The sequence below is a fragment of the Microbulbifer sp. GL-2 genome, from assembly GCF_007183175.1.
Lineage (GTDB): Bacteria > Pseudomonadota > Gammaproteobacteria > Pseudomonadales > Cellvibrionaceae > Microbulbifer.
In genome coordinates this window covers 2,241,370-2,299,040 of the sequence record NZ_AP019807.1, presented here as the reverse complement: position 1 = coordinate 2,299,040, position 57,671 = coordinate 2,241,370, and the positions used below count along the sequence as shown (strand labels likewise).

At 49.0% G+C, this 57,671-nt stretch carries 50 protein-coding genes and 1 pseudogene (2 of these 51 only partly in view); 38 read left to right on the top strand and 13 right to left on the bottom strand.

Annotated features, from left to right (window positions below; translation table 11 throughout):
- From GL2_RS09985 to GL2_RS09955, 7 genes are all read left to right on the top strand, one after another.
- A protein-coding gene (locus GL2_RS09985; protein ID WP_143730515.1) for a DEAD/DEAH box helicase crosses the window boundary here: on the top strand, positions 1–3,125 show its 3' portion. The gene continues 76 nt to the left of window position 1, outside the view; only the last 3,125 of its 3,201 coding nucleotides appear in the window; its start codon lies beyond the left edge, outside the window; the stop codon is at positions 3,123–3,125.
- A gap of 224 nt (positions 3,126–3,349) precedes the next feature.
- Complete coding sequence (locus GL2_RS09980; protein WP_143730514.1) at positions 3,350–4,519, top strand: restriction endonuclease subunit S; 1,170 nt, start codon at positions 3,350–3,352, stop codon at positions 4,517–4,519.
- Positions 4,520–4,578: 59 nt separating this feature from the next.
- Positions 4,579–4,827 carry a hypothetical protein gene (locus tag GL2_RS09975; RefSeq protein ID WP_143730513.1) on the top strand — a complete coding sequence of 83 codons (249 nt, stop codon included), beginning with the start codon at positions 4,579–4,581 and terminating at the stop codon, positions 4,825–4,827.
- Complete coding sequence (locus tag GL2_RS09970; RefSeq protein WP_143730512.1) at positions 4,818–5,777, top strand: COG2958 family protein; 960 nt, start codon at positions 4,818–4,820, stop codon at positions 5,775–5,777. The genes GL2_RS09975 and GL2_RS09970 overlap by 10 nt, the downstream gene beginning before the upstream one ends.
- Positions 5,778–6,722: 945 nt before the next feature.
- Entirely contained in the window at positions 6,723–7,607 is an 885-nt protein-coding gene (locus GL2_RS09965; protein WP_143730511.1) for a hypothetical protein, read from the top strand.
- 136 nt (positions 7,608–7,743) lie between these two features.
- Complete coding sequence (locus GL2_RS09960) at positions 7,744–8,907, top strand: hypothetical protein (protein ID WP_143730510.1); 1,164 nt, start codon at positions 7,744–7,746, stop codon at positions 8,905–8,907.
- A 263-nt stretch (positions 8,908–9,170) separates the two neighbouring features.
- Positions 9,171–9,908 (top strand): OmpW family protein, encoded by a 738-nt coding sequence (locus GL2_RS09955; RefSeq protein ID WP_143730509.1) that lies wholly within the window; start codon positions 9,171–9,173, stop codon positions 9,906–9,908.
- A gap of 133 nt (positions 9,909–10,041) precedes the next feature.
- On the opposite strand, the gene GL2_RS09950 is transcribed toward GL2_RS09955, so the two are convergent.
- A complete protein-coding gene (locus GL2_RS09950; RefSeq protein ID WP_143730508.1) occupies positions 10,042–10,800 on the bottom strand; it encodes a glutathione S-transferase family protein in 759 nt (252 codons plus the stop codon).
- 195 nt (positions 10,801–10,995) lie between these two features.
- Between GL2_RS09950 and GL2_RS09945 the strand changes: the two genes are divergently transcribed.
- The 13 genes from GL2_RS09945 (at position 10,996) to mnhG (ending at position 21,795) form a co-directional block, all read left to right on the top strand.
- Complete coding sequence (locus tag GL2_RS09945; RefSeq protein WP_143730507.1) at positions 10,996–12,072, top strand: AraC family transcriptional regulator; 1,077 nt, start codon at positions 10,996–10,998, stop codon at positions 12,070–12,072.
- A gap of 187 nt (positions 12,073–12,259) precedes the next feature.
- Positions 12,260–12,691, top strand: a complete 432-nt coding sequence (locus tag GL2_RS09940) for a DoxX family protein (protein ID WP_143730506.1) — start codon at positions 12,260–12,262, stop codon at positions 12,689–12,691.
- Positions 12,692–12,771: 80 nt separating this feature from the next.
- Positions 12,772–13,758, top strand: a complete 987-nt coding sequence (locus GL2_RS09935; protein WP_143730505.1) for a glutathione S-transferase family protein — start codon at positions 12,772–12,774, stop codon at positions 13,756–13,758.
- Positions 13,759–13,973: 215 nt separating this feature from the next.
- Positions 13,974–14,876, top strand: coding sequence for a LysR family transcriptional regulator (locus tag GL2_RS09930; RefSeq protein WP_143730504.1), 903 nt, complete (start codon positions 13,974–13,976; stop codon positions 14,874–14,876).
- Between the two features lie 140 nt (positions 14,877–15,016).
- A complete protein-coding gene (locus GL2_RS09925; protein ID WP_143730503.1) occupies positions 15,017–15,709 on the top strand; it encodes a pirin-like bicupin family protein in 693 nt (230 codons plus the stop codon).
- 344 nt (positions 15,710–16,053) lie between these two features.
- On the top strand, positions 16,054–18,339 hold the full coding sequence (gene mbhE / locus GL2_RS09920) for a hydrogen gas-evolving membrane-bound hydrogenase subunit E (RefSeq protein WP_143730502.1): 2,286 nt from the start codon (positions 16,054–16,056) through the stop codon (positions 18,337–18,339).
- Complete coding sequence (locus tag GL2_RS09915; RefSeq protein ID WP_143730501.1) at positions 18,336–18,755, top strand: Na+/H+ antiporter subunit B; 420 nt, start codon at positions 18,336–18,338, stop codon at positions 18,753–18,755. The genes mbhE and GL2_RS09915 overlap by 4 nt, the downstream gene beginning before the upstream one ends.
- Before the next feature lies 1 nt (position 18,756).
- Positions 18,757–19,131, top strand: coding sequence for a Na+/H+ antiporter subunit C (locus GL2_RS09910; RefSeq protein WP_143730500.1), 375 nt, complete (start codon positions 18,757–18,759; stop codon positions 19,129–19,131).
- On the top strand, positions 19,128–19,622 hold the full coding sequence (locus GL2_RS21880; protein WP_232053813.1) for a hypothetical protein: 495 nt from the start codon (positions 19,128–19,130) through the stop codon (positions 19,620–19,622). Before GL2_RS09910 ends, GL2_RS21880 begins: the two co-directional genes overlap by 4 nt.
- Entirely contained in the window at positions 19,613–20,650 is a 1,038-nt protein-coding gene (locus GL2_RS09905) for a proton-conducting transporter membrane subunit (protein WP_232053812.1), read from the top strand. The genes GL2_RS21880 and GL2_RS09905 overlap by 10 nt, the downstream gene beginning before the upstream one ends.
- A gap of 2 nt (positions 20,651–20,652) precedes the next feature.
- Positions 20,653–21,126, top strand: a complete 474-nt coding sequence (locus GL2_RS09900; RefSeq protein WP_143730499.1) for a Na+/H+ antiporter subunit E — start codon at positions 20,653–20,655, stop codon at positions 21,124–21,126.
- Positions 21,126–21,464 carry a cation:proton antiporter gene (locus GL2_RS09895; protein WP_143730498.1) on the top strand — a complete coding sequence of 113 codons (339 nt, stop codon included), beginning with the start codon at positions 21,126–21,128 and terminating at the stop codon, positions 21,462–21,464. Before GL2_RS09900 ends, GL2_RS09895 begins: the two co-directional genes overlap by 1 nt.
- Positions 21,448–21,795 carry a monovalent cation/H(+) antiporter subunit G gene (gene mnhG / locus GL2_RS09890; protein ID WP_143730497.1) on the top strand — a complete coding sequence of 116 codons (348 nt, stop codon included), beginning with the start codon at positions 21,448–21,450 and terminating at the stop codon, positions 21,793–21,795. Before GL2_RS09895 ends, mnhG begins: the two co-directional genes overlap by 17 nt.
- Positions 21,796–21,818: 23 nt before the next feature.
- Here the strand turns inward: mnhG and GL2_RS09885 are convergent, their stop codons facing one another.
- Genes GL2_RS09885 through GL2_RS09870 form a run of 4 tightly spaced genes read right to left on the bottom strand, consistent with a single transcriptional unit; the run spans position 21,819 to position 24,582 of the window.
- Complete coding sequence (locus GL2_RS09885) at positions 21,819–22,916, bottom strand: 5-(carboxyamino)imidazole ribonucleotide synthase (RefSeq protein ID WP_143730496.1); 1,098 nt, start codon at positions 22,914–22,916, stop codon at positions 21,819–21,821.
- A 5-nt stretch (positions 22,917–22,921) separates the two neighbouring features.
- Entirely contained in the window at positions 22,922–23,413 is a 492-nt protein-coding gene (gene purE, locus GL2_RS09880) for a 5-(carboxyamino)imidazole ribonucleotide mutase (RefSeq protein WP_143730495.1), read from the bottom strand.
- Between the two features lie 6 nt (positions 23,414–23,419).
- Positions 23,420–24,349, bottom strand: coding sequence for a sodium-dependent bicarbonate transport family permease (locus tag GL2_RS09875; RefSeq protein ID WP_143730494.1), 930 nt, complete (start codon positions 24,347–24,349; stop codon positions 23,420–23,422).
- Positions 24,350–24,351: 2 nt separating this feature from the next.
- Positions 24,352–24,582: a hypothetical protein gene (locus GL2_RS09870; RefSeq protein ID WP_143730493.1), complete on the bottom strand. Its 231-nt coding sequence runs from the start codon at positions 24,580–24,582 to the stop codon at positions 24,352–24,354.
- Positions 24,583–24,693: 111 nt separating this feature from the next.
- Here GL2_RS09870 and GL2_RS09865 point away from each other — a divergent pair, with 111 nt between their 5' ends.
- From GL2_RS09865 to GL2_RS09855, 3 genes are all read left to right on the top strand, one after another.
- Positions 24,694–25,644, top strand: coding sequence for a LysR family transcriptional regulator (locus GL2_RS09865; protein ID WP_172621106.1), 951 nt, complete (start codon positions 24,694–24,696; stop codon positions 25,642–25,644).
- Positions 25,645–25,896: 252 nt separating this feature from the next.
- Positions 25,897–26,661, top strand: coding sequence for an OmpW family protein (locus tag GL2_RS09860; RefSeq protein ID WP_143730492.1), 765 nt, complete (start codon positions 25,897–25,899; stop codon positions 26,659–26,661).
- A 124-nt stretch (positions 26,662–26,785) separates the two neighbouring features.
- A complete protein-coding gene (locus GL2_RS09855) occupies positions 26,786–29,149 on the top strand; it encodes an autotransporter outer membrane beta-barrel domain-containing protein (protein WP_143730491.1) in 2,364 nt (787 codons plus the stop codon).
- 36 nt (positions 29,150–29,185) lie between these two features.
- On the opposite strand, the gene GL2_RS09850 is transcribed toward GL2_RS09855, so the two are convergent.
- Both GL2_RS09850 and GL2_RS09845 read right to left on the bottom strand, forming a co-directional pair.
- The gene (locus GL2_RS09850; protein ID WP_143730490.1) at positions 29,186–30,058 is read right to left on the bottom strand and encodes a glycosyltransferase family 2 protein; all 873 of its coding nucleotides are present in this window, start codon (positions 30,056–30,058) and stop codon (positions 29,186–29,188) included.
- A gap of 262 nt (positions 30,059–30,320) precedes the next feature.
- Positions 30,321–31,088: a class II aldolase/adducin family protein gene (locus GL2_RS09845; protein WP_143730489.1), complete on the bottom strand. Its 768-nt coding sequence runs from the start codon at positions 31,086–31,088 to the stop codon at positions 30,321–30,323.
- Positions 31,089–31,169: 81 nt separating this feature from the next.
- Here GL2_RS09845 and GL2_RS09840 point away from each other — a divergent pair, with 81 nt between their 5' ends.
- Entirely contained in the window at positions 31,170–31,859 is a 690-nt protein-coding gene (locus tag GL2_RS09840) for a Crp/Fnr family transcriptional regulator (protein ID WP_143730488.1), read from the top strand.
- A 50-nt stretch (positions 31,860–31,909) separates the two neighbouring features.
- On the opposite strand, the gene GL2_RS09835 is transcribed toward GL2_RS09840, so the two are convergent.
- Positions 31,910–32,812: a bile acid:sodium symporter family protein gene (locus GL2_RS09835; protein ID WP_143730487.1), complete on the bottom strand. Its 903-nt coding sequence runs from the start codon at positions 32,810–32,812 to the stop codon at positions 31,910–31,912.
- A gap of 212 nt (positions 32,813–33,024) precedes the next feature.
- On the opposite strand from GL2_RS09835, the gene GL2_RS09830 reads away from it, so the two are divergent.
- From GL2_RS09830 to GL2_RS21700, 10 genes and pseudogenes are all read left to right on the top strand, one after another.
- Positions 33,025–33,972, top strand: a complete 948-nt coding sequence (locus GL2_RS09830) for a DUF1853 family protein (protein WP_143730486.1) — start codon at positions 33,025–33,027, stop codon at positions 33,970–33,972.
- A gap of 184 nt (positions 33,973–34,156) precedes the next feature.
- The gene (locus GL2_RS09825) at positions 34,157–34,714 is read left to right on the top strand and encodes a GbsR/MarR family transcriptional regulator (protein ID WP_143730485.1); all 558 of its coding nucleotides are present in this window, start codon (positions 34,157–34,159) and stop codon (positions 34,712–34,714) included.
- 240 nt (positions 34,715–34,954) lie between these two features.
- Positions 34,955–36,346, top strand: coding sequence for a cytochrome ubiquinol oxidase subunit I (locus GL2_RS09820; protein WP_143730484.1), 1,392 nt, complete (start codon positions 34,955–34,957; stop codon positions 36,344–36,346).
- On the top strand, positions 36,343–37,362 hold the full coding sequence (locus GL2_RS09815; RefSeq protein WP_143730483.1) for a cytochrome d ubiquinol oxidase subunit II: 1,020 nt from the start codon (positions 36,343–36,345) through the stop codon (positions 37,360–37,362). Before GL2_RS09820 ends, GL2_RS09815 begins: the two co-directional genes overlap by 4 nt.
- 208 nt (positions 37,363–37,570) lie before the next feature.
- Positions 37,571–38,263 carry a TetR/AcrR family transcriptional regulator gene (locus GL2_RS09810; RefSeq protein WP_143730482.1) on the top strand — a complete coding sequence of 231 codons (693 nt, stop codon included), beginning with the start codon at positions 37,571–37,573 and terminating at the stop codon, positions 38,261–38,263.
- 427 nt (positions 38,264–38,690) lie between these two features.
- Positions 38,691–38,942 (top strand): YdcH family protein, encoded by a 252-nt coding sequence (locus GL2_RS09805; RefSeq protein WP_143730481.1) that lies wholly within the window; start codon positions 38,691–38,693, stop codon positions 38,940–38,942.
- Positions 38,943–39,021: 79 nt separating this feature from the next.
- A complete protein-coding gene (locus GL2_RS09800; RefSeq protein ID WP_143730480.1) occupies positions 39,022–39,624 on the top strand; it encodes a glutathione S-transferase N-terminal domain-containing protein in 603 nt (200 codons plus the stop codon).
- A gap of 104 nt (positions 39,625–39,728) precedes the next feature.
- Positions 39,729–41,330, top strand: coding sequence for an ethylbenzene dehydrogenase-related protein (locus GL2_RS09795; RefSeq protein WP_197736548.1), 1,602 nt, complete (start codon positions 39,729–39,731; stop codon positions 41,328–41,330).
- Positions 41,327–41,968 (top strand): DUF1566 domain-containing protein, encoded by a 642-nt coding sequence (locus GL2_RS09790; protein ID WP_143730479.1) that lies wholly within the window; start codon positions 41,327–41,329, stop codon positions 41,966–41,968. The genes GL2_RS09795 and GL2_RS09790 overlap by 4 nt, the downstream gene beginning before the upstream one ends.
- A pseudogene (locus GL2_RS21700) lies at positions 41,968–43,818 on the top strand (DNRLRE domain-containing protein); the annotation flags it as partial. The gene GL2_RS09790 and the pseudogene GL2_RS21700, both read left to right, overlap by 1 nt.
- Before the next feature lie 126 nt (positions 43,819–43,944).
- Here the strand turns inward: GL2_RS21700 and GL2_RS21875 are convergent.
- Positions 43,945–45,924 carry an alkyl/aryl-sulfatase gene (locus GL2_RS21875; RefSeq protein ID WP_370452142.1) on the bottom strand — a complete coding sequence of 660 codons (1,980 nt, stop codon included), beginning with the start codon at positions 45,922–45,924 and terminating at the stop codon, positions 43,945–43,947.
- A 640-nt stretch (positions 45,925–46,564) separates the two neighbouring features.
- Here GL2_RS21875 and katG point away from each other — a divergent pair.
- Positions 46,565–48,835 carry a catalase/peroxidase HPI gene (gene katG / locus GL2_RS09775; protein ID WP_143730477.1) on the top strand — a complete coding sequence of 757 codons (2,271 nt, stop codon included), beginning with the start codon at positions 46,565–46,567 and terminating at the stop codon, positions 48,833–48,835.
- A gap of 97 nt (positions 48,836–48,932) precedes the next feature.
- On the opposite strand, the gene GL2_RS09770 is transcribed toward katG, so the two are convergent.
- Positions 48,933–51,140: a S9 family peptidase gene (locus tag GL2_RS09770; protein WP_143730476.1), complete on the bottom strand. Its 2,208-nt coding sequence runs from the start codon at positions 51,138–51,140 to the stop codon at positions 48,933–48,935.
- Positions 51,141–51,952: 812 nt separating this feature from the next.
- Between GL2_RS09770 and GL2_RS09765 the strand changes: the two genes are divergently transcribed.
- From GL2_RS09765 to GL2_RS09755, 3 genes are all read left to right on the top strand, one after another.
- Entirely contained in the window at positions 51,953–52,612 is a 660-nt protein-coding gene (locus GL2_RS09765; RefSeq protein ID WP_143730475.1) for a TetR/AcrR family transcriptional regulator, read from the top strand.
- Positions 52,602–53,864, top strand: coding sequence for an NADH:flavin oxidoreductase/NADH oxidase family protein (locus GL2_RS09760; protein ID WP_143730474.1), 1,263 nt, complete (start codon positions 52,602–52,604; stop codon positions 53,862–53,864). Before GL2_RS09765 ends, GL2_RS09760 begins: the two co-directional genes overlap by 11 nt.
- Positions 53,865–54,344: 480 nt before the next feature.
- A complete protein-coding gene (locus GL2_RS09755; RefSeq protein ID WP_143730473.1) occupies positions 54,345–54,752 on the top strand; it encodes a hypothetical protein in 408 nt (135 codons plus the stop codon).
- Positions 54,753–54,845: 93 nt separating this feature from the next.
- Here GL2_RS09755 and fghA read toward each other — a convergent pair whose 3' ends face one another.
- The 3 genes from fghA to GL2_RS09740 form a co-directional block, all read right to left on the bottom strand.
- Positions 54,846–55,718 (bottom strand): S-formylglutathione hydrolase, encoded by an 873-nt coding sequence (fghA, locus tag GL2_RS09750; RefSeq protein WP_143730472.1) that lies wholly within the window; start codon positions 55,716–55,718, stop codon positions 54,846–54,848.
- A gap of 13 nt (positions 55,719–55,731) precedes the next feature.
- Positions 55,732–56,865 carry an S-(hydroxymethyl)glutathione dehydrogenase/class III alcohol dehydrogenase gene (locus GL2_RS09745; protein ID WP_172621105.1) on the bottom strand — a complete coding sequence of 378 codons (1,134 nt, stop codon included), beginning with the start codon at positions 56,863–56,865 and terminating at the stop codon, positions 55,732–55,734.
- 153 nt (positions 56,866–57,018) lie between these two features.
- Positions 57,019–57,671, bottom strand: partial view of an AraC family transcriptional regulator gene (locus GL2_RS09740; protein WP_143730470.1) — the 3' portion only. 361 nt of this gene lie beyond the right edge of the window; only the last 653 of its 1,014 coding nucleotides appear in the window; its start codon lies off the right edge, out of view; the stop codon is at positions 57,019–57,021.

Below are 57,671 nucleotides of genomic sequence, written 5' to 3'. Positions count from 1 at the left end.
TCCGAAATGGCTACGTTGAGAAATTTATTGTTTCCCAGGGTGGTAAAATCATCACTGGGAGGGTAAGCGGTTCTTATGCAAATCACTACAAACAGTATATAGAGGTAACTGAAAACCCGGTCTCGGGGGCATTTGAAATTGATGGCGAGTGTTCCTGTCCAGTTGGATATAACTGCAAACATGTAGCCGCAGTACTGATGGCAGTTATCAATAAGAATCAAGAGACATCCAAGCAGACGTTAAAAGGGACAAGCTGGGATAATTGGCAGAAAAACGTTGCAGAAAAACAGCGTGAAGTCGTATTGGACTCTCCATCACAGAGAGACCTGCTATACACCCTGGATTGGGATGATCGATACCCTTCCGCACAAGCCAGAATTAACGTTTATTCAGCCCGACCACTTAAAAAAGGCGGCTATGGTAAGCCTCAGCGCGAGTACTTCCATATCAACAGCAGCCTTGCCATATCAAAAATTGACCAGAAAATTTTTGGCCTTCAACAACTGCTTTCACAATCTTTCTTCAGGAAAACCATATCTGGAGAGGAAGGTGCGCTTCTGTTGAGAAACCTGCTAGATAGTGGGCGCTTCTTCAGCGATATCGATTCTCTAACCCCGATTCGTAGGGGGGAAGCGGTCAAACTGGAACTCAGCTGGGAAGAAAGCAAGAACGATGCACAGCTGCAATTAGATGTGCCAGACCTCCCCAACGGCTGGAAGCTGATACCCACCGAACCACCTTGTTATTTTTCCCCTCACGAAAACATCATTGGCCCCATCATAAGCCCATTGGGTGGTGAAGCTCTAAATGACTTCACAACTATGCCTGCCATTTCTAAAAATGAAATGGGCAATGCTATTACCTTTCTTAATAACCACTATGGCAGTGAACATTTACCCACTCCAAAATCACTGCCTATTATACCAGTGAATGACGTTTTACGACCGGGCTTAATTCTTAAATCAACTCCCATCCCGGGAGGGATTGAAAGTATTCATACCGCCAGTTTTCATATTCAATATGGCCCGGTAATAATCCACACAGAGGAAATTCTTACAGAGAATCGCCCAGAAAATAATATCTACTCCCAACAAGACAAGCTTTATAGAGTAGAGAGGGATTTTCATCACGAAGCGGCTGTACTGAAAGATCTCATGCAATGGCAGTGGAGTTTGGGTGCTAATGAAGCCGGTGAGCCCACTCTGTTCTTCGATGATGGTGAAACCAATCAAACGCCTGTAGAGCGCTGGCACGATTTCCTCAACGAGGGTATCCCAAGACTTGAAGAAGCTGGCTGGATCATTCAATTCGAAGATGGCTTTTCTCTAAAAGTACACGAGATTGAAGATTGGGAGTGGCAAACAGAACAATCTTTCAATGACTGGTTTTCCCTGAGTGCAACCGTAGATATTGAAGGTCAGCCCATTCATCTGGCTCCGCTGTTATTGCAATATTTGGAATCGGGATATACGGCCACCGATGAAGAAGACATTTTAGTTCCTCTCGGCTCAGACCAGTATATCCGTCTACCCAGTGCACTGTTCCGCAACTTATATGCCGTTTTAGAAGAGTGGTATGACAGTGAATCCCAAAGTTTCAAGGTACCCAAGTTCGCGGTGCCGGAGCTGCCTAATGCCGATTCAGCCTGGCAGGACAATAAAGATCTAAATGTCCTGGCTAAAAACCTGCAAAAGGGCCCGCAGAGTGTAAAGCCTCCTAGAGCCCTGAGGGCACAGTTGCGTCCTTACCAGCAAACCGGTTTTGATTGGCTGCAACACTTGCGCAAACTCAATATGAACGGCATCCTTGCCGACGATATGGGCCTGGGTAAAACCTTGCAGGGATTGGCTCATATTCTCAAAGAAAAAGAGAGCCGGCGCCTGATAAACCCCGCTTTGGTGGTTGTACCAACCAGCTTAGTGGGTAACTGGCTTAACGAAGCCCAGCGCTTTGCCCCAACATTAAAAGCACTATTACTTCACGGCAGTGATCGGCATGAGGATTTCCCGCTCATTCCAGAATCTGATCTGATTATAACCACCTACCCGCTAATAGTGCGGGATAGTGAAATATTAAAAAAATATAACTTTCATCTTTTGATTCTCGATGAAGCCCAGGTGATTAAAAATCCCAAATCAAAAGCGGCACAATTACTCCGCACCCTCACGGCTCAGCACAAGGTATGCCTGACCGGAACACCGCTGGAAAACCACTTGGGCGAGTTATGGGCACTGTTTGACTACCTGATGCCCGGCTTTCTACACAGCCAGAAAAGGTTTAACGGCCTTTATCGCAACCCTATTGAGAAACAAGCCAATGAAAATAAACAGCAGACTTTAAATCAGAGAATCGCTCCATTTATTTTACGCCGAACCAAACAGGAAGTTGCCACAGAACTGCCCCCTAAGACAGAAATCATACAGCGGGTTACTCTCGATACCGCCCAAGCCGCACTCTACGAAACCGTGCGCTCGGCGATGGAAAAGCGAGTAAGGGACCTGATGAAAAAGAAAGGGCTCAACCGATCTCATATCGAGATGCTGGATGCCCTATTAAAACTGCGACAAATTTGCTGTGACCCCGGACTGGTCAAACTAGAGAAGGCAAAAAAAGTTAAGCAATCAGCCAAGCTGGAAGCACTGATGGATATGCTCCCGGAAATGGTAGAGGAAGGCCGCAAGATACTTTTATTCTCCCAGTTCACCGAGATGCTCGGCAAGATTGAAACTGCCCTGGAAGAACAGGCAATACCCTATGTAAAACTGACCGGGCGCACGCGCAAGCGCCAGGAAGCGATCGACGCCTTCCAGATGGGCGATATTCCCGTATTCCTGATCAGCCTTAAAGCTGGTGGCGTCGGCTTAAATCTAACTGCTGCCGATACGGTTATACACTACGATCCCTGGTGGAATCCCGCAGTAGAAAACCAGGCTACCGACCGCGCATACCGAATCGGCCAGGACAAACCGGTCTTTGTGTATAAATTTATCTGTGAGAATACCGTCGAAGAAAAAATCATCAATATGCAAGCGCACAAGCAGGCTCTAGCCGATGCGATTTACAGTAAAGATGGCAAAAAAGTGGCCATGGATTCAGAGCAATGGCTGTCATTATTTGGGGAGTAAATTATTCTGTGAGGGCTCCAGTGGGGCCTTTACCTTCCCCTCTATGGACTGATCCAATCGAAAACCTCAATTGCCCTCCTTAACGTCCCTCCCCGCCAAATAGTTAAACAATCTGCCAATTTCAGGTAGCATCACCGTCGTATAAAGGTAAGAAAAGAGTGCTAAGCCAAGCGGTAGGTAGCCTTAGCCTTCCTTACACCAGCTGAACAGCCATTGGAGGGAATGTGTCAGCGATAGAACTCACTCAGAGCAAAAATTTTGGCTTCCTCGCCGAACACGATGCCCTTTTTGTCCAGCTGGCCTCCTCCGCCGAGCGCGCCCTCTACAGTGCCCCCAATACCACCCTGATCAAACTGCGCCAGCTGGGCGAAGCTCTCGCTCAACATATAGCCACTATCAGTGGGGTAGCGTTTGATGAACAAACCACACAGATGAAGCTAGTGGATAGGCTGGCAAGGGAGCTCAGCTTTTCACCCGAGGTGAGGGATCTGTTTCGCACCTTGCGCGTTGAGGGCAATCGGGCCACTCATCAGTTCCAGACTAAACACAAAGAAGCCATAGACTGCCTGCGCGTAGCCCGGACCCTAGCCGTTTGGTTTCACCGCGCCTTTGACCGCAAGGGTGCAACATTCAAAGCCGGCCCCTTCGTTCCCCCTAGCGACCCCAGTGAGAACCTACGTGAGCTGCATACTGAAATTGAGCAACTCCGCTTCGAACTGAAAGAGGCCAGCGTACAGCTGGACTCCAGCCAAAAACTCAACGATTTGATCGCCCAAGAGAAATCCGATTACGAATCCCTGGCCCTAGCTATGGATGAGGAGGCCCACACCAATGCCGCCCAGGCCTCCGCTCACGAACAAGCGCTACAAGACACCAAGCGTGACTACGAAGATAAAATCCAGGCATTACAGAAACAGTTGGCCGATAGCGAAGCCAAGGTAAAGTCGGCCCAGCGGCAAGAGGTCACGCAGAAAACCAAGGCCGCCAGCCAGAAGATAGTTCTCACCGAAGACCTAACCCGCATCCTGATCGACCAACAACTCACCGATGCCGGCTGGGAGGTAACCACCAAGGAGTTAACCTATGCAAAGGGAATAGAAAACTCTAGTGCCAGGTTATTACCTAAAGGTACAGTGTGTTTCTCTAGAGATATTTCTGTTGGCTTCACAACTATTATGGGCAAAGAAATGTCCACGACCCAACACTTTGCCAACTGGATTTGTAGAAACAGGCTAAATAATAAATATTTAATGTATGCCTTGATGGCCGCCAAAGAGCACATTACGATCTCTGGGCAGGGGACTACTGTAAAAACTATATATATGCCTGCCTTAAAAGAATTTCGTATTCTTACACCACCATATCGAGAGCAAAAAAAATCGTTCAACGGGTAGAACAACTCTTCACCTACGCCGATAAAATCGAACAGCAGGTCAATAGCGCTCTGGCCAAGATGGAGCAACTCAGTCAGTCGATTCAGGCCAAGGCGTTTAGCGGGGAGCTGACCGAGCAGTGGCGCCGCGACAACCCGGATCGGATTAGTGGCGACAACAGCGCCGCCGCCCTGCTGGAGCGAATCCAGGCCGAGCACGCCGCCGCCAAACCAGCGCCGCAAAATCGCAGCCGCTTAACCGGCAGAAAAACAAAAATACCCCCGGCGGCTCCCTGCCGGGCACACCACAAGGAAGTGTTATGGAGTTAAAGCTGCGCAAAAGCGTGTTTGAGATACTGCGCGAATACCGCGAGCAACTACTGACCGCCCGCCAGATCGCGGAAAAAATCTTGCAATTCCACCCCGAAGCCTGCGCAGAAAAACTGGCCCGCAGCAAATCGCTCAACAGCCAGAGCGAGCTGATCCAACAAATCGCCGCCGAGATCGGCGCATCCTGCCCACGCCTGCAAAAAATCCATCCACAGATTAAAACCCTGGAAACCCGGCCGCGCAAATTCTATTACAGCGAAGCCAGCGCCACCGAGGAGATTGCCCTCGCGGAATCCGCATCGACAAGCGATGCTAAAAATTCCCCACCCCGCAAAAAGCCCAGCGAGGCCCAGCTCTACCCTTTGCTTAACGAATATCTCCATGCCGAGTTAAACCTATACAGCAAGCGTATCGACGAAAAGCGAAGCTCCAATAACAAGGGCCCCAATGGCAACCGCTGGCTCTATCCGGATATTGTCGCCCTGGAGGACCTCACCGACGGCTGGGATACAGAGATCCTCACCTGCGCCAGCCAATACGCCGATAAACGCACCCGCCTCTGGTCCTTCGAGGTCAAGTGCCGGCTCAACCGCGCCAATAGCCGCGAGTGCTTTTTCCAGGCCCTGTCCAACTCCTCCTGGGCCAACCTCGGCTATCTGGTGGCCGCCGAAATTGAAGGCAGCGACACCCTAAAAGAACTGCGCCTGCTCTGCGCCGCCCACGGTATCGGCTTAATGCTTCTGGATGCCGAAAACCCGGCGGAAAGCCAAATCCTGATCCCCGCCCGCGAGCGCGCGGCCATCGACTGGGATATCGCCAACCGTCTGGCAGAAGAGAACAAAGACTTCCTCGCCTACATCAAGAATATTCGCCACTTCTACCAAACCGGCGACCTACGCCACTCGGATTGGCAAGCCACTGGCGACGAGAAACAGCGCTTAAGGCCATGATTAATGCAGGCCTTTTAAGAAGTTAACGAATCAGACTTTTAACGAACTAATGAACTCGATACCGGGGAAGCTTGTAGAACCATGAGAAAATTTTCCATCTCGAAGCCTACAAGAGAACATCTTGAAAAGATTCTCTTAAATGTTAGCTATCTATATTTAACTTTAGTTATCTACCAAGTGTACACCGAAGGCAACATTTTTGACCTCCAGTATCTATCCAACCTAGACATGCAAAACGCCAACACCATTTTCGCGACCAGTTTTCTTGCGTTCCTATTTATTTCTTGTTCAGCTTGTATTATTTATCGCATACGATACCTACAAGCCGGCAAACCTTTCATATCTGAACCGCAAAAACAACACCTCAGCAAAATCAATTCAAAAATATGGTATAGCTATTTTTTCCTATTTATCTCTCAACTATTTACTGAGGGTGATATTTTTGACTACCAGTATTTTTCCAGTTTGATCATACAAAGTGACTCTTTCATCCCAGCAGGAATTCTCCTTGCACTCTGCATAATAATTTATTTCTTGGGGGTCATTTACCATACTTGGCTTCTACTAAAGCTATCCTTTAATCAGCACCAATTAAATCCAGTTAACGAGCAGGGGTAAAGGTGCCCATTTTATTGGCGAACAAAAATGCACTTGTGTTTGGCTTTATAAGTCAATCGAATTATTGGTTACACTTCAGAAAGAGCAGAAAAAAATGAAAGAAAAAAAGATAAACGATACTAATCTACCAAATTCCAAAGAAACCTTTCCCCATCAACAATACTTGACCCATAACCTGCCCACTTACTGCACGAACGTACCGCAAAAAGGAACTCCCTCACAATAAAAACGTAAAGTAGTTTGCACTTTACAATGAATAGCCGGCACTATAATACGGCGGCCAAAATCCCGTAAGCGCTAGCGTTGTGGATAGGGACCACCAAGTCTATGTTTGAACGCCTCTTTGCCTCCAGAAAAAAGCCGTTTGTACCAAATCGAGACAAACTTGAAACTCTGACGGCCAACTTGTCCGGTAGCCGCTTTAGTATCTCAGTACCACCCAACAGCGTGCCCGATATTAATGAGGAATATTATGGCCCCCGTATTGATATCTATAACCGGGAGGCCTATGACGATCTAAGCCGCGGCAAATGGTACCAAGAGGGAAGAATGCCAGGGCAGTCCATTTTAAAACGCCATTGGGGCTTTTACGGTCCTCCCTGGATTGCCATGGAATATGGATTTCTTTCTCTAATAATTAGGATCTTCCGTGTAGATGATTTACCGGAGAGCATGAGCTGCTTTAATCCACACCATTTAGAGCAGGTTATTTTAAGAGATTTATATTTTCGCTATGGCCCTCCCAAACTGGATATGGACCCTAGGGCTGCCCCAATAAAATGGCAGAAAAAAAATATTAACGGTACGGATTGGCTGTACTGTGAGGCGCACCCAAAATGCAGCGAACAAGAATTACGGGAAAACCCATTTAGAGAAGCCGTTTTTCACTCGCAATTATATGTCCCACTGGATGATCAATACTTTATTAATGTTTATTTTAGTGCTTTGGGCTATGCGCCTGCTAAATATAGCATTGCCGCTATGGATCATTTAATAACTGAAACTTACTCGACTCTTCAATTAGAGTTGAGCCCAGCCATGCAACAGCGAAAAGCGGACGTGGCCCAACAATGTCCAAATTCCCACTTTAGTGAAACCCGCAGCCCAGAACTCTGGATTTACCATAAAGTACGTGAAGGTAATTGCAGAATTGGAGAAGACTTACTTGAAGTGGTTGAAAAGGGCTCGCCACCACCTAGCTTTACCCCTTAATAGCTTTTTTCTACCTGTATTTATTATAAGGAAATAATATGTCAGCATTTAGAGCCGGTTGGACCAAGATTATTGAAATGGCCCCAATGGGCACAAAACAGGGCCGCGATGTCTATGTTAACAATGCTCATACCCTATGTATGAAAAAGTAAAGCAAGAGGCACAAACTAATTACTATTCTGCCACCCTGCTGCGCGCGCTCATAAGCCTAAATGCCGATACTGCCAGCAGCCAGAGTGCCAATGGCGCCGGAACTGTTCGCTATCTGGTACGCAATGGTATGGCCATCGAGTACTATATCGACAATGGCGATGTATTGATCCATAAACTCCATTTCGATGACTCCCTGCAAGCGGATTCTGGAAATCAAGCAATGGGGGTTTACAAAGTTCAATATGATGGAAGCGCTTGGGGAACAAGTGGCTCTTCCCACAAACAAATGAATCTGAAGCACAAGTGGAATGGTGCTCATTATGCAGCAGTAAGCGGTAAATTTCGTTCAAAGGGCTCTGCTGGACAAATGTTAGTTAGGCATATTGAGAAATCCTATGGAGGGACTGAAATACTGCCCAGAGACATTCCCCAGATGGACAACTTCTACTCACTTTATTGGATTAATAATAAAGAACATGGTGCACTTCCATCTGTCGATGGCCTGACCTCCTTGATTCAACAGGCAGCAAGTGCCAGTGAATCCGTAAACTGGTTGGTTCATGGTGAAGGTGCCAAAACCTTCCAGCGGGCTCTGGAAATTTTGCAGAACACACCCTCTTTGAGCCGTTTTGAAGCAAAAGATGAGGAAATAGTACGCAATTTGCGCAATAAAATGTCCGGACAAAAAGTTTTCTTCTCTAATCCTGTGGGCGCAAACCCCGACAAGCTGGAAAAACTCTGCAATGTCGTTGGCCTCACCTATGTAGATAGCAATACTAACCCCCGCAATCTTAAAACCGCCGCAGGAAGAGAAAACTCCTGGAATGAGATTAAAAGAATCGGCGCAGCAAGCACTGGTACTGGCGTAACAGCAGTTTCCTTAAAAGAGTCAGGCATCTTTACTATTCAAAAACAGGGGGGAATGTTATCGAACGTGTATGAAGCCGCCATTAGCAACCCGACTCTAGCCGCAATCGGAACCGCCGGACTCTGTACTGCTGCCGCCTTTGTGGTTGGAAAAACTCAGGCAACCAAGTGGGCAAGCCAGGTTCGAGCAATACATGCAACCGCAAGCAGTACCTTTGGCCGTGGCAATGAATATTGGTATGACAGTGATGAAGATTTGCTGGAACAGCTATCTGCCTAATACCCCAGGTGTGATCCCCCTAAGATTCATTTCGTAAATTTTGGATTAGAAAAGTGCCGGGATAAGCCGGCACCTATAAAACCATGCCGTATTTAGATATTTGCCCCCTAAAATAACTGCTCATTAAATCACCCTCAAATCACCTTTCTCGCTCTACTCAATCTCCACTGGGCGGTAGTTAATTCATCTCTAAATTAACTATTTTTTAAGTCTACACTCATTGAAAGCCCCCTTTCTCAGATGGACTTTCAGGGAAGTGAGAGATGATACGGCTCAGACTGGTAATAACACTCTTTGCCACCTTACTCATTAGTAGCCAAGCTTTGGCAGAGTATAAAAAAGGAGACTTTATTCTTCGCATTGGCGCCGCTGCGGTTGATCCCAATGACGATTCCGACAATCTGCGCCTAAATGGCACCATATTGCCTGATACACGAGTTTACGTGGATACTGGTTACTCCCTGAGCGTTACGGGCACTTGGTTGTTTGCCGATCACTGGGGGTTGGGGCTTTTGGCGGCATTACCATTTAAACATGATCTCGACGTGCGCGGCCTTCCCAATCCGGTGACAGGCGAACCTCTCGGGCGGGTTCGCCTTGGGGACATCAAACATCTGCCCCCCACCCTTACCTTGCAATGGTACCCGGTATGCACAGAATCCTGGGTGCAGCCCTATATTGGCATTGGTGTGAATTACACCCACTTTTTGAGTGAACATATCAACCGTGCGGCACAAAATTACTTTGAGACGGTACTCGGTGCTGAATCACGGGCAAAGCTTAAGCTCGATGATTCCTGGGGCCTGGCCGGGGAGGTTGGAATAGATATCGCCTTTGGCCGGGATAACCGCTGGCTGTTCAACGCGGCTATCTGGTATCTTGATATTGATACCGACGCCAAAATCCGCTTTTACACAGGTGCGGAGAGTTACTCCCGTATCAACGTGGATGTGGACATAGATCCGTTTGTATACTCGGTGGGTATTGGCTATCACTTCTGAACTATTTTATTAAAGGTTCTCATTTCGATATAAAGTTGGATAAGGTTTATTCAATACAACCTATAAATATAATTTTCAAAATTATGCCTACCCAAAAACCAAGCATACAAACGATCATTTAAAATAGTGCGCTTTATGGCAAGCTATTCACAATCATGTAATCTGGCACGAGCAACGGATTTTTTGGTAAGTATGCTTTGACCTCGTTGATCCAGTTATTTAATGCCGGTGCCAATGCGCCCATCAAATTCTGTTCTATTCCAACCATATAGCTGAACACCAACTGTGGGAAAACTGAGAAATCAACTAATGACGGCTGCTTAAGCCCTCCCATGAAAGGACCTCCACCTAAATGTTCTATCAATTCCAATGCGATGCGTGACTGCATTTCAGAAAGTGTTTCTGATACGTCTATATCAGCCATCATATGCTGAATAAACGGTGCCATTTTTAATAAGTCAGGCCAGGCAGAACGAACCTCATCAGATAAGGGCGTCTGACTACTAACGATAGCGGCAAGCCGCCAAGCACTATGTCGAAATTTCGCAGTTATTTCTGTTTCATAAATTGTCCGAAAAATCCCCAGGATAAGATTATTGGTAACCCAGGAATCCAACTCCAATATTTTGTCTCGATCTGCTTTAGAATCACCAAACAGGGGATGTTCAGGATATAGCTCATCCAGCCAAATAGCGAGAGGTGTTGAATCTGTACTCCATTCGTCTCCTATTTGTAAAACTGGAACCTGACTTTGCTTAGTGAAAGAAATTTCTTTTGAATCTACAGGATTGACAGGAACGAACTCAAATGGAAGCTTCTTATAGTGAAGACAACAACCTATTTTACGCACATAGGGACTTGTTGAATAACCATACAGTTTGATCTCAGCCATTGAACATCCCCTTGATCTTTACAGTTGACAAGTGAAGACGATCCTTGAGATAAGATCTCCCAAGTTTGGGTAGAGGTCTAATTACACTTGTTTAATGTGCTTATTATCCTGTTATCGCTCCAATAATAAAATGATATATTCATCAGATAACTTGTCATTTTGTTCACGATAAAATTTCGCCCTCAGGAGTTCAGGATGTCTCACCCTACAGTGGATGCACTATCTGACATATTGAAAACGATTCACTTGTCGGCGAATACCTATTTTTGCAGAAGCTTTGATTCTCCTTGGAAAATGCAGGTTCGGCATCGTCCTCAAGGCCTGTTCCACATTGTGCTTGAAGGTCAATGTTATTTGAGAGAGAAAAATAATGAGGCCCTGCTGTTACTCAATACAGGCGATATCGTTTCCTTTCCTACCGGAGGGACTCACTGGATAAGTGACTCCCCTGACAGCCAGGATTTATCAGCAGAGAATGTAGTCAAGGTGGGGGATGAAGGTGATTTTTTACTACTGAAAACGGGTGATATTGTTGCTTTTCCTACTGGAGGCGATCAATGGGCAACTACATGTCGAAGTCAACAGAATACCACCGCCCAGCCAAGAAAGGACGCCGGTAAAAGTGACACTATTGACTCCAACAATAGAGAAAATACAGGCCCTCACGAAGAAATTACTACGCTTATGTGTGGCACCTTTAGTTATGACTCGTCAGTCGATCACCCTTTCTTAAAAGACCTGCCCTGCTTTATTCATATCAGTACTAGTGGAGACAGTCAATTTCATTGGTTGAAAAACCTTATTAGTCTGCTGGATATTGAATCAAAAGTATCATCCCCGGGCTCCACTACCATGGTGGACAGGCTGACAGAAATTTTGTTCATTCAAATTTTACGATCACACATGGAAAAAAATGATTACTCCAAAGGGTATATGGCTGCCCTTGCAGACCCAAAGATAGGTTTAACCCTAAATCTAATTCACTCAGAGAAGGATGAGAAATGGACTATCGACATTCTGAGTAAAGCAGCAGCACTGAGTCGCACCTCCTTTACTGAAAAATTCACCACCCTGGTAGGAGTCAGCCCTAAATCTTACTTAACCAATACACGGATGTTAAAAGCAAAAGCAAGACTGCAAAACAGTAATGACTCAATGTTAAGTATTGCAACAAGTGCCGGCTATTCGTCTGAAGCGGCCTTTAGTAAAGCATTAAAAAAATATTTCAACAAAACACCAGGTCAAATAAGAGGATCTGCACGGAAAATTTAACTTAGCGCCTTCAATCGCACCTGATGAATCCCTTTGCTCCCCTACTACCATTCTATTTTCCCGAACCATACAGCCAATTTTAATCAATTTTCATTCTGCCCCTGTTCGTTAAACTGCTCCCCATTGATAGAGATTACCCGTACCCAACGGGCTCAGCTTGAAAATTATTAGATTGAGGAGCAACGCAATGACCACTTCCACTCTGACTACTGCCCAGGATACCAGCTCCCTGTTCCCCACAGCTGCAGATTTAGCGGGGCGTATAGGCCTGTCAGCAATCTTCTTGCTGGCGGGTATCAACAAAATCCAGAACTATGAAGGCAGTGCCCAATACCTGGTCTATGGCGGCCTACCAGAATCCCTACTGCCACTGGTAATCCTGTTTGAGGTGGGAACCGCCCTTGCTTTGATTTCAGGCTTTCAGGTTCGCTTGGTCGCATTAGCTCTGGCCGGGTTTAGCGTAGTTACAGCAGCCCTGTACCACAATAATCTGGCCGATCAGATGCAGTTCATTATGTTCTTCAAAAATATCGCTATGGCCGGTGGTTTCCTGCTGCTGGCCGCAAATGGCGCTGGCCGATGGAGCCTGGATGCGCGCAGCCGACGTTCACAGCGATAGTTTACTTATAGCTTATAACAACTGTAACCCCGAGACTCTCAGGGTTACAGTCACTATTCCGGGTATTCAGGAGGTATAAAATGGGACTTTTGCTCAACGGAAAATGGCAGGACCAGTGGTATAGCACCAGTGAATCCGGCGGTGCTTTTGAACGAGAGGCCGCGCAGTTACGTAACTGGATTACAAACGATGGTAGTGTGGGCCCCAGTGGTGCCAGCGGCTTTAAAGCCGAAACAGGCCGTTACCACCTCTATGTATCCCTGGCTTGCCCCTGGGCACACCGCACCTTGATTTTCCGCAAACTGAAAAACCTGGAGGAGCACATCAGTGTATCGGTGGTAAGCCCTGATATGCTGAGTTTTGGCTGGAGTTTCAATACAGAGGAAGGTAGTTGTGGCGACCCTCTATTTGGGTACGACTACCTGCACCAGATCTATACCCGCAATAAAGCTGATTATAGCGGTCGTGTTACTGTACCAGTGCTGTGGGACAAACAGAGAAACTGCATTGTCAGTAACGAGTCTTCAGAAATCATTCGTATGTTTAACAGCGCCTTTAATTCGATTACTGGCGATCAAACAGACCTTTTCCCCAGCGAAAAGCGCGATGAAATTGAATGCATAAATGAAGAAATTTACCAAAACATCAACAATGGTGTTTACCGCTGTGGTTTTGCCACAACACAAACTGCTTACGAAGAGGCCTATAGTAAACTCTTCGAATCACTGGACCATATAGAGACGTTGCTGAGCCAACAACGTTACCTTCTCGTTGATCAGATCACTGAAGCTGACTGGCGTTTATTTACCACACTTATACGTTTTGATGCGGTCTATCACGGGCACTTCAAGTGCAATCGCCAACGCCTGGAGGATTTCCCTAATATCCGCAACTATGTGCGTGAGCTGTATCAATGGGCCGGCGTGGCCGAAACTGTTGACTTTCACCATATCAAGCGCCACTACTACTTCAGTCACACTTCAATCAATCCGACCCAGGTTGTTCCAGTTGGTCCCGCTATCGATTATACCGTCCCTCACGATCGAAACAGGTTCCCTGCAGGCTAGAAACTCAAACCCAAACCCCCGACCTTGGCCGCTCTGCGGCCTCTTACATGACTCAGTTCTCCAACCTTGCCCCTTCTCTGATCTAATTATTCGAACAAATCTATCTATAATTATCACTATCATTCGGTTCATACGAATATTAAAGTAACTCCTTAGTCGAATGGTCAGACCGGAAATGCAGTTAGTATTTCATTGATCGACGGGAGAGGAGATCCATGCAAAAAACCACCCTGGAACAATGGCGCATGTTTAAGGCCGTAGTGGATGCAGGAGGCTTTAACCAGGCCTCAACGGTAGTGCATAAAAGCCAGTCGAGTATTCACCACGCCGTTGGCAATCTGGAGTCGGCCCTGGGAGTAAAGCTGTTTGAAGTATCGGGGCGCAGGGTTGTATTAACCGAGGCAGGACAGCTGATGTTACGCCGCGGAAAATACTTGCTGGATGAGGTTTCACGCATAGAGGCTATAGCGGAGACTATCAGTGGAGGGGTGGAGTCCGAGTTGCGTATTGCAGTAGATGGTGCCTTTCCCCAGCAAGTGGTATTTAAAGCCTTGGAAAAGGTATCCGGAATATTCCCACAAACCAATATTGATATTATCGATACCATTTTATCCGGCACCAATGAATTGATTCAGGAAGGCGCTGTAGACCTGGGTTTATCCCCAATGACCATGGAGGATAACCTCAATGAAGAGATCTGCACAATAGAGTTTATAGCAGTCGCACATATCAATCATCCGCTGAATCATTTCGAACGCAAATTAAGCCATGACGATTTAAAATCCTACCGGCAGATTATCGTGAGGGATTCAGCCACTCAATCCAATGTCGATTCTGGATGGCTGGGCGCAGAGCAGCGCTGGACTGTGAGTAGCCTGCGTGCATCAACAGAACTCATTTGCCAGGGAATGGGGTATGCCTGGCTACCCATGCCAATTGTCGCACCACTATTGGATAGCGGCATATTAAAACGTCTTTTGTTGGAGAAGGGTGCATCCCGTACAGCCAGTTTTTATTTGAACTTTAAAGATAATGACAGCCTGGGCCCCGCTGCTCGGGAATTTATTGGCGAGTTGAGACTACTCACTTTGACTATGCCCACTCAAGAAGAACATTAGACTTAGCATGTGCTTTTCCAACCCCCTTAGAAAGTTCGTATTAATCGAACAACAGATCCATATCTATCCGATGTTTATCTTTAATATTTTCCAATAAAATAAATATATAAAGATCTATATCCAAGTATTTGGAGCTTGTCATGTATTACTTTAGACCGGCGCAGGAACGTGGAAGCACTAACTTCGGATGGCTGAAAAGCAGGCATACCTTCTCTTTCGGGCACTTCTACGACCGAAAGCATATGGGATTTTCTGTACTAAGAGTAATCAATGATGATACCGTCAGCCCCGGCGCTGGTTTTGATACACACGGTCATCGGGATATGGAGATAATTTCTTACATCCTGGAGGGCGCAATTGAACATGCTGATAGCGAAGGTAACCGCTTTGTGGTTCCCGCTGGCGAAGTTCAACGCATGAGTGCAGGAACAGGCATCACCCATTCGGAATATAACCATTCAACATCGCAAAGATTGAAATTTCTGCAAATATGGATTCAACCAAACCGCCAGGGTATCAAGCCTGGATACGAGCAGAAGTCAATTATTCAAGATGAAAGACTGACGCCTCTGGTAACTCCAGATGGGCGCGACGGCTCTCTATCCCTACAGCAGAATGCCAGCTTATACCGGTTGCAATTAAAGAGCGAAGAAAATGTAGATCTGGATACCAGCAAGCGCCCTGGCTACCTGCATGTCATTGAGGGCATAGGCTCTTTAAATGACGATATCAACCTGATGGATGGTGATGGGATTGGAATCTACAAAGAAAATGTACAGTTACGCGCAACAGGAGGTGGTTTGATCGCCCTGTGGTTTGATCTGCCATCCTGACGACGATTTTATCAAGGCAAGGACAATTTCAGCTGGATAAACAGTGGGGATAATTATCATTACTTGTGCCCCATACAGAGTTATTAACAGCACACTAATTTCATTTTTTATTCCCAAACCCGGTTGACAGGGGGAGAAAGGCACCAGTTCAATTTTTTGCGGGACATGAATAAAAGAGAAGTTAAACTCATCCTTTGAGCTGTCAACTGATGGGACTACTTCCCAAAATACATCCTCGCTCTCACTTAGCCTCTTAACAGTCTCAGTCACGGCGCCTAAATTTTCACTTCTCCTTTCCTGCCGATTCCCTCCTAAAATAGATCGAGGTAATTGGGGATCGATTGATGGGCGCAGTTGGCGACACGGATAGTCGCAAGAGCGAACAAACCGAGCCGGGGAGACTGATCGCCCTGCTCTCCCCTGTGCCTCCCGCTATTTTGGCACTGGCTTTACTGCTCTATATGCCGGAGATATCCGCCGGCCGCGAACTTACTTTTGGTGTCACCTGGGTAGAGGATCTGGGTGTTTCCTTGCGTTTTTTAGTCGATGGCCTGAGTTTTCTTTTTGCTCTGTTGATCAGCGGTATTGGCGTTTTTATTGCTATCTATGCTGCATCCTATTTACGTGGACATCTGCAGCTACGCCGCTTCTACCTATACCTCTACCTGTTTATGATCGGGATGTTAGGTCTGGTGCTCGCCGGCGACCTGATTACCCTGTTTGTATTCTGGGAAATTACCACCATCGCCAGCTACCTGCTAATTGGCTTTAATAACACCAGCGCAATTGCCCGCCGTTCAGCCCTGCAGGCTTTACTGGTAACAACTCTCGGGGGGCTTTGCCTTTTGGCAGGACTCCTACTGCTCGGCTCTGTTGCGAGCAGTTTTGATATGGTACAGGTGCTGGCTTCCGGTGAGACGGTACGAGCAAGTCCCCTTTATGTACCGATCTTGATTCTTATATTAATCGGCGCCTTCGCCAAATCCGCCCAGTTGCCATTTCATTTCTGGCTGCCCAATGCAATGGCTGCACCCACTCCTGTCAGTGCCTACCTGCACTCCGCCACTATGGTAAAAGCCGGTATTTATCTGTTGGCACGCCTACACCCGGTATTGGCGCAGACAGAAGTTTGGGAGTGGATTTTGACCTGTACCGGTGCTGCCACAGCAACAGTGGCGGCTGTGGCTGCCCTGCGCCAAACGGATCTGAAGCTAGCCCTGGCCTACACCACAATGATCGCCCTCGGTACCCTGACCATGTTTCTGGGTTCCGATGCCTCGGCTGCGGTAGCGGCCGCTATTACTTTCTTAATAGTGCATTCTTTCTATAAGGCCGCTCTATTTATGGTGGTGGGTATCATTGATAAGCAAACTGGCACCCGCAATATGATTAAACTGGGTGCACTTGGGCGCGCCATGCCTATCACTTTTTTTACCGCCCTCGCCTCGGCACTTTCTATGGCGGGCTTCCCGCCATTCCTAGGATTTATCGGTAAAGAATTAAAGTACGAAGGCGCTCTGGCAGTAGCCTCTGAGCCCGCCCTGGTATCCACTGCTGCAGTGTTCGCCAATGCAGTAACTGTCACCGTGGCTGGTATGGTGGCTTTGAAACCCTTCCTAGGGAAACGACCACACAATTTCCCCTCCATCCATGAGGCATCACCAGGGCTGTGGATAAGTCCTCTGGTGCTCAGCTGCCTGGGGTTTACCTTTGGCCTGGCACCGGACCTTGTCGGTGGAGGGCTGGTGGAGCCGGCCCTTACAGCTGTGCTGGGTATCCCGGAGAGCATCGATTTGCGGCTCTGGCATGGTCTCAACATTCCATTGCTGATGAGTATTCTCACCTTTGGCTTGGGCGTTACCATGTACCTGGGGCTGCGCAACTTGCGCGCCTGGCTGGCATGGGATTTCAAATATGCACCCACCAGTGCCGACCTGCTCTGGGACAAGTCCCTGGAGCTGCTACGATCTTTTGCCGCGCTGCAAACCCGGATATTACAAAACGGGATTATGCGACGTTACCTGAGCGTAATTTTTGTCACCGTTTCTGTGCTTCTTGCCTACGCCTTATTACGCACCGGTGAGTTCTCTCTGCAATACAATTGGCCGAGCCTGAACCTAAAGGAATGGGCCGCCTTTTTACTTACCGTGGGTGGTGCCTTTATGGCTGGTAGTGCACGCAAGCCGCTGATTGCGATCTGTGCGCTCGGAGCTCTGGGTGTGGGGGTTGCATTAATTTACCTGTTTTTTGGTGCCCCGGATGTGGCGATTACCCAGCTATTGGTGGAAACCCTGTATCTGGTATTGGTTGCAGCGATATTGCCTCGCCTACCAGTATTCAGCCCTGGAAGGAAGATTCGCTTTCGCCCACGGGATGCTCTTTTGGGCGGCGTTGTCGGCCTGCTGGTAACTCTGAGTATTTTCGCGGTATTACAAACGCCTTTCGATAGTCCCACCAGCAACTTTTTTGAGGAGGCTGCAGTACCTGAGGGACATGGACGCAATATCGTAAATGTCATCCTGGTGGACTTCCGCGCGCTGGATACTTTTGGTGAAATTATCGTGGTATTTACCGCTGCGGTAGCGGCAGTAACATTACTGGGTCACCAATTACGGCGGGGTAAACAGTGAATTCCCTGATACTGCAAACTGCGACCCGAGTGCTGGTGGCGCTGATTCTGGTTTTCTCGGTATATATGCTGTTGCGCGGCCACAATTATCCCGGTGGGGGTTTTATTGCCGGATTGATCGCCGCTTCAGCATTCGCTCTCTTTGCCATGGCCTGGGGCATTGAGTCTGCACAAAGAGCCCTGAGGATTCCTCCGGGCAACCTGGCAGTTATTGGCGTGTTGATCGCGGCACTTTCCGGCATGCTGGCAGCTTTTGCCGGCGAGGCGCCCTTCTCTGCCCAGTGGTTTCAGTTGACCGGTAATAAAGGCTTTGGCGGCATCTCAATCAGTAATGTGTTGATTTTCGATATAGGTGTTTACCTGGCAATACTCGGTGCAGTACTTACCCTTATTTTTGCCCTGGAAGAGGCTGCTTGATATGGAGGGCCCAATCGCACTTGTTGTCGGCATACTGATAGCCACGGGTGTCTACCTTATGTTGGCAAGGGACCTGTTGCACTACCTGTTTGGACTGGTGCTGATCAGTAATGCTGCCAACCTGGCAATTTTTATCACAGGCAGGTTGACTCGCGCCTCACCGGCCCTGGTTCCTGAAGGGATGGATGTACCGCCGTTGCCGGTTGCCAATCCACTGCCACAAGCCTTAATTCTGACTGCCATTGTCATCGGGTTTGGTCTGCTGGCCTTTGCCCTGGCGCTGATTGCACAAGCCTATAAGGTGCTTGGTACCCTGGACGTAGACTCCATGCGTATCGCTGAGCCGGTAAGGCCCAAGAGGAAAAAACTCCCTTGAGCTGGTTACTGGCACTGCCCTTTCTGATACCCATTTTTACTGCGCTCGCCACATTCCCGGCACGAGGACGGCGCTTGCTCTGCGGCTCTCTTTCTATTTTCGGTTGTGTACTGATGCTCGCAGTAGCGATTTCTATTGTGATCCTGGTGGAAACCGGTGGCACTCGTGCCGAACAGATGGGGGGCTGGGCAGCCCCTTTTGGTATTACCCTGGTTGCAGACCGTTTAAGCGCTGTGATGCTACTGATCAGCGCAATTGTGGGGCTCTGCGTCTCATTGTTTTCTCTCTCAGATATTGATGAAAGGCGGGTAAAACTGGGGTTCCACAGCTTTTTCCAGCTTTTATTAGCTGGGGTTTGTGGCAGCTTTATTACCGGTGACTTATTTAATTTGTATGTCTGGTTTGAGGTGATGCTGATCGCCTCATTTGCCCTGTTGGTTTTGGGAGGGGACCGCATCCAGTTGGATGGGGGATCAAGTATGTGGCCCTGAATCTGGTGTCCACCCTGCTGATGCTCACATCAATTGGCATGATCTACGGGCTGACCGGCACTCTGAATATGGCGCAACTGCATATTTCCCTGGCTACTGTAGATAACCCTGTAGCGGTTTCCGCCCTGGCAGTACTATTTATCAGTGCTTTTGGCATCAAGGCAGCCATATTTCCTTTGTTTTTCTGGTTACCGGCCTCTTACCATGCACCTCCGGTAACCGTCACTGCCGTATTTGCCGGGCTTCTGACCAAGGTTGGCGTTTACGCCCTGATTCGTACCTTTACCCTGATATTCCCCACAGATTTGGGCTTTACACACAATATTCTTTTGGGCACCGCATTGCTCACTATGCTCACCGGCGTGTTAGGTGCAGCTGCACAGTATGAATTTCGCAAGATTCTCGCTTTTCATATCATTAGCCAGATCGGTTTTTTAGTACTCGGTTTGGCTCTTAATTCCCCCCTGGCACTGGCTGGCTCTGTTTTTTACATGGTGCACAATATCGTTGCCAAGACCAATTTATTCCTGATCAGCGGGACCGCCCAGCGTCTCACGGGCAGCTATGAATTGAGTGAAATTGGCGGGATTTACCAAGCCAGTCCACTACTTTCCACCTTCTTCTTTATTGCCGCCTTCAGCCTTGCCGGCTTTCCCCCCCTGTCGGGTTTCTGGGCCAAGCTATTGTTGTTAAAGGCCAGCCTTGACCAGGCCGCTTATTTAGTTGCTGCAGTGGCACTGGTTACCGGCGCACTGACCCTGTATTCAATGAGTAAGATCTGGGCAGAGGTATTTTGGAAGGACCACCCAAAAAGCTATTGCTGCAATTTATACGAGATACCGCGTAATGAAAGGCTGCAACGTTTACTACCGGTGGCCCTGCTGGCATTAATTACCCTGGGACTGGGTTTGGTGCCGGAACCTTTCATTGACTACTCTCTGGATGCCGCCAATGAACTGCTGGAGCCAAGTGGCTACCTGAATGCAGTACTGGGCCAGGGTTCCACCCAATACACGGGAAATCATTGAGTATGCGCGTATTTTTACTCAACCTGTTACTGGCGATCAGCTGGTCCGCGCTTACCGGCAATGCAACACTGACGAACCTCTGCTTTGGTTTTTTTATCGGCTATTTAGCCCTGAGAGTTTCCCCCAGCTTACCCGGTGGGAGTAAGTACTTTCATCGCCTGCCACGTTTCGCACACCTTTCTGTTTTTTTCCTGCAGGAACTGGTGCTCTCCAGCCTGCGCGCAGCTTATGAAGTATTTTCCCCAAAACTAAAAAGCCGCCCCATGGTTGTGCGTATTCCCTTGGAAATTACGGACCGCAACCAAATCTTTATTCTCACCAATTTAATCTCCCTGACTCCGGGGACCATGGTACTGGAGATTACTCGGGATCACTCTGAGCTTCTGGTTCACACCATGTTTGTGGACGATCCGGAGGCTTTTCGCGAGGAGATTCATCAAGGCTTCGAAAAGCGGGTAAGGGAGGCCTTCTCCTGATGCCGATAACTATTGCCGATATACATTCCCCCATTATCGTGATGGCAATCAATATTTCCTCGCTGATGCTGCTGTTGGCACTGGTGATGTGTTTTCTGCGTATATTTTTTGGGCCCACGCTCGCTGATCGGGTAGTCGCTTTGGATGTGTTGAATATTCTTGCAGTGGCTTACTGTGCGCTTTTAGCCATTGCCTCAGGGCAACCAGTGTACCTGGATGCGGCTATAGCACTGGCTCTGGTGGCGTTCCTGGTGAGTGTGGCCTTCGCCCGCTTTATTGAAAAGAGTGGTAAGAAAACCGTAATTCACGAAGGAGGCGGTAGTGGAGGTTTTCGATGAGGTCTTTATTGCCGTACTGATACTGGTAGGCAGCGCTTTTGGATTCAGCGCCGCCCTGGGTTTATTGCGCATGCCGGATTTTTACACTCGTATGAGCACCTCCGGTAAGGCCGCCACACTCTGCTGTGGCCTTTTACTCGCAGGAGTGGCCACTTTATTTCATGATACCCAGGTGACTGCACGGGCAGTGGCAGCAATCCTGTTCCTGCTACTTACGGTGCCGGTAGGCGTGCATATGATCGCACGCGCTGCCTACCGGGTTGGTACCCCTATGTGGCGAGGAACTTCAGCCCAGCCCCGCTTTAAAAATCCGAAAAGGGACCTTCGCTAAAAGCGGTCCCTTCCAGATATGAATTAAGCGTACAACTCGGCAATAACAGCATCACTGCGTTGAGATAGTTTATGGACGCAGTCATCTACGAGAATAATGTGTCCCATCTTGCGTCCCTCCCTCAAACTTTTGCCGTAGAGCCAAACACCTTCATTTTTCTGCGATGGTGATTTATTCACACCGAGCATATTAATCATCGCTGTCGGGCTGGGACATTCCGTATCTCCCAGGGGCATATCGAGAATGGCACGTAAGTGGTTGGCGAATTGGCTGGTGTCTGCACCTACCAGGGTCCAGTGACCACTGTTGTGCACTCTAGGCGCTATCTCGTTGACAATAAGCCCTTCGGTAGTCACGAAGCACTCCAGGGTCAGTGCGCCCACATAGCTCCAATCGCTCATCAATTTATCCAGATAAGCGCGAGCCTGTTCCATCAAGTGAGAGTTATGGAATGGCGCTTTGGAAACCAGCAGTGTGCCCTGACGATGATAATTTTCAGTCAGAGGGTAGGTTTTCACTTCTCCAGATACTGACCGCACTCCAACCAGGGAAACTTCACAGGAAAAATCTACTGCCGCTTCCACCACGCAAGGGTGGCTCTGGGCTTCCTCAATGGCCTCTTCAAGCTGCGCCTGGTTCTTTACCCGCCATTGGTTTTTCCCATCGTAGCCGTTTTCACAACTTTTAATAAATGCTGGGTAACCCAGGGTGTTCAGGGCTCGCCACAGTTCATCAGCCCCCAATGCAGGTAAAAAAGGCGCCACTGGCAGTCCGCTTTCTGTCAGAGCCAGCTTCTCCCGCAAGCGGTGCTGGGCTTTTTCAAAAACATGGGGGTCGGGATAGACCGCACAGAACTGCTGTAAGTTACGCAGTAATCCCACATCCACCTGCTCGCGCTCAGCGGTGATCACCTGTGGACAGCCCAGGGCCCGGTATAACGCCTCTCCGCTCTCATGATCTTTAAGGTTAACAAGGACACCAAGTCCTTCCACGCAACGGGTATTTTCTCCCTCCTCAGCGAGGAAGCTGAAAGAAATACCGAGTGCCTGGCCCTCCTGCGCCATCATCTGTGCCAGTTGTCCACAACCGACAATAGCGACATGTCTGGTTCGCTCACTCATTGGCCCTACTCCACGGACAAGGGCACTTGCTCACTTTGTTGCTCCCTCCAGGCAATTAACCGCTGTTGCAACTCGGCATCGGTTAGTGACAGCATCTGTGCGGCCATCAAGCCTGCATTAAAGGCACCGGAAGCGCCCACCGCCTGGGTGGCAACAGCGACACCACGAGGCATCTGCACAATTGAAAGCAGGCTGTCCATCCCGGTCATAAAACGGCTTTCCACGGGTACCGCAATCACGGGTAGCGGACTCATTGCCGCAATCATGCCTGGCAGGTGCGCCGAACCACCGGCGCCGGCAATAATGACCTGGGTACCGTTTTTGTGTGCCTCGCTGGCAAATTCCACCAGGCGTTGGGGTGTTCTGTGTGCGGAAACTACCGCAGTGGCGAAAGGAACCTCCAGCTCTGTGAGCGGCTTGGTCGCATTGGACATGGTGGCCCAATCGGAGCGCGACCCCATTACGATGGTGACTTTTTCAAAGGGCAGAGAATTCACTTGCGGTTAACTCCAGTGTTGAATGAAGGCCAGGTAGACGGGGATTGCCACCAGCACGTTAAAGGGAAATGTGATCGCCAGGGACAGGGTAATTGAGACACTGGCATTGGCCTGAGGCAATGCCACGGCCATCGCCGCTGGCACTGCGATATAGGAGGCACTGCTACCCAATACCGCAAGCAGGAAAACGCCCCCCATTGACAGGCCGAGCAGGGAGCCCAGTAACCCCCCGGCAACGCCACCCATCAGGGGCATAAAGATGCCGAAGCTCAGCAGGAAGGCTCCCTGCCCCTTTACATCTTTCAACCGCGCTGCAGCTACCCGGCCCATTTCCAGCAGAAACAGCGCTAGTACTCCGTGAAACAGCTGCCCAAAGAAAGGCATCACAGCTGCGGTGCGCTCACCCGCCCAAGCACCAATTACGATGCCGCCGATTAGCAAGAGTACCCCCTGGTTGCAGGTCAACTCGTGAAACAACTTCCCGCTGCCGGCATCTTTCGCTGACTGCCGCGCCAGCAGGATACCCACTACAATCGCGGGAACTTCCAACAGAGCGACGAACAGGGGAAAATAAGCTTCGTATTCAATACCGCGCGCATTGAGAAGCGCTACCGCCACTGCATAGGTTGCGACACTGACAGATCCGTAGTGAGCGGCCGTGGCCGCAGCATCCAGGCGAGTCCACTTACCGACCCAGTACAGAAGCGGAAAAGCTAAAAGTGGGAGCAATGCACCAAAGGCCAGTACGGCCAGGGATTGTGGCACCAAGGTCGATGCGGAGTAAGTACTGAGAGCCGCACCACCCTTGAGGCCAATAGCTAACAGCAGGAATATCACACAGCTTTGGTAGAGGCCAGTCGGCAGGCGCAGGTCACTGCGCACCAGCTGTGCCAATGCCCCAAGAAGGAAAAAGCCAACAACAATGTCGAGCTGCATCTTCAGCGTTTCCCTTTCTGGGAATAGTCAGATAACCGTCCTTGTCTCGAGGCAATCACTCTGACCCGTCGCTGACCTCGGTGGGCAAACCAGTAACCAATATTGGCAAGCAGTATCAATAGGCCGACAAGCATAAGGGCGCTGGCACCAATACCAGCCAGTGCTAGCGTCCAGCCAATAAATAAGACCAGCAATCCAACTGAGACACCAAAGTAAAGCTGTGACTTATGCATAAGAGGGGCCTCGACAGGTTATTAAGTGGGCGCATTATCGGTAGGAGTATTGATAGATAAAAATAGATAATTATTATGTGATCCATCTACAATCATCTATATAGGTGTCCCATGTCCTCCAGCAGAGCCCACACCCGGATCGGAACCGCACGACAGCTGGAGATCCTGCTGAGCGTATTCGAGCAGCACAGTATCAGCGCTGCCGCCAAGACCCTGCACCTAACTCAACCCAGTGTGTCCATGCAGCTGGCCAAGCTCTCCGCCGCCGTGGGGCTGCCGCTCTACTATTCCGTCGGCAAGCAGTTGCACTTTACCGAGGCAGGCCTGACCCTGGTGGAAAGTGCCAGGGAGATTTTAAAGAGCTATGAATATCTCGATTTAAAACTGGCAAAACTGCGTGGACTGGAGAGTGGCAAGCTACAGTTGGCCGTTGTCACCACCGCCAAATACTTTATCCCGCACTTAATTGGGGACTTCTACGAACAGCACCCACAGTTGGATATCCGCTTTCGTGTGGGCAATCGCCAGCAGATCATCGATTACACCAGTGAAGACGCGGATGACTTTTATGTATTCAGCCATCCTCCACAAAATCCCGACTTGGAGCTGGTGGAATTTTTACCGAACCACCTGCTGGCAATAGCCCCGGAAAAGCATCCGCTGGCTAATAGAAAAAAAGTCTCTCTAAAAGAATTTGCCAGCTGCCCTTTCCTGCGCAGGGAGGAAGGTTCTGGTACACGCCATGCCATTGAACGCTTCCTGACCAAGCAAGGCATCGACCTCAATATGCGTATGACGATTGAAAGCAATGAGGCTATCAAGCATGCTGTGATGTCCGGTCTGGGCGTTTCCATTCTCTCCGAACACACCCTCGCCTTTGGCGGGCGTTCCGGCCTTGCCATATTAAATGTTGAGGCGCTGCCAATTATTACCCACTGGTATCTGGCTCGTCGTAAGTCTCGCCCTCTCTCCCCCGCGGCCATGGAATTCCTGGAATATGCCCGCAACCTGGAAACCGTGCCAGAGGAAATCGGCGGAGCCAGGATACATACCTCAAAGTAACTACCCTTCGACAATGTGAATATGAGAATTGGACCAGGGTAATTCAAGCGATCAACGGCTTCTGCATTGCCCCGAAAACCTAGTAAAAAAGCTGCGCCTTAAAATTCAATAAAACCCCTGCGCCCACTTTGAATCCTGCTACTTTTTGGATACCCGCCGGTTAACCCATATAAATTCCGGCGGATAAATCGCAATGGCAGAAAAAAAGATCTTTCCTGCGCAAGTACCGGATTTTTATAGAGGGATATAGTGATGAAACTTAAGGGACTCAGTCGCGCGGCAATGACACTTATTTTGACCTCTGGCGCAACCATTACCCATGCCCAAGAAGATTGGCGTGATATCGAGTGGGGCGACTTTATTGTGAGGTTTGGATTGAGCTATGTAACTCCCAATGACGCTGCCACTTCTTTAAAGTATCGGGTTCTTCAACAGTGGGACCTCTATAACTCCAGCTGGGAAATAGATACCGCGCAAACCTGGCAGATTTCCGGAGTCTGGCGCCCGTCAGATCGCTGGGGCTTTGAATTGATGCATATCAACAGTGCCTCTTACGATGTGACATTGGATAATTTTACCGGCAATCCTGGTAGGGACCAAATTAAGCTGGGGGATTTCAAGGCCTCCACCACTCTCGCATTCGCCAACTGGTATTTTTTGGATCCATCTTATTTCAGTCGTCCCTACGTAGGAGCGGGTATTAACTACACCAATTACCACACAGTTTCTATCAGCCGCCAATTTAATGAATATCTGATAGATTCCGGCATGTCAGTTGCACCGGGCTCATTTAATATGGGGCATTCCTGGGATTGGGCGCTCCAAGCTGGGATCGATTTCAACCTGGATTTTCGCCAGTTCCAGTATCCACTAATTATCAACCTGGCAGCACTCTATTACATGTCTGATACTAATCCCACTGTAGATTTCCCCACAGATCTGGGGAGCGACCGGCTATATTCACACTTTGATTACGACCCTTGGATAATCAATATTGGTCTCGGAACAAAATTCTAAATAGGCATTAATGAATGAATAACGTTGTCAGCAGTTAGTTAACTGTATGAATGGATTCTGGCAGCCAGATATAGCTCATTAAATACTGGCTGTTGTCTTATATGAACCGATAACCGGAGTCATCGTGGGCATCCCAAATAGATTATCCAGCCTCCAAAGAAACTTTACATCTGGACCTATTTTTTTCAGTTTTCTATTGTTCCTGCCACTTTTACTGAGTCAGTCGGCATTAGCAGAATGTACACCTGGAAATATAGGCACGGTTGGTCCAGACCAAATCACCTGTGATGAAGACAACGATGCAGAAGAGGCTGATGTCGATGGGCTGGCGGGTAATGATATTATAGATCTTAATGGCGGCACCCTGAGCAATGCATATGGCAGCGCAGGTAATGATGAAATCAATATCCTGGGTGCGACAATCACTAATATGGTCGATGGTGGTGATGGCGATGACACCATTATTTTGAATGAACGCAGTAGCGATGTTGGTGATTATATCGGTGGGGGCGGGATTCATGGTGGTGCAGGCAATGATAATATTCAAATTTTGGACGGATTATCATTTCATGTCTGGGGGGGAGAAGGAAATGATCAGATTACTTTAGACGGCGGCTTTATTTTTAATTACCTGGATGCTGGCGAAGGTGACGATTTTATTCATTGGGATGAGGGTATCAGCAATGAAATTCGCGGTGGCAGCGGCTCCGACACTCTGATTATAGATTCCTACTCCTTTGATGGCGAAGCCATACTCGATGGTGGTGACGATCTCAGCGCTGAGGACGGCGAAATTGATACCCTGATTTTCAAACTTGATTATCGTCTAGATGGAAATCAATTAAGTAACTGGGAGCGGGTAGTTGTCTGGGGAAGTTCAAAAATGATTTTCTCTGGCAGTCTCAACGTAGGAGGAGGTCAGGATAATGAAGGCAACCCCTTAGGTTTACATGTCAAATGGGGGGGGCAAGCATTTTTTGATACAGATGAGTATGTCATTACCGGTAATGTGGCCAACGATGGAACTATCGACCTGGTCAACCAGAAGTTCAACACGGTGACCATTAAAAAAGATAGTGATGGCAACTATGGCAAATATATTGGAGGTAATGGACGACTGTGGATGGATGCAATACTTGATGACGATAATGATGCTAGTGACCATCTACGCATAGAAGGAGATACCAGCGGTACCACAGCGATTACCGTGTTCAACCTCAACGGACAGGGTGCTCGTACCCAAGGTAACGGAATCAAATTGATCTCTGTAGAGGGTGTATCGGCAAACGATGCCTTCGTTTTAAGTGGTGATTTTGTCACCAAGGATGATCAACAGGCCACAATCGGTGGCGCCTACGCCTATACGCTACACCACAATGGAGTTTCCGAAAATTATGACGGCGACTGGTACCTGCGCTCAGTGGTTAATGATTCGAGCAAGTTTCCAGAAGGAGGAATGACTCGCTGGCAACCAACAGCAGTACTGTATGAATCCCTGCCACAAATACTTCGCTCCCTGAATGTCCCTTCACCATTACGCAGCCGTGTTGGAAATCGCTTCTGGGTCGGCAGTAGCTATAAGGATTTACTCAACAGTGACTACGATAGTTCAGAAGAAACTGCTATCGACAGTAAGGGCATATGGATACGCAACAGTGCACGTTATATCAGCGCCCAACCCAAAGAATCCACTACCTGGGCCAGCTGGGATCAGAACTATTATCAACTACAACTGGGAGCAGACCTCCCCCTGAATATCTCAGTTTTAGGAAGCACACCAGTCGCCAGTATGGCTTTACATTATGGCGATGCCAAAAATGATATAGATTCATTTTTTGGTGATGGGGATATCGATATTAAAAACTATGGAGTCAGTGCTTTTCTGACCTGGTATAGCTACCAGGGCTTATTTATTGACACACAATTAAAACTTGACTGGTTTGATTTCGACTTTGATGCCTACGACTTGCGCACCCTAAAGAACAGTGGTGAAGCTTATGGTTATGCGCTATCCATAGAGGGAGGGTGGAGCTTTAAATTATACGATTATTACTCCATTACTCCCTTGGCACAGCTGATTTACACTTCGGAGGAGGCTGAGGATATTGAAGATACCTATAATGTTCTCGCAAGTGATATCAATAACAACGGTCTTATAGTACGTTTGGGCACCTCCTTAGAGAAACGAAAAAGCCAGCGCAAATCAAGCCGGAAAATGTATGGCTCACTTCCATTGGAACGCTTTAGCTTCTATATTACACCCAGCCTGATCTTCAACCTCGATCAGGAAACAAATCTCCTGGTTTCAGGAACCCGGCTATATCAAGAACCAGACAGGTGGTTTGGCGAGTTGCGTATGGGTGCCAGCTATGAGGAGTGTGGTGACCACTGCTCTATTTACTCAGAAATATTTTATTCCAGTAGCCTGGAGAATTTTGGGGATAGTTTTGTTGGAGGTCTGGAGCTTGGCTTTCGCTATAAATGGTAAACAGAACCACTTATAGCGACCTGTAAAAATCCCCTTTTACTTCAATTGCTCTAACAATTGATACTCTGAAAATACCCTTTTAACTTTACAATCATTCCCAGACTTTCTTTTTAGATTTGCATTTTTCAACCCAGACCCCTGAGCACCCGGCACTGTCAAAAAACGATCTCTCCAATGGCGATGATCCGCTACTCGAACAGCCATAGTTCCCTGTTTGATACTCATGGCCTTGAGCCAAACATCATCTGCTCCAGGGCATAATTTCAGAAACTTATCGCTATCAAATGCATCTTCATGTAAAGAACCTGGATGATAAATAACCCCTCCAACCCCGGTAGGGAAAACCATGTGGGATGGCTCAGTGTTGGATGAACCACACCAAGTTTCCCTTTTTGAGCGCCATTTTTCATAAGGTAGCAAACTCCCATCCTTATCCAGGGTGATTCGGTGGGCACGATGACAGTGAATATAAGAGGGTTCAGTTAGATAAGCCTGATAAAGCATATCAATCATATCTGAAGGGTATAAAACATCATCATCCACAGTGACGATCAGACTATCCGGGAATTGTTCAAATGCATAAAAATATTTCGTGTACGGCCCAAGATCCCGCTCAACAAAAAAAATCTGTAAACCGCGCTGTAACTGCTTCTGCAGTATTTCCGGCACTTTCTCATCGGGGAAATCTTCCCTGGATAGCCAGAGAGCAACAACATCAGCTTTCAGAGACTGCTGAAATAAACTTTCCACACATAAAAAGATATCGTGTATACGCCGTCCATATGATGTTAGCGAAACTACAATCTTATGTTTTTTGTTATTCCCCACTCCCTTCTCGACACTTGTCAAGGCTTGCTGCCCTAGAAGTTGGCTTCGAACCAAAGACTCCAGCTTCAAATTATTATTCACATCGTGTCTTTTTAGCCTTTTTTTCAAGAAATATTGAAGCATACTGTATAACCGGAATGTATTATTTTTGAACTGCCATGGTAACCAAAAGATATTCCATTTTTGGTTACCATGTATGAAAAATAATATACATGAAGGCAGACAAGAAAAATGCTTAGCAGTATCAAGTTTCACTCAAAGGCTTAAAGTACCTAGTCTAAAAGCTCGATAGCACATCCCTCGCAGACAATAGATGAAAGTTTCACAGAGTTATTTAGTCAACTTATTTACAATAGCCAGGGTTTACCCTGTCAAGCTTGCGCAGAAGTCCGGGCCAGGCCAATAGCCCTCCCTGATTACCAGTAACCATGTCACCTTCACTCACAATTTTGTCCACAATTTCCTGTGGAATGGCAGTTAGTGGTGGATTACCGGCGAACGCCGCAACTTGTATTTCGCAAGCACGCTGGAGGATAAACATGGCGAGAAAGGTGTCGGCTACGGTGGAGGCGCAAGTTAATAAACCGTGATTACGCAGGATCATATAATGAGCCGAACCCAAGTCAGAAACCAGGCGCACCTTCTCATCCTCACGCACGGCAATCCCCTCATAATCGTGATAGGCAATACTCGATAGGGGAAACAGGGATTGCTGGGAGATGGGTAATAGCCCCTCTGCATGGGCTGACACTGCTACTCCCGCAGTAGTATGGGTATGCATTACACAGTGGGCATCCTCACGGGCTTCATGGATAGCACTGTGAATAGTGAAGCCGGCGGGGTTTACTATCGCATCATTATCATCCACCTTTTCCCCATTCAGGTCGATTTTGACCAAACTTGAGGCGGTGATTTCCTCAAAGAACATTCCAAAAGGATTGATCAGGAAGTGCGACTCTGGCCCTGGAATACGCATAGACAAATGCGTAAAAATTGTATCATCCCATCCGTAGTAAGCAATTAGACGGTAAGCTGCAGCCAGGTCGACCCGCAGTTGCCACTCCTCTTCACTGACATTTCCTTCAAGCGAAGGCACAGTTTCCAGTTGCATGATTTTTCCCCGGTTTAAATTGGAAACTCGATTCTGGATGAGCAATGTCACAAATACTGTCAATTTGTTTACACTTGGCGAATGAATAAAATCGCAGCTATTCTGGATGCCTGCCCACTGCTCTCCGGACTGCCAATTGAAGCCATGGAACAGCTGGCACAAGGTGCACAGCTGCGGCGCTTTGGCGCCGGCGACATGATCTACCCACCCGCTTCCCTACAGGAACGCCTGTCTATTATTGCTGAGGGCCAGGTACGCATCTGTTCCAGTAATATTGCCGGTCGGGAAGCCACCCTTGCCATACTGGATACTGGTGCCTGGTTTGGCGACACGGTATTTTGTCCAGGCACACCTCGGGTATTTGGTGCCAGTGCCCATAGTAATTGCACCGTGGTAGATATTCAGGGCGAACAGCTGCGCGACTTGATGCGTCGCCATCCGGAAGCTTACCCGGTAGCCTTGGAACAGGTAAGCCTCCGCTTATGGGCTGTAATGTCGATCATCCAGGATGATGTCCTGCGGGGAACCGAGGCGCGGGTTGCGCGCCGCCTTTTCTTTATGGCGCAAATGCACCATGGTAAGGCGGTTAGTGGCTCGGTGAGCTTCCGCCTCACCAAGGAGCTACTTGCCAACACTATGGGAATGACCCGGCAAGGGGTTCACCGGGTACTAAAAAATATTGAATCGAAAGGATTGATCGAGTCTTCTTACGGACGTATCAGCGTACCGAGCCTTAGCCGCCTGGGTGCCTATATTGAAGAGCTTGATTAAATCACGGCCTGGATTGAAAGCACCCGCCCAGGCCATAAAGAAACATGTCCCTAGCCAGCTTCACCGAGCTCTGCAGCCCTTTCCTCACCCGCTTCACGGGCTCTCTTGCGTCCATATAAAGCCAGCAACATTCCCGATGGGAACATCAATACACCGTAAACCGCAGAAGGCACCGACATCTCACTGGAATGCAGAAGGGTCAGGGTTACCATCAGGCCAATGGTGCCATTTTTAATACCCAGCTCAGTAGCCACTGCCAAGCCATCACGGCCAGATAAGCCACAAAGCCGGCTGACAAGTAAACCCACAAAAACACCCAGGATATTTAACAAGATTACTGAAGGCCCTGCCTGGGTCGCTAGTTCATCAATGCGATCGCGCATGCCCCACACAAGCCCTACCACTAGAATCAACAACACCAACGCACCAAAGATGCTGACAATACCCTCTGCACGGCTGGCCAAGTGAGGATTCCAGGCTCGCACCAACATCCCAATAACCACCGGCAGCAATACGATGACTGATAACATCACGACAGTCTTGGCAAAAGGCAGCACAATTTCCTGTTCAGCACCGAAATAGGTTCGTAGTGCGTAGTTGGTGAAAAATGGCAGGCTTAGGATAGTTATCAGGCTTGCTGACACAGTGAGCACAATGGACAGGGCCACATTGCCACGAGCGAGCAGGGTAAAAAGATTTGAGGTGGTGCCTCCCGGACAAGCGGCAATAATAACCAGGCCGACTGCAATCGCAGGAGGCAGGCTGAGTAGCCAACACAACGCAAAAGCAACAATCGGCATCAGGAGAATCTGGGTGATAGTACCCACCACCAAGCCAGCAGGTTTCACCGTAACTTGGTGGAAATCCCTGGCTGTCAGGGTCATCCCTATTCCAACCATAATGATAAACAGCGCAATCGGCAGACCGATCGAGATCATGGGTCCTGATTCCACACTAGCCTCCTGAAGTTTTTATTATTTTCGGAACCCGAGCAGCAGGTAGTCACTTGAAACCGTGACCAGCATGAAGCCACTTTTCGGGTTGCCAGTTTTTATTACGTATTTTCATTATTTCGCTGTGCGAAATTGAACCCTAGCATAGTCCACCGAAGAGTGTCGCCTCTGGTACACTCCCCAGTATCTTTTGCCCGACAATTGCGCCTTACATGTCACAGTTTATCCCCAATGCGTCAGTGGACCATTGGTCCAACCTGCTTTGGACAGTGGGGAGCACCGATATAACCAATTCGCTCAATCCAAAGTTCTTACTCGAAAAATTACCTCGGCTTCCGGCAGCACGACGAAAACAACTCCTGGATTATTTTTCCAGCCCACAGGTCCATAAAAGACTCTCACCACAACTTGATGCATTCCTGCATAACTACAGCGAACACAAGCCCACATCTCGGCTTGGCGTGTACTTTGAACAGCTTTGGGCCTTTGCCTTTGAGCATCACCACGACTATCAGCTGGTGCACCACAATCTGCCCCTGCGCACTGCCGGCCAGACATTGGGAGAGCTGGATTTTGTCGTGCGGTACCTTCCCGCTGACACCTGTGAACATTGGGAAGTTGCCGTGAAATTTTATCTGCAACTGCCAGGTCCCTATTGGATCGGGCCTGGGCTTAAGGATCGTCTGGATATCAAGCTTAAGCGTATGGCACAACACCAACTGCCATTTATCCGGCGACCCGAGGTAGAAAGTCTATTGCAAGACATGGGCCTGAACATCGATCGACAATGGGCCCAGATACCAGGGCGGCTGTTTAAAGCACTGGGTACCCCCAAGGCTCAAGCCAGTAGGAAGTCGTCTCGGGGGGATTCGCACTACTGGTGGGCCACTCCCGACAGCTTCATCGACTATTTCAATACATCTCCACACTATCAAGACTTAAGCTGGCTCCATTTACCCAAGTGCGTCTGGCTCGCGCCATTGCAGCGGGGCCTCGCGGAAGGATATAGCTTTAAGCAACTCGTCATGGCACTCGAAAGGAACACTTTGGATCGCCCACTGTGTATCTCAGCATTGGATAAATGCGGGGAAGTCTGCCGCGGGTTTATTGTTCCTGAGAATTGGTATCCCAGAGCACTGGAAAGCCTTCCCAGGCCCTGAGAAAATCCTGAAATAAAGCCGGCAAGACCGCCACCCAGCATCAACCTCTAATCGAATTATCCCGCCCACAAAAGCTATCTGCACTATATAACACTGCGGACAAAACAAACTATTTCCAATTAATTATTGACATAGATCAATTTACATTTACAATTTTCAGAAATTTCTGAAAGTTAAGAACTATATGAAACTTTCCAATCAAGCCCAGGCTTTTGTGTTGCATTTCGGCGAAATGGGCAGCCGATGGGGGTTTAACCGCACTGTTGGCCAGATGTTTGCCCTGCTTACCATCAACCCTTCCCCTCTCAACGCAGAACAACTGGCCCAGGCCCTGAAGATCAGCCGCGGCAACGTGAGCATGGGACTCAAGGAGTTACAGGCCTGGCGCCTGATAGAACTGCACCACCAGCCGGGTGACCGCAAGGATTACTTCACCGCAGCCGGCTCAATCTGGGACCTGGCGCGCACAGTGTTTGAAGAGCGTCGCAAGCGGGAACTGGACCCAACCCTGAGCCTGCTCCGCCAACTGTTACTCAATGAGCCCCAAGATGAACAGGAAGCCCAGGCCCAGGAGAAAATCCAGGAGGTCTACAGCTTGCTGGAACTGCTTGAGGAATTTGCCAATACCCTGAGCAAACTGGAGCACGATGACCTGCTTAAATTGATGAAGCTCGGCTCCGGGATCGTCAAGCTGTTGGAGTTCAAAAGCAAACTCACAGGAGGAACATCCAATTCCGAATAAAAACACGCCACACCTGACATAAACACCCTCAGAGATATTCTGCCCGGAGGATAGAGAAATCCAGCGGGCAACAGAAAAAGCGGTATAGGGATATACCGCCGCCGACCCAGCGTCGGTATACGCTCAAAAAATACTGGCAGGTCCATACTTCTGCATCGGTGTTTTTCGGGCACCCCCGGACGATTCAGGAAGAGCGTCCGGTTTTCTGGTTAAAAATAGTTCCGACCAGCAGAGGCACCCATGCTAGATACTCTGATCCTCTCCAGAATACAGTTTGCCGCTAATATCAGTTTTCACATTTTATTTCCCACCATTACTATCGCGCTCGCCTGGATTATCGTTTTCTTCAAGCTGCGCTACGACCAGACCGATAATCCTGTTTGGATGCGCGCCTATCGATTTTGGGTCAAGGTCTTTGCCCTGACATTTGCCCTCGGCGTCGTCAGTGGTATAACCATGTCATTCCAGTTTGGCACCAACTGGCCTGGCTTCATGGCGCAAGTCGGCAATATCGCCGGACCATTACTGGGTTATGAGGTGCTCACAGCCTTTTTCCTGGAAGCCACATTCCTTGGCATTATGCTGTTTGGCATCAATCGCGTTCCCAGTAAGGTGCATACTTTCTCTGCATTTGTTGTCGCAATTGGTACAACACTTTCAGCCTTCTGGATCATCGCGCTTAACTCCTGGATGCAGACACCGTCAGGGTTTGAAATGCGTGATGGGGTCGCCTACCCGGAAAGCTGGATGGCCATTATTTTCAATGCATCGTTTCCCTACCGCCTTACACATATGTTGCTGGCCTCGGGGCTAACTGCTGCTTTTTTTGTCGCGGGAATCTCTGCTTATCGCATTCTAAAAGGTGATCCCAAACGCGCACCGCGCCTGGCACTAAAAACCGGCCTGATTCTGGCTGCAGTATTTATACCCATCCAAATTTTTGTTGGCGATTTACACGGCATCAACACCTTTGAGCACCAGCCACAAAAAGTGGCGGCGATGGAGGGCGCCTGGGAAACGCAAAAAGGTGCGCCACTGCTGCTATTCGCAATTCCCGACAGTAAAGAAAAAACCAACCACTTCGAAATCGCCATTCCAAAAATGGCCAGCCTGATTCTCACCCATGAGCTGGACGGAGAGGTAAAAGGCATAAACGAGTTTCCCGGAGATCATCCACCTGTAGCGCCGGTCTTTTTTGCCTTTCGTATTATGGTTGGCATGGGCCTGTTAATGCTCGCTGTGGCCTGGGGTGGTTGCTACCTGTTGTGGCGGCGAAAAGAGTTGCCTCGCTGGGCATTGAAGACCCTGGTAGCCATGACCTTCGCCGGCTGGGTGGCTACCCTGGCTGGCTGGTACGTGACAGAAATAGGCCGTCAACCCTGGTTGGTAACGGGAGTCCTGAAAACTGCCGACGCCGTTACCCAGGTGCCGCCATCTCATGTCGGTTTCTCGCTAACCTTATACCTGATTGTCTATGTGATCCTGCTGTATGCGTACATACACACCCTGAAAGTTATGGCCTTGAAGTCAGTCAAAGTGGAGGAATTTGAAACCCAAGAGCCTCGTGCCGGAGGCAACCTAACCAACCTGCCCCACACAAACCAGAAGCCAACCGAGGGGGATTCTCAATGAATGAGAGTGCAACTTCCGCCGCCTATTGGCTGCCAGTTATTTTCATTGGCCTGATGGGCCTGGCTGTGCTGGTGTACGCCATCCTCGACGGCTACGATCTGGGAGTGGGTATCCTGCTCCCCCTGGGAGAGAGAGACGAAGCGCAGCGGGACACCATGATCGCTTCAATTGGCCCCTTCTGGGATGCCAATGAAACCTGGCTGGTTCTGGCAGTCGGCCTGCTGCTGATCGCTTTCCCGATCGCCCACAACCTGGTGCTTATGCACCTCTATATCCCCGCCGCAATTATGCTGGTGGGGCTGATCATGCGTGGAGTGGCATTCGATTTTCGTGCCAAGGCCGCCGTCGGGCACAAACTGGCCTGGGACAGAACCTTCAAGGCCGGCTCTCTCACTACCAGCCTCTCCCAAGGCTATATGCTAGGACAATATGTAATGGGGTTTGCACCCGGCTGGCAGACACAACTGTTCGCCGCCGTCAGTGCCCTGGGAGTCACCGCCGCCTACAGTTATATGGGCTCAGCCTGGTTGGTATTGAAAACCGAAAAAGAACTGCAGACGCGTGCAGTGCACTGGGCGCGCCGGGCGGGACGGGCAACATTACTCGGCGTTCTCTCTGTGTCGGCAATTAACCCCCTGGTCAACCCAACCGTCTTTGATCGCTGGTTTGCCTACCCATTGGTAATGTTCGTACTGCTGATCCCGACCCTGTGCTTCCTGGCCTTTATCTTTAATGATGTCCTACTTGGCAGAATGCCGAAAGCTAATGACAGGCACAGTGCACTGCCCTTCACCATGGTGGTGATTATCTTCCTGATGTGCTTTATCGGCTTGGCTTTCAGTTTCTACCCAGACATAGTTCCGGGACAATTGAATATCTGGCAGGCAGCCAGCGCAACCGCGTCACTCAAGTTCATTTTAGTGGGAGCAGTGATTGTAGTGCCGGTCATTCTCGTCTATACCGCATTTTCCTACCGGGTATTTCGTGGCAAGGCGACCGAACTCCACTATCACTGACGGAGTATTTTTTGCTTTAAAGGGGGTAATGCCGACTATTCCAATTTAATCTGGTAATGCGGAACTACCCCACAAATCAAACAAAATCCCCTTGCCCGCCGAAATTGGTACGATAATAATCATCAATTCCAGAAGACAAATTTTTTACAAGGAAGTAAAGCGCATTTCTGGCGCTTTCAGATTGCGCTTGTCTAAGGGGGAGGTGAATTTGAACCAAATCGATCGACGGGCTATCAGCCGGCGCGACACAGCAAGTCCGCGCAAACCACAACGTAAAAACGGCCGCGAGAAATACGAGAAGCTTCTCGACGCGCTGGAAACTCTAATCGCTGAGCAGGATTCAACCGATATCAGCCTCGCTAACCTGAGCCAGGTAGCCGGGGTTCCGGCAGCGTCTGTCTACCACTTTTTTCCCAGTGTGGATGCCAGCCTTACGGCTCTGGCAGAGCGGCACTACAAATCTTTTGGAGACGTAGTACTTGGCCACTCAGATTTTTCACCCGCGGAAAGCTGGCAGGATATGCTCAATCAGCTGTGTGGTCTGGTACGCAGCTACTATGAGGATAATATCTCTGCATTGAAGGTGCATTACGGCCCTCAATCCAGCTGGGCATTGCGTCAACTGCAAATGGAAAATAACTGGCGTTTAGCAGATACCCTGATAAAGAATCTGTCACGCGAGTTTGAACTGCCTCCATCGCAGGATTGGCGCGACCGTTTTATGTGCGCAATTAATATTAATGACTCTTTCTGTTCCCAGGCTTACTCGCGCTTCGGACGAATTACTGACGAAGCCGCGGCTGAAGGCAAGCGTGCGGCAGCCGCATACCTGAAGCTGTATCTGGGAGAGCTGCTTCAGCGTCGTCAGCTGCGCTTCGCCCCATTGGAGGCCTCTGCCTGAGGGAGAAATAGCCTTATCTGTTAAAGGGGTTTTTCAATCAGATCCCGCCAGTATGATAAACCCGGTAATGAGAATTGCCGGGTTTATTTTTACCTATTGTAATCGCTTCACCTTCAAACCTTTGAGTTCAACCTTCCCCGAGCTTGCCCCTGATCAAACGCTCAAACTGTTAGTGTTAAACAACTACAAATTACCCGAGATCCAGGAAAAGAAATAATCCCCTAACAGAAAAGCAATTACAGAACTTCTTTGTAATTTAACCGTATGTCACCAATTAATCTTGCTGCCGGCTTTCACAGCCACGCCTCACAATAAAGGACCAGATTAGGCGGATAGTTACCTGTTCTCAATTGTCTAATTTGTGACTACCTGGACTCAAACTACAATAGTTAGCGAAACTCTAACTGGAACAAGTGGAGGTTCTCTTATGCCCATTGCCGCGCACGAGTTGGAATCGGATTTCCCCGAGTATGCAGACACCATTAAGCTCCTCCTGAGAGACGACCTGCAATTCAAACTGGAGAACGACCTCTACCGAAAACTTGATAAAAAGATACGTGGTCTTCAAGACAGTGGGATCGGTACCGACGATGACCACTACTCAAGCCTGAAAAAGCAGCGCGCTTACCTAAAACAACATCTCTATAACCGCATCACAGGGATGATTACGCAACACTAGCACAAGGCTATTACCTGGACATTACCGGCGCCATTCAGCACACTGACTCCACAGACAATCAGAACAAGTTGGTGGCGCCATGCAACTCTACCTGACCTACTCCTCCCCCTTTGCCCGAACTGCCCGTATCGTTGTACAAGAGCACAAACTGCAATCTTGCATTAACGAACACTTTTCGCACCCATTTCATAATCAGCAGGAATTAATCTCCAACAATCCACTCGGTAAGGTGCCCTGCCTGAATCTGGATAACGGCACCGTCATTATGGACAGTGAGGTTATTTGCTCCTATCTCGACAAACAATTGGGTGATGGCCGCCTGAGTAGAGAGATGGAGAATGATTGGAACCTGCGCACACTCTACAGCATAACTTCAGGACTGATGGAAACCCTGGTGCAAAGGCAAATGGAAAAACTGAGAGAGCGCGAGGGGTTGCGCTCAGAGTTCTGGTGGCAACGTTATAATAGTGCAATAAACAGAACCCTGGATTTCCTCGAGTCAAATGTGTCAATACTCCCCGAGCAATTCAGCCTTATCCATATCAACCTGGGGGCAGCCCTTTCTTATTTGGATTTTCGTCACGAAGACCTTAACTGGCGCGGCAAACGACCGCAGTTAACTGCTCTATCAGAGGCTCTGGAAGCCAGAGACAGCTTTAGCGCCACAAATTTACACGAATAACCCAAGCTTCTGCTTATCGGCCAGGATTCAATCCCTGGCCTCATAAATTCTTCTCTAAACTGTCATATCCTCCCGATAGCCTGAGCGCTTTTTGAGGCGCCGCCATGTCAGATAAAGTGAAGAGCCCTTTGTGGATACTTCTACACAGCGCTGCCCTAATAGCGGTGACCTGCAGCCTTTCCAGTGGACTGCGTATCGCAACTCTTGATAAACCTGTCGTCATCTCTATCGCTGAACTCCTTCCCCAGGGGGAGGTCCACAGCGTGCACTTTATCTCTGCCTTATTATTGTCTCTGGTTGCCACAGGATATTTAATCTCCCGAGTTTCTTATTTTCTATACCCGGACAGAGAATCAACACCAAAAAGGATCAACTATCACAGAGTAGTGACCTGGGGTGGAGTTTCGTTACTTACAACTTCGCTGCTGAGTGGTTGGATACTATTTGCCGGTATGGGTCCACTTTTTTGGCTTCGTTCAATACATTTTTATAGCGCTATCGGGCTTACCTTTTACATATTCCTGCACGGCGGAATTTATCTGGTACAGTTCGGCTTGCGAGTGCTTCTTTTTATTCTCAAGCCTTCACCATCCAGCAGAAAAAGTCTGCCGCTAGTTTCCATTTTACTTGGCACAATTTCTCTAAGCTTTCTTTTAATGGGAGGCTGGCACCTGATTCACAGGTATTCCCACCACCCCCTGCAGGTCACAACAATTCCACCAGGTTCTATTATCGACATTGATGGCCTCGCAGCAGAGCCCCAGTGGAAAGAAGCACAAACACTTGCCTTACGTACCGATGGCGGTGCCAATTTTTATGATGGCCGCTCCGATGTACAGCTAAAAGCCCTGCAAAATGGCCAGGAACTTTTCCTTCATATCACCTGGCAGGACCCTGATGAGAGCCTCGCCCACCTGCCCTTGAGGAAAACTGCAAAAGGCTGGGAAATCTTACAATCGGGCTATAAAGCATTTGATGAAAAACGCTATTACGAAGACAAATTCGCCATACTTCTCTCTGAAAACTGCTCCTTCGCTGCGGCCGGTACCGCCCACTTGGGCCAATCTCCTTTAGCCGGCAAGCCCGCAAACTGGCACGGCAAGGGCTACCACTACAGCAACTCAGGGCAGCTGCATGATCTCTGGCACTGGAAGGCAGTACGCACCAATAAAATGTACTTAGCGGATGACAATTTTATCGGTAAGCCCGATAAAGTGCGACCAGGCGCTCGACGTTATACCGCTGGTTACCAGCAGGATGGCAAAGAATCCGGTGCCTACCGGATGAACTGGAAATGGTATTCCCCCACTACAATCACCCCCAAACGCCTGCCAGTAAAAATAGACCAGCTGGCCCCCTATCAATACCCTCTCGAACAGAAACAAAACCAGGACTGGACAATTTCCTGGTTCGATTACCAACCTTATTCTGCGCACCTGGACCAGTTCCCGCAGGGCACTTTGATGCCCTCGGTACTATATACATCCAACCGTTTTGAGGGGGACCGCGCGGATGTACGCGCGCGCGGAGTGTGGCGCGATGGTCACTGGTCCCTTGAGCTGGTGCGCCGACTGGATACCGGATCTGCCCAGGACATTCCTATTGTGGATGGCATTTGTATGTGGGTATCCGCCTTTGACCGCGCCCAGATTGCCCACACCCGTCACAGCCGGGCCATTCAGCTCAATCTTGAAAAAACCTTATGATTCTACGTCTATTCCTGGTCTTCGCCCTGCCCGCCACACTGATTGCTGCGGCTATTGTTCGTGTCCCGCAAAACCCGGAACCACCCAAACACTATCTGGTAAAGATAAATATGCAGGGGGAGCCACTAGGTGCCTGGGAGGGGCCCTGGTTCTGTATCTGCGACAAACGCAGTGGTCTTCTGTGGGAAGTAAAAACTGATAACGAGAATATTCACGACGGTCGCTGGACCTACTCCTGGTTTAATGGAAGTGAGGGGGTTGCCAATAATGGCGACTGTTACTTTGAATCGAACCGCTGCGATACCCAAGACCTAATCCAACATACCAACCGCGAACGCCTGTGTGGAGCTGGCAGCTGGCGCCTACCTTCTGTCGTCGAAATAAATACAATTATCAGCAACGACAACAAGCCCGGCAGCCCCACGATCGAAACTGAGTACTTCCCAAAAACCATGCGTGGTGACTATTGGACCAGCGAGGGTAACCAGCAACTGGTAGGTATTTATCAATATTTAACCGTTGGCGGCTCTGCTGTGAATTTTATCAATGGGGACAGGGTCACAATTCCCTATCGAAACGCCGCATTCTTGCGCTTGGTAACCAGCCGTTCAACAGCCTGTCACAAAGCTTCTCAATAATGCCCACGCACTGCAGCCATGCAATCCAGTCCCCCTCCAGGCCGCAGCGCTCTCACAAAAAGGTCCCCAATTTCCAAAGGATTTCTCCAATGAGACGATATTTTGGCAGTGCTCTCGCAATCTCGACATTGTTACTCGCAATGGGTTCCAACGCCGCAACCAAGCATTACCGGCTGTCTTGGGATGGCGATGCTTCCAGCAGTGCGGTGATAGGCTTTTCCCCCGACGGCAGCAGTAATAACCCCTCTGTAAACTACGGTTATTCCACCGACGAAAGTAACTGGAACAGCGCTTACGTCAGCAACAGCGAAAACTTCGATGGCGGTATCACCAGCCACTTCGTGCGTTTGCAGGATTTAAGCGCGGACTCTTCCGTATATTTTCGTATCTGCGATCAGGATGGCTGTGGAGATCGCTTTTGGTTCAGGACAGCGCCTGCGCAAAAATCTCCGTTTGTAGTGGTAGCCGGCGGTGATACCCGCACTGGCCATACCACCCGCCGCCAGGGCAATGAACTACTCGCTAAGATTCGTCCCCTCGCAGTCATGCACGGCGGAGACTTTACCAACGCCAATAGCGCATCGGAAATGCGCGAGTTTCTGGATGACTGGGAACTGACTTATTCCAACGATAATATCGATGGTTACAGTTACAAGCGCATCTACCCGTTAATTCCCACACACGGTAACCATGAAGACGACAATTACTCCACCATCTGCCAGGTCTTCGGCGTAGACTTTAATGGCGATGGAGATTGCTCTCCCAGCGATACCTACGGTGCAGTGCAGGTTTCTCCACTGTTACGGGTGTATACACTCAACAGCCAGTTCCAGAGCAGCGGCTGGTCCTCCTATGCAACTGCCATGAACAACTGGCTGGAAAGTGACCTATCGATATCTGGTAGTGCTGCCAGTTGGCGCTTTGCCCAATATCATAAGCCTTTATTTCCCCACTACAGTGGCAAGTCCGACAACCCCACCCTGTTTAACTGGTGGGCTCAACCTTTCTACGACTTCGCGATGAATCTGGTGGTGGAATCTGATACCCACCTCACCAAACTTACCGAGGCCGTTATTCCCAGCGGCAGTAACTTTTCCACAACCACTTCCGGTGGCACCGTCTATGTCGGTGAGGGAAGCTGGGGCGCTCCAGCGCGCTCTGCCAACGATGCCAAATCCTGGACCATCGATATGGCCAGTATCCAGCAATTCAAAGTGATTCAGGTGAGCGAGGAAGAGCTGCTGGTTCGCACAGCAGAGTTTGACGATACAGCCTCCACTTTGTCACGAGAGGACCGCGCCGCAGATCCATTGGTACTACCCAACAATGTGAACTGGTGGAGTGCCAACCGTATCGGCGAGGCCATGACCTTAACCCGTAACAGTGCAAACCGCAGTGTTATTTCTGAAAGCGACAGCGGTAGCAGCAGTTTTATCTTGCCGGTGAGTGACGATGTGTTTATTTCCTCACGCTACTCATCCAGCAATTTTGATGAAGATTCCGATGGGCTTCTTGCCGATGGCAGCGACTCAACTTTTGGCACCCTGTATTCGCTGATCAAATTTGACCTCTCCAGCCTTACTGCCTGTACCTCAATCAACAGCGCCATATTGGAACTGAATGTCATTAATAGGTCCGGCAATACCTACGGTGTTTATCTGGCGGCAAATGATTGGCAGGAGGAGTCCGCAACCTGGAATTCTGTCGGTGGATCCTCAGTGCGCGATGATCTGGCAAAGAGTTTTATCCCTTACTATACAGGCGTTGAACGAATCGACCTGACCTCCTCAGGGCTTATCCAAAGCTGGATAAATAATGGCAATACCGGCCTCGTTATTGCTCCTCGCACAGGAAGCAACGGCGTCGACTTCACTTCCAAAGAAACCGGCACTTCGGCGAAGTTAACGATTGAGACCGACTGTACCACTACTGCCGGCCCCCAAACCGGGACTGCAGGGCCAGATAGCTTTGCCTTGCTATGGCGTAACGAGATTAAAATTCCGGTCAAACTTATCAAAGAGCCTGCCAAATTTAATCAGAGCCAGGGGGTTGCCACTCACCTTCAAACGGCCCTCCTTGATCATGGTGGGCGCGCCTACCAAGCCACCAAACATCAAACGCAGGTCAGAACTGCTCAAGGCGAGGCTGGCTGAGGGATCATCACTGTGCCGACCGGGGTAGCCATGTAAAACTCCGTTCTGCACTACCACCAGGTATTTCTCCCTGGTATCAGTCATATCGATGTTCAGGCGGATCTCCGCATCCGCCGCCTTCTCACCGTTTAGGCGCACCGCCATGGCGTCGAATAATAACTGTAGTGGCACCCGAGCCACGATTTCTTCATCCGGTAACACCTCTTCACGAAATTCGACGCCATGGCGCAACTCTCTGGCCCCGGACAGATAGAAGTTACGCCAAATACCGGACTCTGCCTGGTAACCCAGCTGCTCCAGGCTGTCTGCCAGTAGATAACGAGCCTGTTCATTATCCGGTTCGGCGAAAACCAAATGCTTCAGCACCATAGATACCCAGCGGTAATTACCGCGTGCGAAGTCCTGCCTGGCTCTTGCCATAATACTCTCTTCCCCCCCCATATATTCCACATAGCGCAGTGCCGCCTCTTCCTGAGGAACCGGGTGTAAGTTAGCTGGGTTACCATCGAAATAGCCCAGGTAACGGTTATAAACCGCCTTGGCTCCGACATTAACAGTGCCGTAGTATCCGCGATTGGCCCAGGCCTGAGATAGGTTCTCAGGTAATTCAAGGCGCTCAGCGACCTCGACCATGTCATAGCCATGATTAGCCAAGCGCAGGGTCTGATCATGAATATATTTGTATAGGTCACGCTGCTTGGCGAGGTAATCCATAGCCTCACTCTTACCCCAAGTTGGCCAGTGGTGGCTGCTGAACACCACTTCCGTTTGCTCACCGAACTTCTCCATTGAAAATTCTATGTAACGACTCCAGGCCAGGGCATCACGGGTTTTAGCTCCACGCAGGGTATAGATGTTGTGCAGTGTATGGTTGGCGATTTCACTCATGCACAGGGCTTTGAACTGTGGAAAGAAAAACACCATTTCAGTCGGCGCTTCGGCCCCAGGAGTATTTATGAATTCAATTTCCACCCCATCGATTTCCATTTCCGCGCCGGTTTCTGGGATCACAACCGTCGGTGTGGCAATACCGTGCTCCCCATCGGATACACGGTTACCCAGACCCGATGAAACAAAACCCTCCGGGCTTGAAGGCAACAGATCTCCAAACTGGTATAACGCACGCCGTTGCATCACATTGCCAGAACGTACATTCTCGCTGATCGCCTCCTCGGCAAAGCCCTCCGGAGCAATAATGTCGATAGATCCACGCGCCAGTTGCTCCCCGGTCAACACACCGGACACCCCGGCAAAATGGTCCGCGTGGCTATGAGTAAAGATCACCGCGCTCACCGGCCGCTCTCCCAATGATTTATTGGCCAGGGCAAGAGCTGCGGCTGCAGTCTCCGCAGAAGTGAGAGGATCGATAACAATCCAACCTCTCTCCCCCTGAACAAGGGTCATATTTGCCAGGTCCAGGGAGCGCACCTGGTAAATACCGTCCACTACTTTAAACAAGCCATTGTTCAAGGCGTTGAGCTGGGCCTGCCGCCACAAACTGGGATTTACCGAGTCAGTGGGATTTCCCTGTAGAAATTGCATCTGGGACAAGCCATAGACTTCTCTCCCCTCTGAATTATTTACCTGGGCACCGGGGATGGTGGCAATAAAGCCGCGTCTGGCTAGCTCAAAATCTGTTTCGTCCGCAAAGGGAAGTTTTTTGGACAGAGCCCGGTTATGGGCTATGGTCGCTTTGGAAGCAGGTTTAATCTCAGTATTGAGGGTATTGGGTCCAGCCTCAGGCTCACTACCACAGGCGATTAGGAATATTGGTAACAAGGACAACATTAACAACGAGCGCATAGAGACTCCCCCAGGCTAGTTATGCGTGACACTTCATTTTCATACTGCAGCTAGTTTGCTGCAGTGAGCAACAACGTAAACTTACACCTCCAAACTCCCTTGAATCACCGGCACAAATCCAGCGGCCAATAGCAGAAATTCTTGCATCATTAAAAAGGGGAGTCTTATTTTTATCTCTAACTATTACCACTCTGACTAAAAACTATTCATCTGGACAAGCTCAATATCACACACATTGCACCCCGCATTTTTTACTATTTGGCGCAAAATGATTTCTATTGGGTGTAATCACTGCAAAAGTACATCGACAAATTAACCAGTAATTTATATTTTTCCTTGCCGACAGGAAAAACACTTACGATCAAGCTAACAAACATTAATTTCCACCAACCATAAAATCAGCAAAAAAAGGAATTACACGAAACTTTCGCTAGCTGTTGAGGAGCTTTTCACGACTAACAAACTGTATTTCACCAGTCGTTGACAAGAGAGGCATATACTGTGCGCTGGCACTTGAGCACTTAAGGATACATCGCTAAGTCGCCAAAATAATCCATATAAACCTTTTGACTATGGCAGTGAAGGACCCACCCGGTAAAGCACCGAGGTCTGCATTTCATATCGTATGGAGATGATTTCAATGCAAATAAAAAGACCCTCTCTCTGTGGCGCAATAATAATCGCCATGTCACTGCTGACGTTAAATGCCTTTGCCGCCAACGAGGAGGAAGTTGTGACTGATCCTGTTATTCGCCAAGGCCCTGTCGAGGGCCAGCCAAAGTCCAACCAGTTCTGGTGGCCGAACCAGCTGGATCTCAGGCCCCTACGCCAGCACTCACCGAGATCCAACCCCATGGGTGATGATTTCAATTATGCTGAGGAATTTAAAACCCTGGACTTAAAGGCAGTAAAAAATGACATAAAAGCACTGCTAAAAAACTCCCAGGATTGGTGGCCAGCAGACTACGGCCACTATGGACCTTTTATGATCCGCATGGCCTGGCACAGTGCAGGGACTTACCGTATTAACGATGGCCGTGGCGGGGCGGGTGGTGGCCAGCAGCGTTTCGACCCCCTTAACAGTTGGCCGGATAACGCCAGCCTGGACAAGGCGCGGCGGCTGATCTGGCCGATTAAGCAGAAATACGGTCGCAAACTATCCTGGGCAGACTTGATAATTCTCACTGGCAATGTCTCGCTGGAATCCATGGGGTTTGAAACTTTTGGTTTTGCCGGTGGACGGGTGGATGATTGGGAGCCCGACCTGGTCTATTGGGGGCCGGAAACCAAATGGCTCGCTGACGAGCGCTATACCGGTAACCGCCAGCTGGAAAAACCCCTAGGCGCAGTGCAAATGGGGCTGATTTACGTCAATCCCGAGGGCCCCAATGGCAAACCTGATCCCGTAGCTGCCGCTACTGATATTCGCGAGACCTTCGGTCGTATGGCGATGAACGATGAAGAAACCGTGGCTCTGATCGCCGGGGGACACACTTTCGGTAAAGCCCACGGCGCAGTGAAAGCCGATTGCCTAGGCCCGGAACCGGCCGCAGCCCCCACGGAACAGCAAGGCCTTGGCTGGAAAAACAAATGCGGTAAAGGCAATGCAGATGACACCATGACTTCCGGCCTGGAAGGTGCCTGGTCTGCCGCACCAATCACCTGGAGCCAGCAATACCTGAATAACCTGTTCAACTTTAACTGGGTACAGACCAAGAGCCCGGCAGGAGCAGTGCAATGGATTCCCGATGACCCCAATGCCGCCAATCTGGTACCCGATGCTTTCGATAAAAACAAGCGCCACGCGCCCATTATGTTTACTACAGACTTGTCCCTTAAATTTGACCCCAGTTACAAAGAAATTGCCCAGCGCTTTCAGAAGAACCCGGATGAGTTTAAGCGTGCCTTTGCCAAAGCCTGGTTTAAACTGACCCACCGGGATATGGGACCGCGTGCACGTTACCTGGGAATGGAGGTCCCAAACGAGGATCTGATCTGGCAGGACCCGCTGCCCAAAGTGGATCACCCCCTGGTCAATGACCAGGATATTGAGCAACTCAAGTCAAAAATCCTCGACTCCGGACTAACAATCCCCGAGTTGGTCCGCACCGCCTGGGGCTCAGCATCCACTTTCCGCGGTTCCGACATGCGTGGCGGTGCCAATGGCGCACGCATTCGACTGGAACCGCAAAAACAGTGGCCAGTGAATGATCCCACTGAGCTCGCCAAAGTATTGTCCGAACTGGAAAAAATCCAACAGGAGTTCAATAACAACCAGTCCGGTGGTAAAAAAGTCTCTCTTGCCGATCTTGTCGTGCTCGGTGGTTCTGCAGCTGTTGAAAAAGCCGCTGCGGAAGGTGGGCAGAAGATCAAAGTACCTTTCAGGCCCGGGCGTGCTGATGCGAATCAAGAGCAGACCGATGTGAAATCGATGGCAGTGCTGGAACCAACCGCCGATGGATTTCGCAATTACTTCGCCAAAGATAACAGCCGAACTCCCACAGAGATGCTGGTAGATCGCGCTAGCCTTCTCACTTTAAGTGTGCCGGAGATGACCGTGCTGGTTGGCGGTATGCGGGCATTAAATGCCAATACTGGTGGATCTCCCAGCGGCGTTTTCACCGATCGTCCTGGCGTACTCACCAATGATTTTTTCGTGAACCTGCTGGATATGTCCACCGAATGGAAGAAGTCTGAAAAATCAGAGGGGCTCTATGAGGGCAAGGATCGCAAGACCGGTAAGGGAAAATGGACAGCCACTTCTGTAGACTTGATATTCGGTTCCAACTCAGAGTTACGGGCAATAGCTGAGGTATATGGTTCCAATGATTCCCAGGAAAAGTTTACCCAGGATTTTGTCAAAGCCTGGGCCAAGGTAATGAATCTGGACAGGTTTGATATTAATAATTAATAAACTGCCGAAAAAGAAAGCCAGGGTTAACCCTGGCTTTCTTTTTTTAATTTATAATCCAAGACACCTAAGTCTTATTTTTTTCTTCAGCCAACCCTTAAGTATCATCTCGAAGATGTCGATCAAAGAAGTCCTTAATCATTCCGTACTGATGAATACGAGTTTGCTTACCACGTAAACTATGCTTTTTGCCCGGATAGGTCATGAGTTCAAACTGTTGGCCATTATCCTGCAATTGTTTAATAAGGCGTGTGGTATTGGTAAACAATACATTATCATCTGCCATTCCATGGTAAATCAGTAACGCTCCTTTCAATCCATCCGTGTAGGGGAATACAGAGGAAGCCTGGTAAGCTTCAGCATCCTTATTGGGGTTACCCATGTAACGTTCGGTATAGTGAGTATCATAAAGCATCCAGTCAGTCACAGGAGCGCCCGAAACACCGGCCTTGAAATAGTCTCCTGCCTTGAACATGCTCATCAGTGCCATATAGCCGCCATAGCTGTGGCCATAGATACCTATATTATCACTATCCACATAGGGGAGTGAGCGCAGGAATTTAACGCCGGTTACCTGGTCTTCTACTTCCGGGTTCCCCATATTTTTGAAAATAGGGTTCTCGAAAGCAGTACCCCGATTGGCGGAGCCTCGGTTATCCAGGGAAAATACAATGTAGCCTTGCTGTGCCATATACTGATTTATAAACTTATCCCAACTATTGGTTACCACTTGTGCATGGGGGCCGCCATAAACAAACACCATTACCGGGTAGCGTTTTTTCGCATCAAAATTCGCCGGCTTGTACAGGCGATAATTCAATTTATGCCCCTGTGAAGCTTTGATAGTGCCAAACTCTGGAGTAATCCACTGGTCCATATAGGGATACAATGGATGTCCTTCAGCCACAGCATTCTCTTCCAGCCAGGTAATCCTTTTACCATCGGAACTGTGCAAGCTTACCTGTGGAGGAGTGGTAATGCTGGTAAATTTATCGATATAACCAGAACCATCCCCAGCAAACTCAATACCATGCATTCCCCCGCGCTTTGATATTCGCTGAATATGTCCTTCTCCCTGCAGGTTGACGCGATACAGATGCCGCTCTATATCGGAGTCTTTACGACCGCTGAAGTACACAATGCCATTCTTTTCATCCACCGCTTCCAGTTCATCAACTACCCAGTCACCTGCGGTTAGCTGTTTTAACAGCTTGCCATTAAAACCGTATAAATAGAGATGCTTGTAGCCGTCCCGCTCGGAGGACCAGATAAATTGGTCACTATTCTTCAGGAAATAGAGATCATCACTTAGGTTTACCCAGGTATCACTGGACTCGCTTAATAGACTTCGGGTATTTCCACTGTTCAGGTCATAGGCGCGAAGCACGAGCTTTTGCTGGTCCCGAGACTGCCATTGGAAAGTCAGTACATCATCGCTGGCCCAATCCACTCGGGGAATATAGATATCCTGCTCTTCCCCCAGATTAACCCACCGGGTTTTTCCGGAATCAACCTCCATCACTCCAAGGCGAATATTGACATTGGCCCGACCTGCTGCAGGATAACGCTGGCGAATCATATCGATGCGATCCGCATATATCTCACTGCGGGTCACTTCATCCACAGGGGTTTCATCAAACTGTAGGAAGGCGATATGACGGTCGTCCGGAGACCACCAGTAACCGGTCATACGGTCCATTTCTTCCTGGGCAACAAACTCGGCCATCCCATTTTTGACTGGCCCTTTTCCATCGCTGGTTAACGCACGCTCTTTACTGGTTTCCAGATCAACAATAAAAATATCCTGATCGCGGATAAAGGAGACATATCGCCCTTTTGGGGAAACACGAACATCAGTTTCAAAGGCTTCGGTTTCGGTCAAACGCCGCGCAGATTTCTTATCCAGATCGTAGTAATAGACATCTCCCGCCAGGGGAAACAGCAGGGACTGGCCATCCTCAGACCAGCTGTACTCCATAATGCCGCTGCCATAAATTCGCTGGCGCTCACGTCGGGCTTTTTCCTCATCCGATAGAACTTCATTGCCACGGTGTAAGCTGTCGGAATTCACCAGGACACGGGACCGGCCATCGGCAATGTTGTATTCCCACAAATCGTAGCGGTTGTAATCCTCTTCCCGTCCCCTTAGGAAAGTTACCCTGCGACCATCGGGAGAATACTCAAGGGCGCGGGGCGCTGTGCCTGCAAGGGCTGGATCGGAGAATATTCGCTCAATAGTCAATGTCTCCGCGGAGCAGAATCCCGCAAAGGTGCAGCTAAGCAGGGCAAGCAGTTTTCTTTTCATAGAAGGGCTCTTTGTTTTAGTGTTCTAAGATAAGTGTAAACCTGAGCTAAACAGGGGCACTAAGCCCTATTCTCTGCAAGCAAAAAAGCCCCCGGATTCTACAATGTAATCTCCAGGTAGCGGAGGGCATCGAGTTCTATTTTTAGATTTGGCAGGAAGACAATCAAACCTGCTGCAATTATCACTTTTTGCCACTATTTAATCTCCATCACTGATCTGTATATCAGCTGAAGACGATCTCGGGCCTGATTGCTCACAAAAGAAAAATATTGAAGAGCCACCTTGCTTCTATTGGGACAATTCTGCTTGTTCCCGGCAGCAATTTCACCCCAAGGACACCCAGATCGAACCTCTTCCTGTCTACCATTTGGGCTCATTCATAAACGCTCTGCCTACAGGGCAAACTTTAGGTCGGACCATATGGTCCGGATATACAGAGTGCAGATTAGGTCATGCCAGACAGTGGCCACGACAAGAGTAGTGACCCAGCCAAACTTGGTAATTTGAACTTATAATCGCTGAATAATAAGAACAAAATCCTCAGTTTTGCACTCACTTCTCTCAGTGACTATTACTTAGAAAAAGAGAGTTTAATTCAACTAATCGGAGTGGCCGAAAAAGTACTGAAAGCTTCAGTCCCCCTCTCAATTCAACCATGCTTTGAGTAAAATGGACTCTCGGTCCTGTCATCCCTGTAAATACTTAGGCTCTCCCTGAAACCCCTCCACACAGCCATAGCAAAGACTCTTATTTGCATTTCAAGACGACCGGTCGTATATTTAAAGAAGTTAATAGACGACCGGTCTAATGTTATGGCTCGACCTCGCAAAAGTGAAAACACCAAAGAAGCCTTGCTGGAAACAGGCACTGCAATGCTAGCCAGCCAGGGCTATCACGGCACTGGTATCAAGCAGGTACTGGATGCAGTCGGCGTACCCAAAGGTTCTTTCTACAACTATTTCCCCAGTAAAGAAGCCTTCGTGGCAGGCATTATTCAGCACTATGGCCAACAGATTGATACAGAACTAGCTCAGACGAGAGTAAGCCTGGGTCAGGTGCCCGGTTTGATCTTGCTTTGGTGCTGCTTCCAGAACCGTGTTCAGAACAAAGTACAAGCAGGCCAATCATGTGCCTGTCTACTGGGCGCAATGTCTGCCGAAATAGCACAGGCCAACCCTCTTTGTCGTAAGGCCATTGAGTCTGTAGAGCGCAGGTGGTTGGAAAATCTTCAGTCGATATTGCAAGTAGCCCAAGATCAAGGAGATCTGCGTACTGATATCTCCTCCGAAAGCCTGGCGCCACTGTGTTATAGCGTTTGGCAGGGCAGTATTTTGCAATACCAGGTATCCGGTGACCCCAATGACTTACTCAAACAGCTACGGACTTTTTTAAGCACCCTGGTAACGCAACAGGGGGCACAAACACTGAGCAGTATTAAAACTTACAGTCAGGAGATTCACCTTGACAAATAGCACCCCCCCCCAAAAAAATGCCGACCGAGTTACACCTCTCTCTCGCCCGCTGAGTATTCTGCCTGGAATCAGCGTGAAAAACCGCTTGTTTAAATCTGCTATGAGTGAGCAATTAGCTGATCGTAATCACGTCCCTACAAAGGAACTGATTCACTTATATCGCACATGGGCAAAAGGGGGTACAGGCCTGCTGGTCACCGGCAATGTCATGATTGATCGTACTGCTCTGGGTGAACCGCGAAATGTGGTATTGGATGAGGAATCAGATCCTTCACTGTTCCGGAAATGGGCCGAAGCCGGGCGTCAGAATAGCACGCAAATCTGGATGCAATTAAATCATCCAGGTAAGCAAATACCTAATTTTTTAAGCACTGAACCTGTTGCACCTTCTGCAGTACCCCTGGGTAATGGCTTAGAGAAAACCTTCAACTGCCCAAGAGAACTAACGCAAGACGAAATAGTAAATATCATTCGAAAATTTGCCTGGTCCGCCGCACAGGCAAAAGAATTTGGATTCACTGGTATTCAGATACATGCCGCTCATGGTTATCTGATCAATCAATTTCTGTCCCCTCATCACAATCGACGAAATGATCAGTGGGGAGGAACCTTAGAAAATCGCCTGAGATTTTTACGTGAAGTATATAGTGCCATTCGCGGAGCAGTTGGCAAAGATTTCCCAGTGGGCATAAAACTCAATTCAGCCGACTTCCAAAAAGGCGGATTCAGTGAAGAGGACTCCATGCAGGTTTTACAAACGCTGCAGAGTGAGGGTATTAACTTAATTGAAATCTCCGGCGGCAACTATGAAAATCCAAGTATGGTCGGTGCCAATGTGAGAGAAAGCACCATAAAGCGGGAAGCTTATTTTCTCGACTACGCAGAAAAAGCACGGGCACGGCTGCAAATTCCCGTAGTGGTTACCGGCGGCTTCCGTTCCGCAGCAGCCATGGAGGCAGCCCTTACATCAAAAGCTGTGGATATGATCGGCCTTGCCCGCCCCTTGGCAGTTGATCCACACCTAACACATAAACTTTTATCGGATGGTAACCACAAAATAGCATTGAAAAAACTCACCACAGGTATTCCCAGCCTGGATTTCATGGCTATGCTGGATGTCACCTGGTATGAGCAACAACTGGCACGTATTGGTAGTGGCAAGCCAGCGAAACCGAATATGAGTGCTTGGGCTTCAGTGTTGAAAACCCTGGCTTCTGTGAGCTTGCTTTCATTTCAACGACGACGGGCCTGAGAGTCGTAAACCCATGGTGTGTAAAAAAGTCTGAAAAATTTTTTTGCACTTAAGAAGCTATCGGCCTTCATCACAATTAGCTCGCTAATCAAGTGGACTGGTTAATGCGACACATGGATGTGCCGCCCTGGGCCGATGCAAGCCTGTGAAATACCTGCAGACATACCTATCTCTGTCAGTATTTAATTTTCAGTATAACTATGGCTATTTCCCAGAAAAAAGCTTATTGGCTGTAGTCTCTCCCCACTCTTCCAGGAAAAATTTCCCTCAACTTAAATCATCGATGGGCCTCTGTAACACAAAAAACTATAGCCGAAGAAATTATTCACTATTTCCCCCTCGAAAATATCCTTTCTGAATTTGGACTAAGACAAGCTCTCGACGTGAGTGATTAGCCTTAACAATTGTTTACGCTGCTTAACCGACATTTATACAGGGCTGTGGTCATACTTGATCCTAATTCATCACAGGATAAAAACAATGAAGGTTCACTTACTCGCTTCCATGACGACAATCCTGCTTATTTCCGGCTGTAGCTCCACACCTGAGGTGCCCACTTCGGAATCCTTTGTTACGGATATCACTGAGCTGGGTCACAAGCGTTTTACTTACAAGGCGAGTCAGGAAATTAAGCCTTCTGGTCGTGGGGGCCGAGGGAATAAGCCTTCCCATGGCCCGGGAATGGGGGGCGGTGGTAAGCCACCTGGTGGCAAACCCGGCGGCGGCAAAACAACCTCAGGCGATATCAAGAAAACCGCGATGGAAAGGATAGAGCTACTACTCAATGAAAGTGGATTCTGTTCAAATGGCTGGTTCCTGATAGAGCAGACATTCGATCAAAATCGAGCAGAAATTCTCGGGGAGTGTCGTGCAGCAGCGCCCCAATAAATGGGCTCTAATATGAGGTTATATCCAAAAGTAGGCTGACAAAGCTGCAACCCAGCACCGTTTCAACGCCCGGTTGCAGCTAATTAAAGGGTCTCAGCCTCTCGAGGCTGCAGACTTTTCGTATTTCAGCAGGTAATCCGCATGGAAACGCAGGTGTTCTTCAATAAATGAAGCGATGAAATAATAGCTGTGATCATACCCCGTATGATGTTCTAACTGCAGAGGGTACCCACAGGCTTCAGCTGCCATTTGCAAAGCTTCGGGCCGCAACTGTTGCTCAAGAAATTCATCATCATTGCCCTGGGACACCAGTATCGGCAGGTGAGTCGTTGCCCGCCCCATCAGTACACTCGCATCGTAGTCTTCCCAGCTGGTGGTATCCGCCCCCAGATAGGCCCCCAGAGCCTTTTCGCCCCAAGGACAAGCAATAGGGTTACAAATAGGACTGAATGCCGAGACTGATGTATAGCGTTCAGGGTTGCGCAGACCTACAACCAGGGCTCCGTGCCCCCCCATGGAGTGGCCACTGATCGCTCGGCGTTGACTTACTGGAAATTTGGCTTCAATCAGCCCTGGCAGCTCATCCACAATGTAATCGTACATTCTGTAATGCAACTTCCAGGGTTGCTGGGTGGCGTTGACATAAAACCCCGCTCCCTGTCCCAGATCATAGGAGGCGTCGTCGGCAACATCCTCTCCGCGGGGACTGGTATCGGGGATAACCAATACAATACCCAGCTCCGCCGCCAAGCGCTGAGCACCAGCTTTCTGGCTGAAGTTTGCATCAGTACAAGTGAGGCCCGACAACCAGTAGAGCACAGGGTAGCGATAATCTGGTTCGCTCTCCGCCTTTTGCGGCAGGAAAATGGAAAAATGCATGGGGCAATTCAAAACACTGGACTGATGACGATATTGCCGCTGTAAGCCATCAAAAGACCTGGTGCTACTGACAAGTTCAATAGACATGGTGCAACTCCATTCAAGCCTCTTCGTAATGAATAACACTACGAATACTTTTGCCTTTATGCATCAAATCAAAGGCATCATTAATTTTATCCAACGACATGGTATGAGTTATAAAATCATCCAGCTTGAATTCACCCGCCATGTAACGCTCAACATAATCCGGTAGTTCGGAACGGCCCTTTACTCCTCCAAAAGCAGTGCCACGCCATACCCGTCCAGTTACCAGCTGGAAGGGGCGAGTACTGATTTCCTGCCCGGCACCGGCCACACCAATAATGACAGATTCCCCCCAGCCTTTATGGCAACATTCAAGGGCGGAACGCATCACATCGACATTCCCGATACATTCAAAGGAATAATCAACACCGCCATCTGTAAGATCAACAATCACCTCCTGAATAGATTGCTCATAATTTTTGGGGTTAATACACTCAGTCGCCCCGAGTTTTTTTGCCAGGGCGAATTTTTCCTCGTTGACATCGATTCCGATAATGCGCTCGGCTCCTGCCATTTTGGCGCCAATCACTGCAGACAAACCAATCCCGCCAAGACCAAAAATAGCCACGGTTGAACCCGATTCCACCTTAGCTGTATTCATAACCGCTCCCATGCCAGTGGTAACACCACAGCCGAGCAGGCACACCTCCTCCAGCGGTGCTTCGGGATTAATTTTCGCCAGGGAAATTTCCGGCAAAACTGTATATTCAGAAAAAGTGGAGGTGCCCATGTAGTGATAAACGGGTTGTCCATCGACCGAAAAACGGGTGGTGCCATCGGGCATCAGACCTTTGCCCTGGGTGGCCCGGATTTTTTGACAAAGGTTGGTTTTACCAGACAGGCAAAATTTGCACTCCCCGCATTCCGGGGTGTACAGAGGAATAACATGGTCACCAACTTTTAAGCCGTTGACTCCCTCCCCCACGGACTCAACGATGCCCGCTCCCTCATGACCGAGAATCGCTGGAAATACTCCTTCGGGATCCTCGCCAGACAGGGTAAATGCATCGGTGTGACAGACTCCAGTAGCAGTCAACCTGATACGCACCTCACCTTTCTGGGGAGGCATGACCTCAACATCTTCAATCGAAAGCGGCTCTCCCGCCTTCCAGGCCACGGCAGCTTTACAGCGAATGGTCTCTGCACCCATAATTTTTTCCTTTTTTAGGCTTGTTTAAATCAGCAGTGGCCCAGCATAGCTCGCCGTTGGAAGAGAGGCAAAAGGAAGGGGGCAGCGCGAAATTGAAGTCAGGCTGCGGCTACTTGGGGTACACAAACATACAGAATTTATTTTCAAAAGCCCTCAGGCCAGCTCCCTTTGCCGCTTGCGCCATTGCAGTGGGGAGCTGCCGTGTATGGTGCGGAAGGCTTTAGAGAAAGCACTGGTATCGGTATAACCCAGGCTCGCAGATAGCAGTGCGATATCGATGCTGGAAGCGCGCAGGTGCCAACGAGCAGTTTCCATACGCGCTTCCTGTAGCAGCTGTTTAAAAGAAGTACCCGCCTCACTCAGGCGTCGCTGCAGGGTACGTACTGGCGTATCTACCAGCTGTGCAACCTGTGCCAGGCTGTGCTGTTGGGCCCCCAGGGTTTGTAGAATCAAAGTGCGCACCTGGCCAGTAATATCCCCTTCATGCCCCTTGATCAGCCCCTGGGTAAACTCGTCAAAATAATTCACCAGGCTCTGGCTCGGGGCGTTGAGTGGCCGCTGTAATAAGTCGGCATTAAAAATCAGGCAATCACCTTTCTGGGCAAACAGGACCTCCGCCTGAAAATACTCCCGGTAACGCTGCCTGGAAGAGATTGGAGTATGATGAAACTGTACCTGTAATGGACGGATATCTTTCCCAGCCAGCTCCTGGAACAGGCGACATGCAGCTCCCATAGCAAGCTCGCTGTATTGCTCTACAGAACCGGGGCCAACGAAATGACTAACTCGCCGCGCCACTAATAGTC

Coding starts and splice junctions, on each gene's coding strand:
- GL2_RS09950 (WP_143730508.1), bottom strand. CDS start 10,800: ATGGCTGAGATCAAACTGTATGGTTATTCAACAAGTCCCTATGTGCGT.
- GL2_RS09770 (WP_143730476.1), bottom strand. CDS start 51,140: ATGAAAAGAAAACTGCTTGCCCTGCTTAGCTGCACCTTTGCGGGATTC.
- GL2_RS09860 (WP_143730492.1), top strand. CDS start 25,897: ATGAAACTTAAGGGACTCAGTCGCGCGGCAATGACACTTATTTTGACC.
- GL2_RS09955 (WP_143730509.1), top strand. CDS start 9,171: ATGATACGGCTCAGACTGGTAATAACACTCTTTGCCACCTTACTCATT.
- GL2_RS09755 (WP_143730473.1), top strand. CDS start 54,345: ATGAAGGTTCACTTACTCGCTTCCATGACGACAATCCTGCTTATTTCC.
- GL2_RS09795 (WP_197736548.1), top strand. CDS start 39,729: ATGTCAGATAAAGTGAAGAGCCCTTTGTGGATACTTCTACACAGCGCT.
- GL2_RS09895 (WP_143730498.1), top strand. CDS start 21,126: ATGCCGATAACTATTGCCGATATACATTCCCCCATTATCGTGATGGCA.
- GL2_RS09935 (WP_143730505.1), top strand. CDS start 12,772: ATGGGACTTTTGCTCAACGGAAAATGGCAGGACCAGTGGTATAGCACC.
- GL2_RS09805 (WP_143730481.1), top strand. CDS start 38,691: ATGCCCATTGCCGCGCACGAGTTGGAATCGGATTTCCCCGAGTATGCA.
- GL2_RS09845 (WP_143730489.1), bottom strand. CDS start 31,088: ATGCAACTGGAAACTGTGCCTTCGCTTGAAGGAAATGTCAGTGAAGAG.
- GL2_RS09930 (WP_143730504.1), top strand. CDS start 13,974: ATGCAAAAAACCACCCTGGAACAATGGCGCATGTTTAAGGCCGTAGTG.
- GL2_RS09925 (WP_143730503.1), top strand. CDS start 15,017: ATGTATTACTTTAGACCGGCGCAGGAACGTGGAAGCACTAACTTCGGA.
- GL2_RS09830 (WP_143730486.1), top strand. CDS start 33,025: ATGTCACAGTTTATCCCCAATGCGTCAGTGGACCATTGGTCCAACCTG.
- fghA (WP_143730472.1), bottom strand. CDS start 55,718: ATGTCTATTGAACTTGTCAGTAGCACCAGGTCTTTTGATGGCTTACAG.
- GL2_RS09975 (WP_143730513.1), top strand. CDS start 4,579: ATGGAGCAACTCAGTCAGTCGATTCAGGCCAAGGCGTTTAGCGGGGAG.
- GL2_RS09960 (WP_143730510.1), top strand. CDS start 7,744: ATGTATGAAAAAGTAAAGCAAGAGGCACAAACTAATTACTATTCTGCC.
- GL2_RS09790 (WP_143730479.1), top strand. CDS start 41,327: ATGATTCTACGTCTATTCCTGGTCTTCGCCCTGCCCGCCACACTGATT.
- GL2_RS09865 (WP_172621106.1), top strand. CDS start 24,694: ATGTCCTCCAGCAGAGCCCACACCCGGATCGGAACCGCACGACAGCTG.
- GL2_RS09910 (WP_143730500.1), top strand. CDS start 18,757: ATGGAGGGCCCAATCGCACTTGTTGTCGGCATACTGATAGCCACGGGT.
- GL2_RS09745 (WP_172621105.1), bottom strand. CDS start 56,865: ATGGGTGCAGAGACCATTCGCTGTAAAGCTGCCGTGGCCTGGAAGGCG.
- GL2_RS09825 (WP_143730485.1), top strand. CDS start 34,157: ATGAAACTTTCCAATCAAGCCCAGGCTTTTGTGTTGCATTTCGGCGAA.
- GL2_RS09840 (WP_143730488.1), top strand. CDS start 31,170: ATGAATAAAATCGCAGCTATTCTGGATGCCTGCCCACTGCTCTCCGGA.
- GL2_RS21875 (WP_370452142.1), bottom strand. CDS start 45,924: ATGCGCTCGTTGTTAATGTTGTCCTTGTTACCAATATTCCTAATCGCC.
- GL2_RS09965 (WP_143730511.1), top strand. CDS start 6,723: ATGTTTGAACGCCTCTTTGCCTCCAGAAAAAAGCCGTTTGTACCAAAT.
- GL2_RS09765 (WP_143730475.1), top strand. CDS start 51,953: ATGGCTCGACCTCGCAAAAGTGAAAACACCAAAGAAGCCTTGCTGGAA.
- GL2_RS09945 (WP_143730507.1), top strand. CDS start 10,996: ATGTCTCACCCTACAGTGGATGCACTATCTGACATATTGAAAACGATT.
- GL2_RS09820 (WP_143730484.1), top strand. CDS start 34,955: ATGCTAGATACTCTGATCCTCTCCAGAATACAGTTTGCCGCTAATATC.
- GL2_RS09970 (WP_143730512.1), top strand. CDS start 4,818: ATGGAGTTAAAGCTGCGCAAAAGCGTGTTTGAGATACTGCGCGAATAC.
- GL2_RS09800 (WP_143730480.1), top strand. CDS start 39,022: ATGCAACTCTACCTGACCTACTCCTCCCCCTTTGCCCGAACTGCCCGT.
- mbhE (WP_143730502.1), top strand. CDS start 16,054: ATGGGCGCAGTTGGCGACACGGATAGTCGCAAGAGCGAACAAACCGAG.
- katG (WP_143730477.1), top strand. CDS start 46,565: ATGCAAATAAAAAGACCCTCTCTCTGTGGCGCAATAATAATCGCCATG.
- GL2_RS09815 (WP_143730483.1), top strand. CDS start 36,343: ATGAATGAGAGTGCAACTTCCGCCGCCTATTGGCTGCCAGTTATTTTC.
- GL2_RS09940 (WP_143730506.1), top strand. CDS start 12,260: ATGACCACTTCCACTCTGACTACTGCCCAGGATACCAGCTCCCTGTTC.
- GL2_RS09875 (WP_143730494.1), bottom strand. CDS start 24,349: ATGCAGCTCGACATTGTTGTTGGCTTTTTCCTTCTTGGGGCATTGGCA.
- GL2_RS09885 (WP_143730496.1), bottom strand. CDS start 22,916: ATGAGTGAGCGAACCAGACATGTCGCTATTGTCGGTTGTGGACAACTG.
- GL2_RS09900 (WP_143730499.1), top strand. CDS start 20,653: ATGCGCGTATTTTTACTCAACCTGTTACTGGCGATCAGCTGGTCCGCG.
- GL2_RS09870 (WP_143730493.1), bottom strand. CDS start 24,582: ATGCATAAGTCACAGCTTTACTTTGGTGTCTCAGTTGGATTGCTGGTC.